32 protein-coding genes are annotated in these 51,099 nt (G+C 56.6%); 28 read left to right on the top strand and 4 right to left on the bottom strand.

The features are described 5' to 3' along the window. Together EXY20_RS37135 and EXY20_RS37130 are read right to left on the bottom strand one after the other, a co-directional pair. On the bottom strand, positions 1-1,339 hold a 1,339-nt coding region (locus EXY20_RS37135; protein WP_135557492.1), incomplete at its 3' end, for a DEAD/DEAH box helicase. A 1,023-nt stretch (positions 1,340-2,362) separates the two neighbouring features. Further along, positions 2,363-3,052: a YhcN/YlaJ family sporulation lipoprotein gene (locus EXY20_RS37130; protein WP_167859788.1), complete on the bottom strand. Its 690-nt coding sequence runs from the start codon at positions 3,050-3,052 to the stop codon at positions 2,363-2,365. A 544-nt stretch (positions 3,053-3,596) separates the two neighbouring features. On the opposite strand from EXY20_RS37130, the gene coxB reads away from it, so the two are divergent. The 16 genes from coxB to EXY20_RS37050 all read left to right on the top strand — a co-directional run bounded on the left by coxB (position 3,597) and on the right by EXY20_RS37050 (position 23,080). Further along, complete coding sequence (coxB, locus tag EXY20_RS37125) at positions 3,597-4,607, top strand: cytochrome c oxidase subunit II (RefSeq protein ID WP_135557490.1); 1,011 nt, start codon at positions 3,597-3,599, stop codon at positions 4,605-4,607. 124 nt (positions 4,608-4,731) lie between these two features. Continuing rightward, a complete protein-coding gene (ctaD, locus tag EXY20_RS37120; RefSeq protein WP_407944955.1) occupies positions 4,732-6,597 on the top strand; it encodes a cytochrome c oxidase subunit I in 1,866 nt (621 codons plus the stop codon). Continuing rightward, entirely contained in the window at positions 6,597-7,211 is a 615-nt protein-coding gene (locus EXY20_RS37115; protein ID WP_135557488.1) for a cytochrome c oxidase subunit 3, read from the top strand. The genes ctaD and EXY20_RS37115 overlap by 1 nt, the downstream gene beginning before the upstream one ends. A gap of 3 nt (positions 7,212-7,214) precedes the next feature. Next, positions 7,215-7,532 (top strand): cytochrome C oxidase subunit IV family protein, encoded by a 318-nt coding sequence (locus EXY20_RS37110; protein ID WP_135557487.1) that lies wholly within the window; start codon positions 7,215-7,217, stop codon positions 7,530-7,532. A gap of 79 nt (positions 7,533-7,611) precedes the next feature. Further along, on the top strand, positions 7,612-8,484 hold the full coding sequence (locus EXY20_RS37105) for a cytochrome c oxidase assembly protein (RefSeq protein WP_235886383.1): 873 nt from the start codon (positions 7,612-7,614) through the stop codon (positions 8,482-8,484). An 18-nt stretch (positions 8,485-8,502) separates the two neighbouring features. Beyond that, a complete protein-coding gene (locus tag EXY20_RS37100; RefSeq protein WP_135557486.1) occupies positions 8,503-8,970 on the top strand; it encodes a DUF420 domain-containing protein in 468 nt (155 codons plus the stop codon). A 622-nt stretch (positions 8,971-9,592) separates the two neighbouring features. Then, entirely contained in the window at positions 9,593-11,962 is a 2,370-nt protein-coding gene (locus EXY20_RS37095; protein WP_135557485.1) for a helix-turn-helix domain-containing protein, read from the top strand. Between the two features lie 232 nt (positions 11,963-12,194). Then, entirely contained in the window at positions 12,195-13,802 is a 1,608-nt protein-coding gene (locus EXY20_RS37090; RefSeq protein ID WP_167859787.1) for an extracellular solute-binding protein, read from the top strand. A 75-nt stretch (positions 13,803-13,877) separates the two neighbouring features. Beyond that, positions 13,878-14,795 (top strand): ABC transporter permease, encoded by a 918-nt coding sequence (locus EXY20_RS37085; RefSeq protein ID WP_235886382.1) that lies wholly within the window; start codon positions 13,878-13,880, stop codon positions 14,793-14,795. Between the two features lie 9 nt (positions 14,796-14,804). Continuing rightward, positions 14,805-15,695 (top strand): carbohydrate ABC transporter permease, encoded by an 891-nt coding sequence (locus EXY20_RS37080; protein ID WP_135557483.1) that lies wholly within the window; start codon positions 14,805-14,807, stop codon positions 15,693-15,695. A gap of 29 nt (positions 15,696-15,724) precedes the next feature. Further along, positions 15,725-17,395: a sialidase family protein gene (locus tag EXY20_RS37075; RefSeq protein WP_135557482.1), complete on the top strand. Its 1,671-nt coding sequence runs from the start codon at positions 15,725-15,727 to the stop codon at positions 17,393-17,395. Further along, positions 17,392-17,919, top strand: a complete 528-nt coding sequence (locus EXY20_RS37070) for a YhcH/YjgK/YiaL family protein (RefSeq protein ID WP_167859786.1) — start codon at positions 17,392-17,394, stop codon at positions 17,917-17,919. The genes EXY20_RS37075 and EXY20_RS37070 overlap by 4 nt, the downstream gene beginning before the upstream one ends. Further along, the gene (locus tag EXY20_RS37065; RefSeq protein WP_167859785.1) at positions 17,916-18,824 is read left to right on the top strand and encodes a dihydrodipicolinate synthase family protein; all 909 of its coding nucleotides are present in this window, start codon (positions 17,916-17,918) and stop codon (positions 18,822-18,824) included. The genes EXY20_RS37070 and EXY20_RS37065 overlap by 4 nt, the downstream gene beginning before the upstream one ends. Positions 18,825-18,964: 140 nt before the next feature. After that, positions 18,965-20,548 carry a sensor domain-containing diguanylate cyclase gene (locus EXY20_RS37060; protein WP_135557479.1) on the top strand — a complete coding sequence of 528 codons (1,584 nt, stop codon included), beginning with the start codon at positions 18,965-18,967 and terminating at the stop codon, positions 20,546-20,548. Positions 20,549-20,901: 353 nt separating this feature from the next. Next, complete coding sequence (locus EXY20_RS37055) at positions 20,902-21,810, top strand: ABC transporter ATP-binding protein (protein WP_135557478.1); 909 nt, start codon at positions 20,902-20,904, stop codon at positions 21,808-21,810. Beyond that, a complete protein-coding gene (locus tag EXY20_RS37050) occupies positions 21,803-23,080 on the top strand; it encodes an ABC transporter permease (RefSeq protein ID WP_135557477.1) in 1,278 nt (425 codons plus the stop codon). The genes EXY20_RS37055 and EXY20_RS37050 overlap by 8 nt, the downstream gene beginning before the upstream one ends. A 606-nt stretch (positions 23,081-23,686) precedes the next feature. Here EXY20_RS37050 and EXY20_RS37045 read toward each other — a convergent pair. Then, a complete protein-coding gene (locus EXY20_RS37045) occupies positions 23,687-26,047 on the bottom strand; it encodes a helix-turn-helix domain-containing protein (RefSeq protein WP_167859784.1) in 2,361 nt (786 codons plus the stop codon). Positions 26,048-26,422: 375 nt separating this feature from the next. Between EXY20_RS37045 and EXY20_RS37040 the strand changes: the two genes are divergently transcribed. From EXY20_RS37040 to EXY20_RS36990, 11 genes are all read left to right on the top strand, one after another. After that, positions 26,423-30,220, top strand: coding sequence for a CBM96 family carbohydrate-binding protein (locus tag EXY20_RS37040; RefSeq protein ID WP_135557475.1), 3,798 nt, complete (start codon positions 26,423-26,425; stop codon positions 30,218-30,220). 725 nt (positions 30,221-30,945) lie between these two features. Then, positions 30,946-31,911 (top strand): ABC transporter permease, encoded by a 966-nt coding sequence (locus EXY20_RS37035; RefSeq protein ID WP_135557474.1) that lies wholly within the window; start codon positions 30,946-30,948, stop codon positions 31,909-31,911. Between the two features lie 11 nt (positions 31,912-31,922). Then, positions 31,923-32,816 (top strand): carbohydrate ABC transporter permease, encoded by an 894-nt coding sequence (locus EXY20_RS37030; RefSeq protein WP_135557473.1) that lies wholly within the window; start codon positions 31,923-31,925, stop codon positions 32,814-32,816. Between the two features lie 192 nt (positions 32,817-33,008). Further along, positions 33,009-34,565, top strand: coding sequence for an ABC transporter substrate-binding protein (locus EXY20_RS37025; RefSeq protein ID WP_135557472.1), 1,557 nt, complete (start codon positions 33,009-33,011; stop codon positions 34,563-34,565). Positions 34,566-35,157: 592 nt separating this feature from the next. After that, positions 35,158-39,582 carry a CBM96 family carbohydrate-binding protein gene (locus EXY20_RS37020; protein WP_135557471.1) on the top strand — a complete coding sequence of 1,475 codons (4,425 nt, stop codon included), beginning with the start codon at positions 35,158-35,160 and terminating at the stop codon, positions 39,580-39,582. Between the two features lie 147 nt (positions 39,583-39,729). Further along, positions 39,730-42,057, top strand: a complete 2,328-nt coding sequence (locus EXY20_RS37015) for a helix-turn-helix domain-containing protein (RefSeq protein WP_135557470.1) — start codon at positions 39,730-39,732, stop codon at positions 42,055-42,057. Between the two features lie 151 nt (positions 42,058-42,208). Continuing rightward, on the top strand, positions 42,209-43,828 hold the full coding sequence (locus EXY20_RS37010) for an extracellular solute-binding protein (protein WP_135557469.1): 1,620 nt from the start codon (positions 42,209-42,211) through the stop codon (positions 43,826-43,828). Between the two features lie 43 nt (positions 43,829-43,871). Beyond that, the gene (locus EXY20_RS37005; RefSeq protein ID WP_135557468.1) at positions 43,872-44,840 is read left to right on the top strand and encodes an ABC transporter permease; all 969 of its coding nucleotides are present in this window, start codon (positions 43,872-43,874) and stop codon (positions 44,838-44,840) included. Between the two features lie 13 nt (positions 44,841-44,853). Next, complete coding sequence (locus EXY20_RS37000) at positions 44,854-45,732, top strand: carbohydrate ABC transporter permease (RefSeq protein ID WP_135557467.1); 879 nt, start codon at positions 44,854-44,856, stop codon at positions 45,730-45,732. A gap of 70 nt (positions 45,733-45,802) precedes the next feature. Next, positions 45,803-47,413: an amidohydrolase family protein gene (locus EXY20_RS36995; protein WP_135557466.1), complete on the top strand. Its 1,611-nt coding sequence runs from the start codon at positions 45,803-45,805 to the stop codon at positions 47,411-47,413. Positions 47,414-47,536: 123 nt separating this feature from the next. Further along, a complete protein-coding gene (locus EXY20_RS36990; RefSeq protein ID WP_135557465.1) occupies positions 47,537-48,346 on the top strand; it encodes a M55 family metallopeptidase in 810 nt (269 codons plus the stop codon). 128 nt (positions 48,347-48,474) lie between these two features. Here the strand turns inward: EXY20_RS36990 and EXY20_RS36985 are convergent, their stop codons facing one another. Beyond that, positions 48,475-49,479 (bottom strand): DMT family transporter, encoded by a 1,005-nt coding sequence (locus tag EXY20_RS36985; RefSeq protein WP_328592624.1) that lies wholly within the window; start codon positions 49,477-49,479, stop codon positions 48,475-48,477. Between the two features lie 135 nt (positions 49,480-49,614). Between EXY20_RS36985 and EXY20_RS36980 the strand changes: the two genes are divergently transcribed. Continuing rightward, the gene (locus EXY20_RS36980; protein ID WP_135557464.1) at positions 49,615-50,481 is read left to right on the top strand and encodes a LysR family transcriptional regulator; all 867 of its coding nucleotides are present in this window, start codon (positions 49,615-49,617) and stop codon (positions 50,479-50,481) included. Positions 50,482-51,099: the final 618 nt, after the last annotated feature.

The following is a 51,099-nucleotide window of genomic DNA, read 5'->3' as shown; positions in this document are numbered from 1 at the left end:
CAGCGGGCCTGCGCCCGCCGGCACCGCGCGGAGCGCGCTCGGCGAAGCCGCCGTCGGCGGCGGCAGCGGGCCTGCGCCCTCCGGCGTTGCGCGTGCCGCGCCCAGCGAAGCCGCCGCCTGCCGCGGCGGGTCTGCGCCCGCCGGAGCCACTCGTGCCGCGTTTGTTCGCCGCTGCCGGGCGCTCCTGCTGTTCGCCGCTGTCGCTGGCGGTTTTGCGTCGTGCTTGCTGCACCGTCAACTCGCGTTTGATCGCATGTTCGATTTTATCCAGATGATAACGATCGCGCGGCGAAGCGAACGTAACGGCGGTGCCGGTTTTGCCCGCGCGGCCGGTACGGCCGATCCGGTGTATGTAGCTTTCCGCGTCATGGGGGATATCATAGTTGTATACATGCGTGACGCCTTCTACGTCAATGCCGCGAGCCGCCATGTCGGTAGCGACGAGAAGCTGCAGCTTGGCATCGCGGAATCGCTTCATCACTTGCTCGCGCTTCGCCTGCGACAAATCGCCGTGAAGCTCTTCCGAAGCGAATCCGTTCGTTTGCAGCGCTTCGTTCAACGTCGCCGCCCGGCGTTTCGTCCGGCAGAAGATCATCGCCAAATAAGGGTTGTGCGCGCGAATCGCTTCCATTAATGCGGTTTGTTTGCCGCGATCCGATACGGTAATGACGATTTGTTCGATCTCGTCCAGCGTGACGCGCTCCGGTTCGATTCGTATTTCTTCAATTAATGGTTCGCGCATGTAGCGTCTCGCGAGCGATCGGACCGGACCCGGCATCGTGGCGGAGAAGAGCAGCGTTTGGCGCCGCGAGGACGTTTGTGCGATAATTTCCTCCACTTCGGCCAGAAATCCCATGTGCAGCATTTGATCGGCTTCATCCAGCACAAGCGTCTCCAGCTTGCCAAAATGCAGCGATTCTCTGCGCAAATGGTCCAGCAATCGACCCGGCGTGCCGACGACAATATGGACGGCACCTTGCAGCTTATGCAGCTGCTGCTCGACGTCCTGTCCGCCGTATGCGGCAAGAACGGTCGCCCCGGCGACCGGAGCCAGCTTCTTCAACTCGGCGGTAATCTGAATGGCGAGTTCTCTCGTCGGCGTGATGATGAGCGCTTGAACGGCGTTTCGGCCCGGATCGACCCGCTGCACGATCGGAAGCGCAAAAGCAAGCGTCTTCCCCGTTCCCGTCTGCGCTTGCGCAATAATGTCGTTGCCTTTGAGCGCCGCGGGGATCGCTTCCCGCTGCACCGGAGTAGGCACCGTAACTCCCATCGTTTGCAATGTATCCGACAACGGCCGATTGATCCCCAGCCCGGCAAAACCTTTATTCGTCTCCATGATTCAATCCCTTCCACTTTTTGCATCGCAGTGTATGATCGATTCTACCACGAATGGCCATGGATAGATACTGCCGGACACCGGGGGACCGGGCTTGCCATAACCCCAAGCATCGCACACCGCTCCCGCCCCACCTGAGCGTCGCTGGCTGAACACAAATTTCAAACGCAGCACCGCAAACCGACTCCTGTCCCATGGAAGCGTCGCTCGCCGAACACAAATTCCAATCGCAGCACCGCACACCGGCTCCCGTCTCATAGAAGCGTCGCTCGCCGAACACAAATTCCAATCGCAGCATCGTACACCGTTCCCGCCTCACCTAAGCGTCACACGCCGAACCTCGCTTAATAGCAGCATTGCGACTCCGAAACGTTCATTCTCCATTCCCGCCACGTAACAGCCAGTGAAAATTGCCCTATTTGTCGAAAATGACTTGATGAGCCGCCGAAGCAAATAAGCCGGAAAACCCGGCTTAAATCGCCGTCGGTGCCGAGATCGGAGCAAATAAACCGGAAAATCCGGCTTAAATCGCTGCCGGTGCCCAGGTCGGGGGAAATAAGCAGGAAATTCAGACTTAAATTGCCGTAGATGGCCGGGGCAGAAATGATTCCGCGAGTAGCGAACCAAATAAGGCTGAAATCAGCCTTAGAATAGCGATTCCGCGAGTAGCGAACCAAATAAGGCTGAAATCAGCCTTAGAGCGGCCATTCCGCGAGTAGCGAACCAAATAAGGCAGAAATCAGCCTTAGAGCGGCGATTTCGCGAGCAGCGAACCAAATAAGGCTGAAATCAGCCTTAGAATAGCGATTCCGCGAGTAGCGAACCAAATAAGGCTGAAATCAGCCTTACAGGGCTCGCCCACTCCGCCCCGCGCCACCCCGCTCCCGCCTCGCCACCGCCCCTAACTCCGCCCCGCGTCTGCGCCTCCGCCCTGCACCTTGCCTTCGCTCCACTCTGCTCCGCGTCCGCATCACCGGCCCGACGCCTCCGCCTGCAGCTTGCCCCGCGCCCCCCGCCGCGCCATCACCGATGCGCGGCATGCTGCTCCGGCTCGCCGAAGTAGCGGTTCGCCATGTCGTTGAACTCGCCGACGTAGGGGGCGAGCGGTTTGCCGAGCCGGGCTTCTTGCGCGTACATATGGGTGCGGTTGACGTAGTCGCGGTTCGCCGAAATATAAACGTCGAACAGCGAAGGATCGAGCTGGCGAATTTTTATCGCGATCCGCTGCTTGAACGCATGCGCGAGATCCTCGTGATTTTCCACGGTCAAATCGTTGTTGACGCCCGTCGCCAGCATATTCGGGTCGGCGTACTGCCCGAACGTTTGCGGATTGTACCGCCCGAGCGACGTGCCCGAATTGTTCGTTTCCTTCTTCGCGCCCGAGCCTTGCGTGCCGGTGCTCGTATTGTCGATCAGCACCGCAACGTAAGCGTTATGGTCGGTAACCAGCACATTGGCCAGCGAAACGCCGTTCAGCTTGGACACTTCCTTGGACAGGTCCTCGCTGTAAGCCAGCTTCGTGTTGGCATGAACGATCGGCCCCTGGCGCTGCTGCGATCCGTAGATGCGCGGGCCTTCCTCCATCGACGTATCCTTGCGCAAGCCGCTGTTGGTGGCCGAACGGTTGCGCGAGCGCTCCACTTCCATGCACCCGCCCAGCGCAAGCAGCATGGTCATCGACAACATCCATATCCGCATCGAGTTCCGATTCATCGTAACAGCCTCCCGTAAGTCTTCTCCTATATTTACGCGGGCATCGCCCCGCCCAAACAAAGTAATCATGTATAGCATTCATATTTCAGCCAAAAATATGCCCGTGTACGGGTGGGAATGACGCATAACGGACGCACATTTAGGAAATAACCAAGAAGGAGAAAAACGCAGCAATGGCAAGGATTAAGAACAATTTGTGAACTTTCCTGGGAAGATTGACAAACAGGATTGGCGAATTTATAGTTAAAAAGGGATTACGTCAAGACGCGGAAAAGATTGCTAAAATATAAGGCCGGCAAACAGTTTTTTTCATGACGGTCTTATATTTTTACGGTCTTATATTTTTTCGTGAAGCGGGGTCGCTCGTTCATGCGACAGCAAGCCGCTTTACCCTTGCGTGGCGATTGTTTCGTAAAGCCGAACGGCGATTCGTTTCGCTGTCCGGGGAAATTTGCCGGAAGCCGGAGTGCCGGGTGGAAGCGGCCGAGCGTGCGTCACCATTTCCCTGGTGCGGCTAAAACAGACAAGTGGGGTTGATGAATCGATGAGCAGCAGATGGAAATTGATAGGACGTCTCTTGCCCCTGTTGGCGTTGCTTGGGCTGATGGCAGGGTGCGGCGACCCTTATCTCACGACGCTTAATCCGAAAGGACCGGTAGCGAAAGAACAGTTGGACTTGATCAAGCTAAGCTTCGGGATCATGATTCTCGTTCTGGTGGTCGTTTTCTTCATTTATATTTACGTGCTGATCAAGTTTCGCCGGCGTAAAGGACAGGAAAACGTCATACCGAAGCAAGTGGAAGGCAATCATTTGCTGGAAATTATTTGGACGGTAATCCCGATCATCCTGCTTCTCATTCTGGCAGTACCTACCGTGTTCTACACGTTCAAGCACGTAACCGATTACTCCGATGACAAAGACGCGATTCATATCAATGTCACGGGTCACCAATTCTGGTGGGAGTTCGAATATGCCGACCAGAAGTTCAAAACCGCCCAAGATCTGGTGGTGCCTGTCGGCAAGATCGTATCCGTCAAGCTTGCATCCGCGGATGTCAACCACTCGTTCTGGATTCCGACGCTCGCCGGCAAACAGGATACGAACCCGGGCGACAAGAACGTCAACACGCTTTACTTCAAAGCGGACGAACCGGGCACATACAAAGGCAAGTGCGCTGAATTGTGCGGCGCTTCCCATACACTCATGGACTTCAAGGTTAAGGCCGTATCCGAAGCGGAATACGCCGCTTGGCTGACCAAGATGACAACGCCTTACGCCGCGGTTTCCGCCGACGTCGCAGCGGGCGAGCAAGTGTTCAAACAGAACTGCATCGCTTGCCACGCCGTTACGCCGGACGGAGTCGGCTCAGGCCCGAACCTGAAAGGTTTTGCGAGCAGGGAGCTGGTCGCAGGCATTCTGGAGCATAACGACGCCAAGCTGAAGGAATGGATCAACGATCCGCAATCGGTCAAGCCCGGCACGCTTATGCCGGCGCGCGGCCTGAACGAGCAGCAGCTGAACGACGTTGTCAAATATTTGAACACGCTCAAGTAGTCTTGAACCGAAGGCCACAAGCCGAAGCTTTCATGCAGGAAAGCTTCGCTTGTGCGGATACGAAAGTTTGTAGGGGGTAACGAATTTGGCTCACGCGCATACGGTGAAACGGTACAGCGGGCTAATGGATTGGCTGACGACAGTTGACCACAAGAAAATCGGCATTTTGTACTTCCTCGCCGGCGGCTTTTTCTTCCTGGCGGGCGGCATTGAAGCGATCTTGATCCGGATTCAGCTAATGTATCCGGACCAGCATATTTTCGTCGGCGGCACGTTTAACCAGCTGCTGACGATGCATGGCACGACGATGATCTTCTTCGCGGCTATGCCGATGCTGTTCGGGTTTATGAACGCGATCGTTCCGCTGCAGATCGGGGCGCGCGACGTTGCATTCCCGTTCGTGAACTCACTTGGCTTCTGGCTTTTCTTTATGGGCGGCCTGCTGCTGAACATCAGCTGGTTCATGGGCGGCGCTCCGGACGCAGGATGGACGGCATATGTGCCGTTGTCCACCGATACGTATAGCGGACACGGCGTCGACTTTTACCTGATGGGCTTGCAGATCGCAGGTCTTGGCACCCTGATCGGGGGCATCAACTTCCTGGTCACGATTATCAACATGCGCGCTCCGGGCCTCAGCTTCATGCGCATGCCGCTGTTCACCTGGACATCGTTCATTACGTCCGCGCTTATCTTGTTCGCTTTCCCTGCCATTACGGTTGGTCTTGTCGAACTGACGTTCGACCGCATCTTCGGCGGCAACTTCTTCGAAATCGGCAAAGGCGGCAACCCGGTGCTCTGGCAGCACGTGTTCTGGATCTTCGGTCACCCCGAAGTATACATTTTGATTTTGCCGGCGTTCGGTATTATTTCTGAAATCGTCAGTACGTTCTCGCGCAAGCGTTTGTTCGGATACAGCTCCATGGTGTTCGCCACGATCCTGATCGGCTTTCTCGGCTTCATGGTTTGGGCGCATCACATGTTCGCAACGGGTCTCGGACCGGTGGCGAACTCGATCTTCGGGATTGCAACGATGGCGATTGCGGTGCCGACCGGGGTGAAAATCTTCAACTGGCTGTTTACGATGTGGGGCGGCCAAATCCGCTTCACGACGGCGAATCTATGGGCGGTCGGCTTCATACCGACGTTCGTTATGGGCGGCGTCACGGGCGTTATGCTCGCGGTACCGCCGGCCGACTTCCAGTTTACCGATTCGTACTTCGTCGTTGCGCACTTTCACTACGTTATTGTCGGCGGTTTGATCCTCGGCGTGTTCGGCGGCTTGTACTACTGGTGGCCGAAGATGTTCGGCCGGCTGCTTAACGAAGCATTGGGCAAATGGCATTTCTGGCTGTTCTTTATCGGCTTCCATCTGACGTTCTTCCCGCAGCACTTCCTCGGCCTGATGGGGATGCCGCGGCGCGTATTTACTTACTTGCCGGGACAGGATCTCGATGCCGGCAATCTGATCAGTTCGATCGGGGCTTTCCTGATGGGGATCGGTACGATCGTGTTCCTGTTCAACATCATCGTCAGCTCGATGAAACCGAAAGACGCAAGCTCCGACCCATGGGACGGCCGTACGCTCGAATGGGCGATTCCGTCGCCTGCGCCGGAATACAACTTCAAGCAAACGCCGCTGGTCCGCGCGCTCGACCCGCTGTGGAAAGAGAAAATGTCCGGCAACAAGGAAATGACGCCGGCGGAACCGGTTGGCCCGATTCATATGCCTTCGCCTTCGATTCTGCCGCTGTTCATGTCGATCGGGCTGTTTATCGCAGGACTCGGCTTCATGTACTCGAAGCATGATTTTGCCGGCGACGGCGTGGATGTCGTCAGTTCGTTCGGAGACGTTCTTTTCAATCACTATATCGTGGCGATTGCAGGTCTGGTCATTACGTTCGCGTGCATGTTCCTTCGTTCCGTATTCGACGACCACGGCTGGCACATCGAAGTCGACGAACTGGAAGAGAAGGGGGTTAAAGGCTGATGAGTGGACATCATGCAACCGGCGCTCTTCCGGCAGAACCGGAAAAAGCGACTCTGGAAGGCAAAAACAAGCTGCTCGGATTTTGGCTCTTTCTCGGCGGCGAAATGGTGCTCTTCGGCACCCTGTTCGCCACGTTCATGACCTTGCGGCATCAAGCGGTTGACGGCCCGACGGCCGAACACCTGTTCAAGCTCAATACGGTCGGATGGTCGACTTTCATCCTGCTCACGAGCTCCTTGACAAGCGTATTTGCGATGATCGCCATGCACCGCCACAAGCTGCAGCAATTGCTGGTTTGGCTGTTCATTACGATTTTGCTCGGCCTTGGGTTTCTCGGCCTTGAAATTTACGAGTTCAACGAATATGTGAATGAAGGCCACAACTTTACAACCAGCGCATTCTCCACTTCATTCTATACGCTGGTCGGCTTCCACGGCGCGCACGTTGCGTTCGGGGTGCTCTGGATCGGTTTGCTTATCCTGCAAGGCCTGAAGAAAGGCTTAACGGTCGTAACCGCGCCGAAGTTTTACGTCGCCAGCTTGTACTGGCACTTTATCGACGTTGTCTGGGTGTTCATCTTTACAGTCGTTTATTTGCTCGGGAAGGTGGGCTAATCGATGAGTGCGGAACATCATCAAGCTGCAGGCTCGCATGGTCGTCACCGTGTGGAAGGCCCGAAAAACCATTTTCTTGGCTACATCATTTCGATCGTATTGACGATGCTCGCCTTCGCCGCTGTCATCTACGGCGGCATGAGCAAAATGTTTCTCGTCGCCTTCCTGACCATCCTGGCCATCGCGCAAGCGGTCATTCAGCTGGCGATCTGGATGCACATGAAGGATCGCGGACATGTGTATCCGATATTGTTTCTGGCATTCGGCGGAGTCGTGGCGGCAACAGCTGCTATCGCCGCGCTTTACTGGATGTGGTGGTAATCGTTCGAGAGGCGGCAGCTGAATCCAGTTCCGCCTCTCGTTTTTCTTTTGTCCCTTCATGAACGGAGGTGCTTAACGCATGAATGAGCATATGAATCACGGCGCCGGCGCAGATGGCGGTCCGACGCTGTTCGCCTTATGGAGCCCGGGTACGCTGCTGCTTGCCGTCATCGCGGGCTTCGCCTATTTTTATTACGTCAACAGTTTGGCGCGGCAGCAGCCGGACGTCTACAAGACGACATCCCGGCAGAAAACGGCGTTCGTGTTCGGCCTGATTGTGTTTTATGCCGGTCAGGGGAGCCCGATCAGTTATTACGGACAATCCAGCCTGTTCAGCGCCCACATGCTGCAGCAGTCGTTGTTGTATCTGATTATGCCGCCGCTGCTCTATCTGGGCATTCCGGAGTGGATGGCAAAGCCGGTGCTGGACAAACGGTTCGTGCGCAAATGGCTCCAGCCATTGACGAATCCGATGCTGTCGGTATTGTTGTTCAATTTGTGTTTTTCCATCTACCATATCCCGTTCATTATGAACAATGTGCATCACAACGGTTTCTGGCATTACGGAACACATGTTCTGCTGATCGTGCTGGCGTTCCATATGTGGTTCCCTGTCTTCGCGCCGGTGAAGGAATGGGATCGGCTGTCGGATTTGCAGAAGCTGGCTTATGTGTTCGCCAACGGCGTGCTGCTGACGCCGGCGTGCGCATTGATTATTTTTTCCAAAACGATCATGTATCCGATGTTCGCCCAAGGCCCGCAAGTATTCGAGCTGCTGCCTCCGCTTGACGACCAGCAGTTGGGCGGCACGCTCATGAAGATCATTCAGGAAATCGTCTATGGAACAGTATTGGCCTTCGTGTTTTTCCGCTGGTTCCGCAGGGAACGGGCGAAGGATGACGACCTTGACGCGATTCCCGGCGAAGCCTGGCTGCAAAAGAATGGCGGGTAGTGGAAAGGGGAGGAACAAGTGGGCCATCATGTATTGCCGTTGGTATGTACGAGCCTGATCGTCGTGAGTGCGGTGTTTGTGGCGATCGGCTGGTACTTGATTAAACAGGGGAAACGCGATACGCATCGGAAGGTAATGCTGACCGCATCCGCATTGGCGCTGCTGTTTTTTGTGCTTTATGTCGGGCGGACGATCTTCGTCGGCAACACGACGTTTGCCGAAGACGCGCCGGATGCGGCAAGCACGTTTTATTATATCTTTTTGCCGATTCACATTTTACTGGCGACGGTGGCCGGCGTGTTCGGCATCATTACGCTGCTGCACGCCTTCTCCAAACGGTTTGCCAAGCACAAGAAGATGGGCCGCATTACCGCGGTGCTGTGGCTGCTGACGGCGCCAACCGGCGTGCTCGTTTATGTGCTGCTCTATGTGTTGTACCCCGGCGGCGATACGAAGCCGGTCATTGATGCGATTTTTGGTTGGTAATCCGCTGGCGCCGCGCCGCGGCACAAGTCCCGTTCATCCCTGCGACCAGGGCGGTGCGGGACTTTTTTAACTGCGGCTGCGGCATCATGCCGGGCCGGGTAACGAAAATAGCCCATGAAAAATGGCTTATTGGCCCGATTTGGCCCGACTCGTCGGAAATAGCCAGTGAAAACATGGCTTATTTTCGCCGAAAGGCCCCCAAATCGGGCCTCTTAGTCGAAATAGCCAGTGATTTCACTGGCTATTCCGGAGAGGCTGCCCGTTTTTGGCGAAATAGGCAATTAAACATGGCCTATTTCTGCAAGAAGCTTCATCGGAGCGGCACAAAAAGCGAATTTGTTAGTTGGCGGAGGGGAGAATGCCGCGTTTTGTGCAACGTGTCTGCTTGGCGAAGGTTAAAACAGAGGCGAAGGGGAGGAAGTGGTGAGCGGGGGTTAGTTTGGAAAAGCGGAAGCGTTCGCGTTTTGTTGAAACATGCGCTAAACGCGCGGCGCAGGGCCGCGGAGGCCGCTGCCATCACCTCAAGGCTTTTTTGTTGCCGACCGTTTACGGCTCAATCGTTCCATGATACGCTAAAATAGATAAAAGCGCTTTCACGTTTGTGCGATGTGGGGGGATCGAAATGTTATCGAAAAATAACAAAAAAAGAAATTTTTACAAAAAACTAATCGTCTACACGTTATTAATTTCGTTGTTGCCGATTTTTGCGATGAGTTTCTTCTTCTATTACAATGCGAAGGATTCGATGCAGAAGGAGCTGCAAGCGGCCAATGTAAATTATTTGCAGCAGACGGTCAATGCAATGGAAGTCGTGAGCAAGCAGATCAGCAACAGCTTCAGGCAGCTCTCCTTCGACAGGGTGCTGCGGGATTATGAAGGTTTTCCGCGGGGCGCCCACTACGAGGCGTTAAGCGGAGTCTATAACGAAGACGAGCTTCCGGGCCTGTACAGCTACTTGTCCGCCAAACAACGTTTGGTCAGCGCGCTGGATGTGCTCAAGGATTCGAACGAATTCATCTATTCGATTTATTATTACGACAGCGCGAAGGAGATGATCCTCGATACGAGAGGCGGTCAATATAGCCCGGAGCAGTTTTATGACCCGGAATGGCAATCGTTCGCGGGCAAAATAAAAGGGGTTCCTTCGTTTACGGAGCCAAGGAATGCCAGGCAGAATGACGGGAGCTTCAAGGAAGTCATTCCGATGGTGTATATTTCGCCGGTAATCGGCAATTATTTGGTGATCAACCTCAATACGGATGCCTTGTATTCGAGTTTTGTGAACCCGCTGAACAATCAGTTGGGCGGCTCATTTTTCATCTTGTCCGCGGAAGGCAAACGAATGCTGTTCGACAGAAGCAATCGCTTGAACGAGCTGATCGGCTCCGACGCGGTTTTGACGGAACGGATTCGCACGGCGGCCATGCCATCTTTCGTAGAAGAATTTGACGGCCGGCGGATGTTGGTTACCGCGATCGTTTCGGAAAAGCTGGGATGGACGTTCGTAACGGCGACGACGTTAAACGAATTGTACCGCAGCGTGGTCAACATGCGCACGATCACGCTCTTCACTTGCCTGCTGCTGATGATCGCCACCGGCCTGCTTGCGCTCGCTACAACCCGCAACATCTACCATCCGGTATCCCGGCTGTTGCACTACATTCGCAGCAAAGACCCGTCGATTCCGAAGCCGGAGACGGATCTGCAAGAACCGGGAGAGTTCGGCTTGATTCATAGCAGCTTCGAGCGAGTCTACGAGGACAGAACGAATCTGCAATTGCGGTTAAAAGAAAGCATGCCCGCCAACCAGGAGAAGTTCGTGCGTGCGCTGCTGCACCACCATTCGATGGATACGAGCGAAATCGAGGAACGGCTGAAGTTTTTGTCGCTCGATATCGAGTTGGACGGCCTGTTTCTGCTGCTGGTATCGCTTGAGGAGTCACGTTCGAAAGGGTTGGCGATGGAAGAGGAGAAGCTGATGAAGCTTCGTATTATGGACATCGTCGAGGAGCAGCTTCCCGCTGACCGCAAGCGAATCGTCATGGAGATGGCCGAAGACCAGGTCGTCGTGATCGCCAATGGACCGGCAGACGAACTGGAAGAGCAATTCGCCATCGCCGGGCGGGTGATCGAACAGATCCAGCTCGACTTCGGCTTCACCTGCTCCGTTGGCATCGGGAAATATTGTCCGGACGTGACCACGCTGAAGCGCGCTTACGAGGAGGCGCAGGAAGCGCTGCGTTATCGCACCGTGGCGGGAGCGAGCGAAGTGATTTATATCGACGACGTCAGGCTGGAAGGGACGCCGCTGCTGCTGTACCCGAAAGAGAAGGAGATGGCGTTGATCAACTATATGATAAACGGCGAAACCGGGCGGGCGCATAGCGTGTTCGGCGAAATGATGCAGGACTTGCGCTCGCAGCGCGCGCTCGTTCATCCTCATCAAGTCCAGCACGCTTTCGTGCAATTGTTGAGCGGGTTTATCGCTGCGGCGGGCGAATTGCGGGTGGATCTGAATCGACTGATGCAGGTCGAACGCAATCTTTACAGCATATTGGTGCAGAAAAAGGATTGGGCCGAAATCGTCTCCTGGTTCGAAATGATGATTGGCCGGCTGTCGGTGCAGATCGGCGACGCTTTCCGCGAAAAAAACAATCGCCATATCGATCAGATCGTAAGGATTCTCGATCAGTCCTACGGCGAACAAATTACGCTCGCCGCCGTAGCCGAGCGGCTGGGCATGCATCAGACGTACGTGAGCCGCATCTTCAAGGAGAAGACGGGGGAAACGTTCACCGAATATTTGACGCGGCTGCGGATCGACAAGAGCAAAAAGCTGCTGCTGGAGAGCAAGCTGACGGTCACGACGATCAGCGAACAGGTCGGCTATTTGAAGCCCAGCTACTTTATGAAATTGTTCAAAACGTACACCGGCGTCTCTCCGGGCGAATATCGCCGGTTGCACGGCGATGACAGTCCGCAGGAGGAGTAAGCCTGCGGGCTTCCTTATGGGCCCGTATTTTTACCTTGATAATGAAGCCTGCCGCAAGTGGTCTTTCGGGGGAGAAACGCAAGATCGGGGCCTGTTCCCCGGCGGTCGGGCAGTCTAGAATACGGGTATCGGCTGCTCTGCCGACGGGCAATGGCAAGTGAAAACGGTTGCAGTCGATGATGCAAGGCCGATGATGCAGGGAAGATCACAAAGGAAAAGGGAGGCAGGAAGTATGGGCAAAAAAGTGCCATTCGTACTGGCGACGGCCATGCTGGCGACAACCGTATTGGCGGCATGTTCGGGAGGCGGTAAGGAGGCGGGGGGCAATTCGGCTTCGCCGGCTGCCAGCATAAGCAGCAGTGCGAGCAGCAGCGCCACGCCGGCATCGAAGAAGGCCGACAAGGTGTATATTTACGATATCGGCCTTGCCGCCGGTCTCGGCAAAGCAAGCAAGCCGGAAGCGGTGCAGCATATCCGGGACCTGGTCAAGCAGCAGACCGGCATCGAGATCGAAGTCGTGCCGCGCTCGGTCGATTCGCCGAACGAGAAGCTGAACCTGGTGCTCGCCTCGAACGATCCGCTCGATATTTTCGTCGGTGCGATGAACACGCATCAATTGAACGGTGCCGTCATGCCGCTGAACAGCCTGCTCGACAAGTACGGGGCCAACATTCGCAAGCAATGGAAGCCGGATTGGAAGATCGGTTGGGACGCGCTGACGACCGCCGACGGGAAAATCTGGGGGATTCCGACGCTGATGCCGTCGTCGACGAATCGGGTGATGATCCGCAAGGACTGGTTGACGAAGCTGAATTTGCCAATGCCCAAAACGTACGACGATTTCGAGAAGGTGCTCCAGGCGTTCAAAGACAAGGATCCTGCCGGCAATGGGCAAACGATTCCGCTCCTGACCGACCACAACCCCAGCGCCGGGATGAACGGCATGAACAATGCGATGGCCGCCGGGTATATGGCTGCGGGTTACGGGGACTGGTACGACAGCAGTGACGGCAAAGTGAAGAAAGGCGTCTACGATCCCGGCTACAAGGATTTCATTACGCTGATGGCCGACTGGTACAAAAAAGGGCTGATCTTCAAAGAGTCGTTCACGACAAACCGCGACCGGCAGAACGAACTGATCAAGCAAAGCCGGGTAGGCGCTGTCGCTTCCGCTTATAACTTGCCGCTTGGCACGAACCTGAACGAGCTGCGGAAGAACGATCCGAATGCCGACTATGTGGTGCTCGACCTGCAAGGGCCGAAGGGAATGAACGCCAGCAGCGGAGGCGCCAACATAAGCGGCATCATGCTGAACAAAAACGCGCAAAATCCGGAAGCGGCCATGCGTTTGCTCGATTGGATTTTTGCGGATATCAAAAACTACTTCCTGTTGTTCTTCGGCATCGAGGGCGACAACTACAAGTACATCGACAAGGCGACCAATCATGTTCAAATCCGGCTCAACTACGATTATTTGGGCGATCTGCTGCCGTTCACGACGATTGCGTACACGGTGCAATCGACGATCGCGGTGGAACCGCCGGTGCCGGGCAGGGTCGATTATGCGGACTGGATGATCAAAAATTATGTGTTCAACCCGGCTACCGCAAAGCCGTACGGGATTGCGAATGTCGATTATCAATTCGATCGCAAAGCGATCTCGGCCAAAGTGCCGAATATGACCGATATCGACAAGACGATCGACCAGGAAATTGTCAAATTCGTGATGGGTGCAAGGCCGCTGGCGGAATATGACAAGTTTCTCGCGGAGCTTGGCAAGGCAGGCCACGACGCGTGGAGCGCGGCCATGACCGAAGAGTACAAGAAGTACAAAAAGTAAACCGGTTCGCTCCTGTCGCCCGTTCGATCGAATGGGCGGCTTGCGGCGAAGGGGACGGAAGGAGACCGGCCATTCATGCTTGCCCAGACCATCAACAAAATGAGAAGCCATCAGCTGTACTATCTTCTCATCCTTCCGGGCTTGTTGTACTTTATCGTTTTCCATTACGCTCCGATGTATGGCGTCATTATCGCCTTCAAGGACGCAAGTCCCTTCGACGGACTGGCGGGCATGCTGTCGTCCAGGTGGGTGGGGTTCCAGCATTTCCGCACGTTTTTCGATTCGTATTACTTCTGGGACATTATCGGCAACACGCTAACGATCAGCTTCTATCGGCTGCTGTTCGGCTTTCCCGCTCCAATTCTGCTTGCTTTGCTGATGAATGAAGTCACTCACACGTATTTCAAGCGGGTCGTGCAGACGATTTCATATTTGCCGCATTTTATCTCGATGGTTGTGCTTGCCGGATTAACGACGACGCTGCTCAGCGTGGATAGCGGGATCGTCAATAGCGTTCTGGCAAAACTTGGGTTTGAACCGATTTTTTTTCTGGCGGACGCGAAGTATTTCCGTTCGGTATTGGTCGTCAGCGGCATATGGAAAGAAATCGGCTGGGGCAGCATCATTTACCTTGCCGCGATTGCGGGCATCGACCAGCAATTGTACGAAGCGGCCAAAGTCGATGGCGCCAGCCGGCTGCGGCAAATGTGGCATATTACGCTGCCGGGCATTCGCCCGATTGCGATCATTTTGCTTATCCTGCAAATCGGTCATGTGATGGACGCCGGGTTCGAGCAGATTTTCCTGCTGTATTCCCCTCCGGTGTATCAGGTATCGGATATTATCGATACATATGTGTACCGCGAAGGGCTGGTCGACGTGAAATATTCTTTCGCCTCCGCAGTCGGGTTGTTTAAGGCGGCGATCGCCCTGGTGCTTGTAGCAGGCGCGAATATGCTCGCCAAACGATTCGGTCAAGACGGCATATGGTAGGTGGATCCAATGAACCGGAAATCGTTTGCGCCCTTGCATCACGCTTTTCAAATCGCCAATTACACGTTGCTGATCGTGCTTTCGCTTATGTTTGTGCTGCCCTTTGTCGTTGTCGCCTCTACTTCGTTGGTCGGCGAAAGCGAGCTCCTTCGCCGAGGCAGTTTTATTTTAATCCCGCACCAGCTTGATTTCACCGCTTACCGAACGCTGCTCAGCGACGGCTCCAGCTTGTACCGGGCCTATGGCATTACGCTTATGCGGGTGACGATCGGCACCGCGCTCAATTTGCTGTTCACGGCGATGATGGCGTTCGGGATTGCGCGCAGGTCGCTGCCCGGACGCAATCTGATTATCGGCATCGTGTTCGTTACGATGCTGTTCAGCGGGGGACTGGTGCCGACGTTCCTGCTGCTGAAGGCGCTGCACCTGGTCAATACGTTCTGGGTGATGATCATCCCGCCTTTGATCAGCGCCTGGAACTTGATTATTATGAAAAGCTTCTTCGCGCAAATTCCGGAGAGCCTGGAGGAATCGGCCACGATCGACGGGGCGTCGCCGGGGCAAGTGCTGATGCGGATCGTCATTCCGTTAAGCTTGCCGACGATGGCGACGATCGGGCTGTTCTATGCGGTCTGGCACTGGAATGCGTGGTTCGATGCGGCGATCTTCATCAACAAGGCCGAATTGATGCCCGTGCAAGTGCTCATGCGGCGGGTGGTGCTGACCATGACGAGCCGGGACATGAACACGGAAATCATGGCGGATCTGCTGCGCCGGCCAACGCCGCAATCGCTGCGGGGAGCGATGATTATCATCACGACGCTGCCGATTATCGCCGTTTATCCATTCCTGCAGAAGCATTTTGTCAAAGGGGTCCTAACCGGCTCTATCAAAGGGTAATAAACCAAAGTGAAAAAAGGAGTCGTCCCATGAACCGCCATCAAGGACCGACAAGCATCGACTTCCCGGGAGAAATCGGACCGTTCCTCGCCTGCGGGGACGGATCGCTGCTTGCCATTTATGAAGAAGGGCGCAAACCGAATCAATGGAATGACCTTTCCATTCCGCAATATATGTATTGCCGTCGGTCAAACGACAATGGGTTAACCTGGGACGAGCCGCATGTGATCGCTTCCCACCCGGAAGAAGGCAGGCTGTGCAACAGCTTCGGTCTGTTCGCGGATGCGAACGGGCATGTGCATCATCTTTATCTGCTGCTGCTGAACTGGGATGAGCACATCCCTTATGAGGACAGAATCATTGAAATGAAGCATATCCGCTCGAGCGATTATGGCCGTACGTGGTCGGAACCGGTAACCGTCGATTACGGGCATTCCTATACCGGCTCGATCAACAATGCCACCGTGCTGGACAGCGGCCGCATCGTCGTTTCGTTCTCCTATATGACGAGGCGCAAGAACGGGCGTTTCACCACCACGGCCATGCTGTCCGACGACCACGGTCAAACGTGGCGCCTTTCGAACAGCAACCTTTTCCTCGACAACGGCGGGGGGCATATCGAAACCGGAGCTGTCGAACCGGTAACGATCGAGCTGCCGGACGGGCGGATCTGGTTGGTGGTGCGCACCCAGGCCGGCAAATTGTATGAATCGTATTCAAGCGACGCCGGCGAAAACTGGAGCGAGCTAGCGCCGACAGGCTTCGTTTCGTCGAATTCTCCGGCCGGTCTTCTCCGGCTGCGCGACGGCCGGGTTCTCATGTGCTGGAATCACTGCAACGGAGAGCCGATCCACCACGGCATCAGTTATGCCAGACAGGCGATTGTTGCCGCAATTTGCGGCCATGACGGTGTCTGGCGCGGGTATCGCCAGGTTGTCGGGATGAAGCGGGAGTATGACGCCAGGCGAATGTTCTGCTATCCGTGGATGGTGGAGCTGGCGGACGGGAACGTGTTGGTCGGCTATTACGATGCCCACCTCAGCCACCCCGGCACCCAAACGTTCCGGGTCGTTCGTTTCGACCTTGAATGGTTGGTCGCATTGCAGGCGGAGGAGCGATTGGCCGAAGACAATCACAGCTTGACGTTGTCGCAAACGGGTGCGGAAATATACGTGCTGCCGGACGGCGCTCGCGCCCTTCGTATCGTGCAGCAGGGGGCCGATCCCGGCGTCGGTGCGACGTGGAATTTCCCGCTCGCGATCCGCGGAGAGGTTGAACTGCAGGTCAGAATCGGAAGCGCGGACACGTCCGGCGGGATCTATGTCAGCCTGGCGGCATCGTTCCTATCTCCCGATACCAAACAAAGCGGCATGTTTCGGTTGAAAATCGAACGCGATGGCCGTCTGGCTGCGCAGCATGCGAACGAAGGGCCGTACCTGGCGCTGGAAAACGCTCCCCTGCCGGCAGGAGAGTGGGTTACGCTGCGGCTGGGATGGGATTGCGCGCACGAGTATGCCGTCGTCCATGTGAACGGGACGTTCGCCGGGGCGCTGTCGCAGCTGGAGCAGGGCCACGCGCTGTCGTTCGTTCGCCTGCATGCGGCGGAAGCGGGATCAGGCATCGAAGTGAGCGGCATGCGCATGAGCGGTTCGCCGCTTGCATCGCCTGGCGGCACGGGGGAAGGAGTGAACCCGGCGTGATCTACGGGGATTGGAACGATTATGCAAGAGAGCGGTCGTTATATCCGGCGGCGCTCGTCAAGGCGCTCGACTTTTTGCAGGCAGCCGATTGGACGGCAATGGCCAACGGAAGATACGACATCGACGGCGACGATCTTTATGTCAACGTGGTTTCGGGCGAAACGGCACCGATCGCCAAACGCAAGGCGGAACGTCATTTCCGGTATGCGGACGTGCAGTACATGATCAGCGGGGAAGAAACGATGGGAGTGGCCCGGTATACGGAACGGCTCCGGGTAACGGATGATTGGACCGACCGGGATGCGCTGTTGTTCGAAGAGGTCGAGAATGAAACGCTGCTGCGCGTCCAGGCGGGCCAGTTCGCCGTCTTTATGCCCCATGACGTCCATCGTCCGGGATGCGCGATCGGCGGCGATCCGCAACCGGTCCGAAAAGCGATTGTAAAAATCGCAACGAAACTGCTGCTGCAATCCGGCGAATGCGACGGGGCCCCGGCTTTGGAGAAAGAGAGGGAGACCAAATGACCGATCTCGAGCGGGTCAAGCATTATTTGAACGGACCGATTGCTTCGGTGAGCACGCCTTTCGATCGGGAAGGCGAGATCGATTATGCCGCGCTGCGCAACTGCGTGGAGTTCATCGTCGAGGGCGGCAGCGGAACCGTGCTGTTGACATACGGCGACAGCCTGTACAGTATCCTGACGGATCGCGAAATCGCCGAAGTCACGCGCGTTACGGTGGAACAAGTCGCGGGAAGGAAGCTGGTCGTGACGGCAGGCAATTGGTGGACGGGAGAATCGGTCCGGTTCGCCGAATATTGCCGTTCGCTGGGAGCCGATCTGTACATGCCGCTGCCGCCCAACTGGGCGGGGTCGTGCACCCCGCAGACGCTTGCGCAGCACTTTCGCCGCATCGGGCAAGTCATGCCGGTGATGGCCGTCACCGCATTGGGCCCTGGAGTCGCGTTGCCGCTGAAAGTGGCAGAGACCTTGCTGGAAGAGAACGACAACGGGATCGTTGCAGTCAAGGACGATATTTGCGGCCCATACGGAAGAAGGCTCGCCAATCTGGTTGCCGGCAGGTGGGCGTTTCTGTCGGGCGGGCGAAAGGAGAATCATCTCGATCAGCTGCCGTATGGCGCCGATGCTTATTTGTCGATGTACATGCGGTTCAAGCCAGAGATCGCGTTGCGGTATTGGCGTCTCGTGCAGGCAGGCAACACCCGGGAAGCGGCGGCGATCGTTCGTGACTACGATATCGCGCTGATCGAGTTCGGGACCGGACTCGGAGTTGACTTTGACGCCGTCATTCACGGTTCCCTTGAGTTGTTCGGCATTGCCCGGCGCTGGCGCCGGCTGCCTTACAACAATTTGACCGACGAGCAGATGGAGAAACTGAAAGCTTTTTATGCACATCTAGGCTTAATATAGAAATTAATTCCATTTAATGAAGCTGATTCCGGAGTTTGCGGTGTCAGCTTCTTTTCTTGTTTGCTCGCCCCGGGCAAGAGAGGAACCGCTCGAAGCCGTGTCGAATTATATCGAATCGGCAGTTTTGAGGGGGCATCAGGATGAATCCACACAAGTCCAAAAGCGGCTATTTTCGCAGCGTCAGTCTGGTTACCCTCTTTTCCGGCCTCGTTTCGCTTTCGGTCGTGCTGACCTTGACGATCCTGCTGATCGCTTCGTACCAATCGAAGAAACAGTCGCTAATTGCTACGACGTTGTCGCTCAACGACACGAACGCCGACAAATTGAGCCAAACGATGGATTCGATCCTGAAATCGATGCGCGGCGGCCTGCAATATACGGTGAGCCTGCTGTCGCGGGAATTCCCGATGAACGACGGCCAAATGTTCGAGCAAATCGAGCTGATGAGACGCAGCAGCAACTACTTTAACGGCATCGTCGTCGTTGACGAAACGGGCGTCGTGCGCAGTATTTCGCCGCGCTCCGAGTCGATGCTTAACAAAGCCGTTACGACAGAAGCGTCGCTGGAGGCGCTTGCCAGTCGCAAGCCGTACGTATCGAAGCCTTACCCGATTGCCAACGGCAAACTGATCGTGTTCATGAGCGAGCCGTTTTTCGACCAGGAAGGCAACTACAAGGGCTTCGTCGGCGGCACGATTTATTTGCAGGAAAACAACATCATGAACATGATCTTCGGCAGCAATATGTCGGACGACAACGGCACCTACTATTATGTAGTTGAATCCGAAGGGCATCTGATCTATCATCCCGACAAGACGCGGCTCGGCGAAGACGTGCGGAGCAACAGCGTCGTCAGGAAGCTCACCGAAGGCATCAGCGGCAAGGAGCAAACGGTGAATACCCGGGGGGGGCGGCTGCTGGCGGGCTACTCGGTTGTGCCGGAAACCGGCTGGGGCGTTGTTGTCGTATCGCCGCTCAGCGAAGTATACGAGCAATTGAACCGCCATATTCGTTCGATGCTGCTTTATATGCTGCCGCCCTTCGTTCTGCTGCTGATCGGCGCGAATTGGCTGGCGCGGCGCCTGGCCCGGCCGTTCGTGACGATGGCCAATCTGGTCGGCGGCATCGGCCGCGGCAAAATCGATCCGGGCAACATCGAAACGCATTGGAACCGGGAAGCGAACATGCTGGGCAAAACGATTCGTCTCGCCATGACCGATCTGAAGAAACGAACGGACGATTTGACCCGCGACGCGATGACGGATCCGCTGACCGGTCTGCTGAACCGGAGAACGCTGGAAACGACAATCAAGTCGTGGGTCGAGCGCCGGACCGCCTTTTCGATCGTCATCATGGACATCGACAAATTCAAGGCAATCAACGATACGTACGGGCACGCCGCTGGGGACGAAGTGTTGAAGGCGCTGGCGGAGGTGGCCTCGACTTCGATCCGGCCCGGCGACATCATCTGCCGGTACGGCGGGGAAGAGCTCGTAGCGCTGCTCGCATTGACGTCGGCCGGCGATGCGTTTGCCGTTGCCGAACGCATTCGGCAACGAATGGAAGCTGCCGCCAGCCCGGTTGGGCAGACGGTGACGGTGTCGCTTGGCGTCGCGCATTTCCCTTCCCAGGCCGATTCGGCGGAAGCGGTTTTCGATTTGGCCGACCGGGCGATGTACCGGGCCAAAAGCGGCGGTCGCAATCGCACGGTGGCGGCGGAATAACGGATTCAGGCACAACGGCCGGTGGAGATTTCTCCTTGCGGCCGTTTTGTGCGATAATGATTTCATGGATCGATGCCATTCAGCGAGGTCGGCTCGGCTCAAGTGGTAGAAATCATTGCCGATTGGACCTGGAGAGCGGTCCAATGCGGTAATGATTTCATGGATCGATGCAATTCAGCGAGGTCGGCTCGGCGCAAGTGGTAGAAATCATTGCCGATTGGACCTGGAGAGCGGTCCAATGCGGTAATAGGGGAAGGTTTGTGTACATATTTCCGGGGCCCCCGCAAAGTACCTGAGTTCGCTTCGAAGCAACAGGTCCACTTTGTGGGGAATTTTTGGAAAGGAGAACCAGCATGCAGGCTGCATTGCAACTCGATCAAGTCATGAAAAAATACGGCAGCAAACTGGCGGTGAACGGCATTTCGTTCGAGGTGAGGCCAGGCGAAGTGTTCGGGCTGCTGGGCGCCAACGGCGCCGGGAAAACGACAACGATGCGCATGACGCTCGGGCTCATTTATCCGGACGGCGGGCGCATTCTCTGGAACGGCAAAGGCTATTCCAGCGAATTGTCGCGCATTATGGGGTACTTGCCGGAAGAGCGGGGATTGTATCCGAAGGTGAAGGTCAGCGAACAGATCGTTTATTTGGCCGAGCTGAGGGGGATGGCAAGGCGCGATGCGGACCGCGAGCTGAAGCGCTGGCTGGACAAGTTCGGCGTGCCGGAATACTACAACCAGAAGGTCGAAGAGCTGTCCAAAGGCAATCAGCAAAAAATTCAGTTCATTGCGGCAGTCATCCACAATCCGGATATTTTGATTCTGGACGAAGCGTTCAGCGGGCTCGACCCGGTGAATGCCGATCTGCTCAAAACGACGGTGCGCGAGCTGCGCGATCAAGGGAAGTCGCTGCTGTTTTCCAGCCATCGCATGGACCACGTCGAAGAGCTGTGCGAAAATATCGTCATCCTGCAAAAGTCGAATACGCTGCTCGGCGGCAATTTGAAGCAGATCAAAAAGGCTTACCCGCGCGAGCGCATCATTCTGGAAACGGAAGGCGCCGTGGAAGGGCTGGCCGATGTTCGGGGCGTTGCGCGCGTCGAACGCACGGGGCGGGGCTATGAGATCTTTGTCACCGACGCCGACCGCGCCGGCGGGGCGATCCTGGAGCTGGCGATGCGGCAGTCGATCGTCAATCGGTACCAGATCATGGAGCCGACGCTTCATGAAATTTTCGTCAAGTTGATGGGGGAGCGCCATGAATAGCTACTGGACCGTCGTGCGGTTTACGTTCATGAACCGGATCAAGGCGAAGGCGTTTCTTGTGACGTCCCTGATTTTCGCCGTGGTCATCAGCTTGGGATTGAATTTGCCGGCGATCATCGACGCCTTGTCATCGGGCAAAGCGACGAAGATCGGCATGATTGAGGATAAGGCGGGCATCGCGAAGACGCTGCAGGAGACGCTGGCGGCAGACGAGAAGCCAAACCTGGAAATTGTGCTTTTCCCGCCTGCGGGAGGCACGGCCGAGCAGGAAGAGCAGGCGCTGGCCGCCAAGCTGAAAGCAGGCGATATCAAAGGTTACCTGCTGCTGGTCGACAACCCGGCGGTCGGTTTTCCGAACGGCGTGTACAAGGCGGAGAAAGTGTTCGGCAGCGGCAAGCAGAACAAGCTGGAAGAGGCGCTGCGCCAGATCAAAAGCCAGCTGCTCAGCCAAAACGCCGGCTTGACCAAAGAGCAGCTGGCGAAGATGTTCAGTCCCGTTGCGGTGCAGACGCTGCAGTTGTCCGCGGCGGGCACGGAGGAAACCGGCGGCAAGTCGGAGGCGGAGCGGAACGCGGCATTTGCGCTCGTGTATGCGCTGCTGTTCGTGCTGTTCATGATCATTACGATGTACGGGAACTTGATCGCGACCGAAATTACGGCCGAGAAAAGCTCGCGCGTCATGGAAATCATCATCACGAGCGTGTCGCCGCTGAAACAGATGTTCGGCAAAATTACCGGGATGTTCCTGCTCGGGATGCTGCAAGTGGTGTTTTTCGTCGTCATCGGGCTGATCAACCTCGCCGCCACGAAGGATAAGCTCGACAGCATCGGGCTCGACTTGGGCAGCATTCCGGTTTCGCTGATCGTGTACTTCCTTGTGTTTTTCATCCTTGGCTTCTTCCTGTACGCTACGCTGCTGGCGGGCATCGGCTCGCTGGTCAGCCGGACGGAGGAGCTGGGGCAAGCGATCATGCCGGTGACGATGCTGTCGCTCGTCAGCTTCTATATTTCGATCTACGGCTTGAGCAACCCGACGTCGAGCTTCATTACCGGCGCTTCGTTCGTTCCGTTCTTTACGCCGATGCTGATGTTTCTGCGGATTGGCATGGTCGGCGTGCCGGTTTGGCAAATTGCGCTCGGTTTCGTTTCACTGGGCGTGGGGATTTTCGTTTTTGGCTGGCTCGGCGCCAAAATTTACCGCATCGGCGTGCTGATGTACGGCAAACGCCCGTCGTTCAAGGAAGTGTTCAAAGCGATGAGGGCGATGTAGCCGCCCCACAAGCCTTTGTTCCGGCCGCAAGACCGGCGCAAAGGTTTTTTAGTTTTGGCGGGCGTTGCCGCACCCCACACCCCGCACCCCACACCCTAAGAGTAATAATACACTTAACATCTCCCTAAACGACTGTTTGGGGCAGCTTAACTGCAAATATACACGTAACCTCCGCCAGTTTCCCGAAATTCAGTGGGAACCGATGAATTTAAGCGCACATCTGCACTTAAATGTATCAAACGAGTTTATATGGCGGCAGTTAGTGTATTTTTACGTTTAAACTACGATCGGCCCGCTGAGGAACCGCTTTTGCACCGGCTAATCTTGGTGTCGCATAACCGTTCCCGTCCTGTTCGTTCGGCCAGGAGAAATAGGCCATAAAAAATGGCCTATTGCCTCCATTTCGGGTGCCTCACCCGAAATATCCAGTGAAAACACTGGCTATTTCCGCCAAACAGCGCCAATCCGGGCAAATCGACACGAATAGCCAGTGAAATCACTGGTTATTTTCCTGCGGAAGCCTATTTTTAACGAAATAAGCCATAAAAAGTGGCCTATTTGCGATCTCCCCTGACGCTTTTTCCTAAAAAGCCAGCCGCCCCTCGGTCAAGTCTCATGGATGACTTGTTTGATCCGGTATTCCTTCGGCGTGGTGCCGTATTTCATTTTGAACAGTTTGAAGAAGTAGCTCTTGTTGCCGAAGCCGACCCGCTGCAAAATTTCGTTGATCGTATACTTGTTGTCCTCGAGCATCAGCTTGGCCCGGTGCAGCCGCAAATCGGTCATGTACGTGGCGATGGAAACGTCCTCGTGCTGCCGGAAAATTTTGCTGATGTGCGTGGGCGACAGCTGCATGGTGGAGGCGATGCTTTGCAGGCTCAAATTCAAGTCATGGTAATTGCTTTCGATAATTTCCTTGATCGTGTCGACCAGAATCGGGTTGATGCTTTTTTCGTTGGCGTCCTTGCGTTTGTCGCCGATGTCGGCGAACAGCTGCAGGAAGGTCGCGCGGATTTCCGCCAGCGTCTCGTGCTCGATGACTTGTTTATAGAACGGCATCAGATCGATCGTAATTTGATGAATATTATGGCTGTTGATTTCGCGGATCGCTTTATGCACGACGACAATCGCGTGCAGAATCAGATACGTCATGTTGCGATGGTGCAGGCCGGCCAAATGGCGGAACAGCTCGTCAAGCTGCTCCTCCAACTGGACCGCGTTGTTCGCCCTCAGCCCTTCCAGCAGATGCTTCTCGATATCGGCCGGGAAGTCGGAATCGCCGTTGCCGGTATTTCGCTCGATCATGGCCGGCACAATAATCGCCGATTGGCCGTAAACAAGCCGGTACATCGAACACTCGAGCGTGGCCCAATACTGGCGGTCCAACGTGCTGTAATCGGGCACCGGCTCGCCGATCGCCGCGGTAAAGCTCAGCCGGTAATAGCCGGCGAAACGCTCTTGCGCCTCCTTCAGCAGCTCGCTCATTTCCTGAACGGGCGGACGGGGCGTGTGGCCGATATTCACGAGCAGCACAAAATGATCGCTGCGCATGTCGACGATTTCGTTGCGGAACCGGGTCGAAACGATTTCGCTCGTAATATTGAGCATGGCGAACTTAAATAGCTTCCGGGCAGACGGCGTAAACGTTTGGAACTGGGCGTAGTCGTCGAGCTTAAGCACGCACAGCAGCATGGGCGCGGTAACGGTTATGCCGATGCGATAACGTTCGGCGAGCTGGGGAAATTCCTCCTCCGACACGGTCGAGCTGTCGACGACAAGCTTGCGCAAGTAATACGTTTTCATAATGTCCTTGCCCGCGTCCTGCTCCTGCTGCAGCCAGCCGATATGCTCGATCGCCTCGTTGTACCCGCTGGCTATGAGGCTGAATTCGTCCTGAAGGCCTTGCGGCGGCGCGCCGGGAGGGACCGTTTTTTCCATTTGCCGCAAAATATGCTGCACCGGCTTGTACAAGCCGAGCGAAATGACGACGGATACGATGATGGAAAGCACGAGAAAAATGCCGATCAGCACGATCGTAAACGTGCGCATCTGGTTCATCTTGCCAAAAATGTAGTCGTAGGACTGCACATTGACGATGACCCAGCCGTTTTGCTCCGACGTCATATAGCTGATGCTCTTCTTGTTGCGCCCGCTCCCTTCGTTGAAGTAGTCCGCGGCGCGGCCCGTCTTTGCGATATGAGCCTGCACCGCCTGTCCCCATACTTCCCGCCCCGCGTCCGGCTGCTCCTGCGCGTTGAAGATGTCGCCGTTGTCGTCCATGATGAGAATGCTGCTGTTGTCTTGCTCCGTCAGCTGGTTGATGTTGCGGATATGATTGAACAGCCACTCCGGCTTGATGTTGATCACGAGGATGCTCTGGCGGTTGTAGCGGTCGTCCTTCGTATCGTACATGAAGACGGAGAAGAAGCGCACCCGGTTGTACAGCCTGTCCGACGCGTCGTCGTACATGGGGACGAGGCGAAGCCGGGCAATCTGGTCATGGTTGCTTAAATAACGGTCCAATACATTGTCCAGGCCATCCTCCTGGCAGCTCAGCTTCCCCTTCGCTTCCGAGGAATAGTAGCAGCGGTTGAAGCCGTTATAGACGAAGATCGATTCCACGAAGGACGAGGAGGCTTTCGTTTGCGTCAGCCGGCTCACCTTGGGGAACAGCTCGAAGATGTCCATCGTCGAACTGTTCATCAGCGAAATCGTATCCGAGTCGAAATAAACCGACATCGTCAAATTTTTGACCAGTTCGTTCATGTATTCGATGTTGTAATTGACCTGGTTCAGCACCTTGCGATTCGTTTCGTCCTGAATCTCGAGCACCGTTCGTTCGGAGTTGTAATACTGGGTCACCGAAGAAATGACGAGAAACAAGACGATCAGCAGCAAGATGGACAGAAGAATCCGCACCAAATATTTGCGCGACCGGTACAGCTGCATGACCCGCACCATCTGCATGTTCATCCCCCATATCGTAAATGGCAGCCTGAAGCTTTACCCCAAGTATATCAAAAGCGTTGTGCAGCGAAATTGCAAGATGGTAAATGGGGTATGTTTTGGCGCGTCGATGCGAAATCGCAGCGGATCCCGCGAAATTGCACTGTTGCAAAAAGCTGAATGCGGTGCAATTTGCCTGAAATGCAACGGATGGCGAACTTTGTGATTTACCCCGCCGGCGGGACTGTGGCAGGATATAATCGGTAATTACTCTGCGCGGGGACTGCGCCGGAGAGGGGGGAGTTCGCGTGAGACGATAAGACGATAGCGGAACGGTTGGCCGCTAGCGCACGGAAGGGACGATGACAAAATCGAAGAAAAGAGGCTGGTGACGTTATGGGGAATAGCGCGAAAGGCCATGCATTGGCGAAGCGCAGGGGCACGTTGGTCCCCCTGGTGTTGACCTTTTGTTTTCTGTTTTTCAGCTGGTTCGGCGACGGGACGTTGTGGAGCGGCAGCAAAGCTTATGCGGCGATTCAGGCCACCTACTACGTATCGCCTTCCGGATCGGATGCGAACAACGGCACTTCGCTGTCGACGCCGTTCGCGACGATCCAGAAAGCGCGGGATGTCGTCCGGGCGAACAAAGGCAGCATGACCGGCGATATCGTCGTGTATATTCGCGGCGGCAACTATTATCAGAATGCCACGATAACGTTCGATGAAAACGATTCGGCGAACAACGGCTTCAAAATCATTTATAAAAATTACGCCTCCGAAGTTCCCGTCTTCCATGGCGGGCAGCGCATTACCGGCTGGACGCTCGACTCGGGCAACATTTACAAGGCGAATGTCGGGACCGGCTGGACGTTCGAGACGCTGACGGAGAACAACGTGCGCGCCTTCAAGGCGAGGACGCCGAATGTCGGCTCGTATTTGCAGGCGCAAGGACCGGGCGGCAGCGCGCAAACCCAGTTCATTTACAAATCGGGCGACTTGCCCTCGTTTACGGCAACTTACGCGCAAGCCGTCATCTGGTCGGGCACGCAATTCGTGCAGTCGACCGCGCCGATCGCCAGCGTCGATACCGGCACAAGAACGATCACGCTGCAGGATGTCGTCGCTTACGACATCGAAGCCGACAACCGCTATTATGTGCAGGGGGCAAAAGCGTTCCTCGACGCGCCCGGCGAATTTTATTTGGACGAAGCGGCGGGCTACCTGTATTATTACCCGCGCACCACGCCGATCGCCAATCAGACGATTGTCGCCCCGAAGACGACGCGGCTGCTGCAGGTCAAAGGCTCAAGCATGTCGGCCAAGGTCAGCGGGCTGCAATTCGAAGGCTTGACGTTCAATCTGTCGGATTTCACCAAGTACTATCCATGGGATACGGTCAACAACGTGACCGACTACAAGCAAGGCATGGTGTATCTGGAAAATGCGACGAACATCACGCTCAAGTTCAATCAATTCCTGAATGCGGGTTATAACGGGATCGAATTGAGCAATTACGCGCAGTACAACACCATCTACGGCAACTATGTCAATGCGAGCGGTTCGAGCGCGATTCGACTGGCCAGCTACGATTTTGGGCAGTATGGCCCCGAAGGCGATTTTGCCAATGCGGCCGCCGCGTACATCAACAAGTACAATACGGTGTCCAACAACCTTGTCGAGAACGGCGGACAATTCGTCGGGCATGCGCCGGGCATTTCCGTCACCTACAGCGGCGACAACGAAATTTCCTACAACAATGTCCGGCATTTCCCGTACATCGGCATCAACGTAAGCGGCGAAGCGTACTATGGGATGAACTTCGGCAGTACGATCTACGGGCAAACGTTGACGTATGCCAACCGGCTTGATTTTGTATATGCCAAAAACAACCAGATCAAGTTCAACGACGTGTCGGATGTAATGCGCGAAGCCCAGGACGGCGGCATGATTTATACGTGGGGCACGGGAAGAGGCAACGTGATCGACAACAACGTGCTGCACGATACCGCCGGCAGCGTGCCGAACGGCAACGTGGTCGGCATCTATCTCGATTGCAGCTCCGTCAACGTAACAATCCGCAACAACCTCATTCATCATAACCGGAATGCGGCCAATACGGGGGAGGACGGCTTTTACGATTTTCTGCTCAAAGGGCCGGATCACGTAGTGACGAACAATATCGCAGCCGACAATCTGGTGTATAAAGAGGCGGCGGTTACGAACGATGCCCCCTTGTGCGAGTCTACGCACAACATGACGTTTACGAACAATATCCTGTACCGCACCGGCGGCAGCGACATTTATTCCTTCTATGCCAGCCAGCCGGGCGACGACCATGGCCTCGGGATGGCGACGGTCGACAACAACGTGTTCTACCATCCGGGCGGCACGTACGAAGTGAACGGCATTCCCGGCGCCGACACGTTCGCCAACTGGAAGACGCTGGACAACGGCAAATACGATCAGCATTCGGTGCTCGCCGACCCGCTCTTCGTAAACCCGAACGCTTACAATTATACGGTCTCGGCCGGTTCGCCGGCGCTTGCGCTCGGTTTCGTCAATATCGATACGTCTGCGGTCGGACTGAAAGGCGATTATCCGTTCTCGTACACGCCGACGCCGACCTCGACGCCGACACCGACGCCCACGCCGAGCCCGACGCCGACCGTCACCTTGTATCCGGTGGCGGACAGCTACGTCAACTCGTTCGACGCCACGAGCTCCGGCACCAACTACAACTCGGACATCCGGCTCGTCGTGTCGTCCAAACGGGTCGCCTACCTCAAGTTTGACTTGAGCGGCTACAGCAATACGGGCAGCGCCAAGCTGCGGGTGCGCGGGTTCACCAACACGGGAGTCAGCTCGACCGTATCGGCTTACGGCGTCAACTCGGACGCCTGGACGGAAAGCGGGATTACCGCCAACAATGCGCCGAGCCCGTCGCCGACGCCGGCCAGCAGCGCGACGGTGACGTCGACCGACCAGTTTTACGAGTTTCCGGTGACGAGCTTCGTGCAGAGCCAGTTGTCGGGCGACCACGTCGGTTCCTTCGCGCTGAAAAACTTGCCGGGCGGCGAATACGTCGGTTTCTTCGCGAAAGAAGCGGGAACCGAATACGTGCCGGAGCTGGTGCTGGTTGAACCGGTTGCGGCCTCGCCGACGCCGGCCCCCGTGTTCGCGAACAAGATCGTTTCCGGCATTGCCGGCACAGGCACGGCGGAAATATCCGCCTCGGCCGGGGACTACACGATCAGCCCGACGTTTGCGACCGATTATACGGCGTATTTCAACGGGAAGTTCGCCGCGCAGCCGACGCCGCTGCCGGTTGTTACTCCGTCCGGCGTCAGCTCGGGCAACGTTACGACTTCAACCGCGACGGAGCATCCGGTCAAGAAGGTGACCGGCACGAATACGATTACGAACACGTCGGGCTACATGTCCATCGGCAGTCCGGCGGATATCGGCACTACGGCCGTATATGGCGGCACGTCTTGTTCGATCGGACCGACGACGAATCTGGTCATTAACGGCGATGTCGTGTGCAACGGACCGCTGACGTTCAACGGCAGCATTGACGGGCTTGTCATTCACGGCAACGTGATCGCGGCGGGCGATATTCTGTTCAATGCCGGCGCCGGTTCGTTTACGGTCGACGGCATCATGAGCTCGTTGGGCAGCATCGCCTTCGAGGGAACCGGCATTTCCTCGGGGCTGATCAAAGGCGATTTGATCGGCAACGGCATCAGCTGTTCGGCCAAACTCGCCAGCAGCTTGACGATTAACGGGTATGTGAGCAGTACGGGCGATCTCCAACTGAGCAATTGGAACAATCCGTCCGTCCTGACGATCAAAAAGTCGGTGTTCGTCACGGGCAATTCGCAATTTTACGTGCTCGACAAGGCGACGATTCAGGGCGACTTCTATGCCAAAGGGAACGTGACGTTCAACAGCACCGTATCCGGCAACGGATTGACTGTCGGCAAGTCGCTGCTTTCCAAAGGAACGGTAACGGTGCATGGCGTTTCGGGAACGTTCAGCGTCGGCAGCTTCCTCGGGGCGTTGACCCAGTTGAACTTCGACACCAATCTGACGCACAACGTCAATGTAGGCGGCATCTCGACGGGAAAAGTAAACATCACGAATAATTCGTCCCCGGCGAATATTATCATCACGTACAATCCGCCGGTGGGCTAACAAGGGGAAGGCACGATCGCATCGGGCCGATCGGCAGGAAACACCGCGGGGCTGGCCCCGCGGTGTTTTTCATCCTATGGCCCATCCAGCTCGCGTACCCGCTGTCGCTTGCTCCGCTAACACTACGTTCATGGTTCACGTCCCCGCTTCGCTTACAAACTAATCTTGTTTCTGCCCCGCCTCCTCGCAACCGAGTCGCCGCTCTCCCCAATTATGTTGTCGGTTGAAGCGTAAAAGATGGCCTATTTCGCAATCCCCTTCTGTTCCGCGCTTACCTGACAACATTGCCGCACTCCCGCGCCCCCACCGCACCGCCACCGCCAAAATAAGCCGGAAAAGCAGGCTTAAACCACCGCCACCGCCCGGGACGGGTGAAATAAGCCGGAAAAGTCGGCTTAAAACGCCGTCGCCAGCCGAGACGGGCGAAATAAGCCGGAAAAGTCGGCTTAAAACGCCGTCGCCAGCCGAGACGGGCGAAATAAGCCGGAAAAGTCGGCTTAAATCGTCGTCCCACCCCGCCCAGGCAGTTGCAATATCATACTTCCGGTGTAAATTTGGCACGGCGGCGGAAAATCATACCGCGTTCGGATGTTTGTGATTTACCGCCTCCCGGGGCGTGTGCAACGATTAGCAGCGAGCAGCCAGCCGGCGTCGGCGCCACCCGTCAGCGCCGCGCCGCGCAAGGCGCTCCAACCTCATTTTACAAAGAAAGGTGACCGTGCCACATGGACATCCAGCAGCAAGCCCCGCCCGAATCGGCCGCACGCCAAACGGTCAAGCGGATCTCGGAATGGACCCACCTGAAACGAAACCGGGAACTGGTGATTCTGTCGATCCCGATGCTCGTATTCGAGTTTTTGTTTGCGTATTGCCCGTTGATTTTCCTGATCATCGCCTTCAAAAACTACCGCTACGACCTCGGCCTGTTCGGAAGCGAATGGGTCGGGTTCAAAAATTTTCGCTTCTTCTTCGTTTCCCACGACGCGCTGCACGTCACGTCCAATACGGTGCTGTACAACATGGCGTTTATTGTGCTGACGACGGTTTGCGCGCTGGCGCTGGCGATCCTGATGAACGAAATCGGCAGCAAATGGGTGAAGGTGCACCAGACGGTCCTGTTCCTGCCTTATTTTCTGTCGTGGGTAGTCGTCGGCTACATCGTGCAAGGATTTCTGAACAACGACCACGGCTTCATGAACGAACTGCTCAAGCGCTTCCACATGGAACCGGTCAACTGGTACACGGAGCCCGCGTATTGGCCATGGATTATTATGCTGTCCCATCTGTGGAAAACGGTTGGCTACTCCGCACTGATCTACTACGCGGGCATCATGGGCATCGAGCCGAGCTACTACGAGGCGGCGCTTATTGATGGCGCTTCCAAATGGCAACGGGTGTGGAAAATTACACTGCCGCTGCTCGTTCCCTTGATTCTCATTCTGTTCATCATCAATATGGGCGGCATTTTCCGGGCCGAATTCGGGCTGTTCTACTTCGTGCCCAACGACGTCAGCTACTTGTTCGACGCAACGGATGTCATCGACACGTATGTATACCGCTCGCTCAAGAAGCTCGGGGATTTGGGCATGTCCACCGCCGTCGGGCTGTACCAATCCGTCGTCGGCCTCGTGCTGGTGCTGGCCGCCAACGCGATTATCAAAAAAATCAACAAAGAAAACGCGTTATGGTGAGGGGGCCCAGCATGAAATCATCGTTACGCGCCGTTACGCCTGCCGGTTTCGTCATCCATGCCGGATTCATTCTGTTGTCGATTTTGTTCGTCATTCCGTTCCTGCTCGTCATCGCCATTTCGATCACGGAAGAACAAACCTTGACGCTGAACGGGTATCACCTGATTCCGCAGCAGCTCGATTTTACCGCGTACGAAGTCATCCTGCGTGCGCCTCAGCAGCTGCTGCGCGCGTACGGCGTGACGATTTTCGTTACGGTCGTCGGCACCATAGGCGGGCTGCTGCTGACGAGCATGTCCGCTTACGTATTGTCGCGGCAGGACTTCAGGTACAGGCGCCCGATCACGTTTTACATTTTTTTCACCATGCTGTTTAATGGCGGGCTGGTGCCGTTGTACATTTTGGTGTCGCAATATTTGCACTTGAAAAACACCATTTGGGTGCTGATTTTGCCGTATTTGCTCAATCCGTTCTACATTTTGCTGATGAAAGGGTTTCTTGAGAAAATTCCCGCGGAAATCATCGAATCGGCCAAAATCGACGGGGCGCGCGAAATCCGTACGTTCGCCACGATTATTTTGCCGTTGTCCAAGCCGGCGCTGGCCACGATCGGGCTGTTCATCTCGTTCACGTACTGGAACGACTGGTATCTTGGCTTGCTGTTTATCGACAATCCCAACCTGGTGTCCCTGCAGCTGCTGTTGTACCGGGTGATGAATTCGATCGAATTCCTCAACAACAACGCCGCAAGGCTCGGGATGCTGCGAATCAATTTGTCCAAATATCCGACGCTGTCGGCCCGCATGGCGATCGCGATTTTGGCGGCCGGTCCGATGCTCGTGGTGTTCCCGTTCTTCCAGAAATATTTCGTGCGCGGCCTGACCGTCGGTTCGCTGAAAGGGTAAAACCCTTGCGGCCGGGAAACCGATTCGCAGGCAAAACGTCCGCGGACGTTCGCCTGCGTCCCTGCCGCAATTTCCATAGATGCCGGATAGAACTAACGGAAACGGGGGGCGGTGCAGCCTAATTTTGCAGAAAAGCCAGGCAGGGTCGTGTCGCATAGTAGAGAATAATAAACTGATGGAGGTTATGTGCCCATGCATAAACGGAACAAAACACTCGTTTCCCTGGTCAGCGTCGCCGTCTGTTCGACGCTCGTGTTAAGCGCTTGCAACAAAACCGGTTCGTCGTCGTCATCCCCTTCACCGGCGGCCACATCGGCCGCTCCCGGCAACTCCGCCGCGCCTTCGGCGGCTGCCCAGGATAAGCTGGAACCCGTGGAATTGATCTGGTATTTCCCGGTGCTCGAGGAAGTGCCGAAGGATCTGAAAACCGTTCAGGATGAAATGAACAAGTACCTCAAGGACAAAATCAATGCCACGATCGTGCTCAAGCCGGTCATCTCCGGAGAGTACGGGCAAAAAATCAACACCGTGCTGGCGGCCAGCGAACCGGTCGACATTTTGTGGGATTCGCTCGGCTGGCTGTACGATTACATCGGCGCAGCGGCGAAAGGCGCCATCATGCCGCTTGACGACTTGCTCGACAAGTACGGCCAGGATATCAAAAAATCGCTGCCGGCGATCTCGCTGCAAACGCCGCGCGTCGAAGGCAAGCTGTACGCCATCCCAAGCTATCAAACGATGACCAACCGCGAAGGCGTCTACATCCAGAAACGCTTTGCCGACAAGTATAAGCTCGATGTGAACAGCATCAAGAAGCTGGAAGATCTGATTCCGTTCATGGAGCAAGTGAAGCAGGGCGAACCGGACGTGATCGAGCTGGCGATGGAAAAGGGCGGGCTGTTCGGCGCGATGAACTCGACGCTCGGGTTCGAGGTCGTGGGCGAGGATGTCACCGGCATCGAGCTGTCGAATCCGAAGAAAGTCGTCAACATTTACGAGCTGCCGATCTACAAAAAATATTTGGAAATCATCCGCAACCTGTATGTGAAGGGCTACATCAACAAGGACGCAGGCATGATTGCCGGCATCAACTCGCTGGAAAAGACGGGCAAAGTGCTGATGGAGTACAGCACCAACATCAACGCGGCGGGGCTGCTGTCGGTCAAGGAAAGCATGGGCGGCAACGAGGTGATTCAGATTCCGTTCGCAGCGCCGTTTACGGCTACCGGCAATGTTGCGGCAACGATGAATTCGATCAACAAAAAATCGAAGCACCCGGAACGGGCGATGATGTTCCTCAACCTGCTCAATTCGGACAAAACGTTATACAACCTGATCACATGGGGAGTCGAGGGCAAGCACTATACCAAAGTGTCTGCCAATGTGGCCAAACCGATCAAGGACAGCGGCTACAGCATGTCGAATTACGGCTGGATCTTCGGCAATACGTTTAACGCATTTGTCGACGCAACCGGAGACCCCACGATGAACGAGCAAATCCTGAAGCAGAACCAGGCGGCGGTGCCGTCGCCGATTCTCGGTTTTAATTTCAACACGGAGTCCGTGCAGTCTGAAATCGCCAACTATACGACGGTGAAATCCAAGTATCTTCCGGCGCTGGCGACCGGCTCGGTCGATCCGGGCGAGAAGCTGGACGAATTCCTCAAGAAGCTGAAGGAAGCCGGTGCCGACAAAGTCGTGCAGGAGGCGCAGCGCCAGCTGGACGAGTGGTATAAGACGAAGAAGTAGCAGCCGGCGGCCGGCCGCGGCATGATGCCTGCCGGGTCGGGCAACCAAAATAGCCAATAAAAAATGGCTTATTTGCCCGATTTGGGGTGCCTCGCGGGAAATAGCCAGTGAAAATAGGGCTTATTTGCTCCGCCAGGCCTCAAATCGGGCCTTTTAGTCGAAATAGCCAGTGATTTCACTGGCTATTTTTGCGTGGCAGCCCGTTTTTGGCGAAATAGGCAATAAAACAGGGCCTATTTCTCAGGATGTTTGATCGGAGCGGCACGAAAAGCAAATTTGTTAGTTGACGGAGGGGGGAATGCCGCGGTTTGTGCAGTGTGTTTGCTTGGCGATGGTTAAACGGGAGTCGATTTCGCCGGTTATTCGCCTGTTGCAATAAACCGAATGTGGTGTAAAATGGCGGGCCGGCGAAAAATTGCACCCGATTCGGGACTTTGCGATTTACCCTTCGGAGGCGATGTGACACGATAAAAACCGGACTACAGGGAAGGGAGGGAAGTTTGGGAACCGATTGCGTAAAGAAGCGGAACTACGATGACGGAGCGATGCCAGAAAAACCACCAATCCGGAACAGAAAAGAGGAAGATCACGTATGGGACAGACGAAACAGATCGGGGCAGTCAAGCGAAATCGAAAGCGCTTCATTCCCGTGACGATGCTGGTCGCGATGGCCGTTTACAGTCTCCTGGGATTCGCCTACGCAGGCTCCGTGTACGCGGATGCGCCGCAGGCGGAATATTACGTGGCGACAACGGGGAGCGACGCCAATCCGGGCACGCTTGCCCAGCCGTTCGCCTCCATCCAGAAGGCGAGGGATGTCATTCGCGCAACCAAGGGAACGATGACCGGGGATATTATCGTTTATATTCGCGGCGGCAACTACTACGAAGATAACAAAATCACATTTACCGACGCCGATTCGGGCAACAACAATCATACAATTATTTACAAAAATTATGCCAACGAAGAGCCGATCTTCATCGGCGGGCAGCGCATTACGAACTGGACGCTCGATTCGGGCCACATTTACAAGGCGTATGTCGGCACCTCCTGGAAGTTCCAGACGCTGACCGAAAACAACGTGCGCAGCGTCAAAGCGAGGACGCCGAACATTACGCCGGACGGCAACGCCTATTTGCGCGTGGCGGGGAGCAGCGGCCCTTCGCAGAACAAATTCGTCTACAAAGCGGGCGATTTGCCGGACGGTTTCGACATCAGCCAGGCGCAGGCCGTTATTTGGGCAGGGTCGAACTTTATCGAATCCACGGTGCCGATCGCCTCGATCGATGCGGCGACGCGATTGGTGACGCTGCAGAACAACGCGGCTTACGATATCACCGTCGGCAACCGCTATTTTATCCAGGGGTCCAAAGATTTCCTCGACTCGCCCGGCGAATTTTATCTCGATCGGGCCGCAGGCTACCTGTATTATTGGCCGATGAACAACGGCCCGATCGAAGACCAGGTCATCACCGCTCCGAAAATGACACGGCTGCTCGAGCTGAAAGGCTCTCGCATGTCGCAAACGGTCAAAAATTTGCAATTCGAAGGCCTGACCTTCAATTTGACCGATTTCACCAGCTACTATCCGTACGATACGGTGAACAGCGTGACGAACGCCAAAGAAGCCATGGTGGTCATGGAGAACGCGGAATATATTGCGTTCCAGTTCAATCAATTCCTTAACTCCGGGTACAGCTCCATCGTGATGCAGAACTATGCCCAGCATAATACGGTTTACGGCAATCATATTCAGGGAAGCGGCGCAAGCGGCGTCAAAGCCGTGAGCTACGAATTCGGCGATTACGGCCCCGAAGGCAATTTTCCCAACGCGGACGCGGCGTATATCAACAAATTCAATCTGATTTCCAACAATCTGGTGGAAAACGGCGGCCAGTTGGTCGGCCACGCGCCGGGAATCACGCTTTCTTACAGCGGGGACAACGAAGTATCCCATAACAACGTGCGGCATTTTCCGTACATCGGCATTCTGATGAGCGGCGAAGCGCTGTACGGGATGACCATGGGCAGCACCATATACGGGACGACCTTGACGATGGACAACCGGCTCGATTTCGTGTATGCCCGCAACAACCAGGTGATATACAACGACGTGTCCGACGTGCTGAAGGACGCCGAGGACGGCGGCATGATCTACAGCTGGGGCTCCGGCAAAAACAATGTGATCGCGAACAATGTGCTGCACGATACCGTCGGCGGCGTTTCCGGCAGCGACGTGGGGATTTATCTCGATTGCAGCTCCAACTTTACGACGATCCGCAACAACATCATTCATCACAACCGCAACGGCAATTTTGTTCCGAACGGGTTTTACGCTTTCCTCGTCAATGGCACGGACAACGTGTTCGACAACAACATTGTGTCCGACAATCTGATTCGCAAGGAAATCGCCGCGCTCAACTACAATCCGCAATGCGAGCAGCCGAAGAACAACACGTTTACGCACAACATCTTCAATTCGCCGCTGGGAATCACCACCTACATGTTCCGCTCCGAGCACGGCGATCCAGCCCTGGGCGTAGGGACGGCCGACAACAACGTGTTCTACCATCCGGGCGGCACGTATAACGCGGAAGACATCCCGGGCGACGATACGTTCGCCAACTGGCAGACGCTCGACAACAACAAATACGATCAGCATTCGTTCATCGGCGATCCGTTGTTCCGCAATCCGAACGGATACGACTACACGGTAGAAGCCGGTTCGCCGGCGCTGGCCAGAGGGTTCGTCAATATCGATACGTCGCAGGTCGGGCTGAAGGCGGACTTTCCGTTCCCGTACACGCCGGGGCCTACCGCGACGCCAACGCCTTCGCCAACACCTACTGCGACACCAACGCCAACGCCGACGCCAACGCCGTCCCCGAGTGCGATCGTACAGACGGAAACGTACACGCCGGTGGCGGACAGCTATGTCGAAGCGGGTACGGATGCCAATTACGGCACGGAGCAGCGGCTGATCGTTTCCAATGGCCGAAAATCGTTCCTGAAGTTCGATTATGCTCCCGATTCGCATGCGCTGGCGAACACCATGCTGAACGATCAGGCTCACTGGCTCGGTTCGACCAAGGCCAATTTGAATTTCAGCGGGGATTCGCTGACGTTGTCGGGCGAACTTGCGGCAGTTGGCTACTACGGGCAAAAATTCGGCAATGAAGCGATCACGGTCAATGTATCGGCGGAAATCGAAGACGGCATCTGGCCGGCCTTTGTGCTCCGGGGAGCCGATCCGAAGGCCAATGCGTTTACCAACGAATATTTGCTCATCTTCAACGAAAACACGTTCGAGTTCCAGGCGTACGACGAATACGGCGATATTCCGACGCGGTTGTACCAGCCGAATACGCTGCTCAAGGACAAGACGAAAGCTCTCGTGACGGTAAGCGCCGTCAATACGAGCGCGGGCGTCAAGGTGCAAGTCTGGGTGAACAATCAATTCGCGGCGGAGTTCCTCGATACGAACAACGTCAATACGGATCCCGGGTATTTCGGCATGATCGCCTGGGATAAGTCGCTCGCCATCGGCAAAGTAAGCGCCAATGTCAACAGCGCCACGCTGCGCGTGTACGGGCTCGACGATTCGACGCCGAACGCGCAAGCCGACGTATCCGCTTATGCCGTTGACGCGGACAACTGGACGGAAACCGGTATTACCGGCAACAACGCGCCCGCAAGAGGGGCAACGGCGCTCGGCCATGTCATCGTGACCGGAACGGAGAAGTATCACGAGTTTGACGTGACTTCCTTCCTCCGCAGCCAGACCGCCGGCGATCATACCGCAAGCTTCAGTCTGGAGAATACGCCGGGGCATACGGATTACGTCGACTTTTTCGCCAGGGAAGCGGGTTCGGCCATGACGCCCGAGCTGGTCGTTACAACGGAGCTTGCAACGCCTACTCCTTCGCCGACGCCAACACCGACGCCAACGCCGACGCCAACACCAACGCCAACGCCAACGCCGACACCGGCGATCTTCGGCAATCAGGTCGTGTACGGCAGCGCCGGAACGGGGCTGGCGGAAATTGCAGTAGCGGCGGGCGGCTACACGCAGGATGCCAGCTTTGCGGCCGATTTCACCGGTTACCTCAACCAGCAGCTCGCCGCTCAGCCATTGCCGCTGACCGTGACGACTCCGGGTTCCGTGGCGGCAGGGAATAAGACGATCACCCAGAACGGCAACAGCGTGGCGCTGCCGCAACAGCTGTACGCCGGCGCGGTTTCAATCGCCAACACCTACGGCGCCATGACGATCGGCGACTCGTCGACCGTCGGCAGCACCGTCGTTTACGGCGGCAGCTCCTGCCAGATCGGCGCTACGTCCAATCTCGTCATCTATGGCGATGTCGTCTGCAACGGACCGCTGACGTTCAACGGCTACATCAACGGCTTGGTCATTCACGGCAATGTGATCGCGGCGGGCGGCATTACGTTCAATTCCAGCGTAGGCAGCATGACGGTAGACGGCACGATGAGCGCGCAAGGGGCCATCGCCTTCCAGGGCGGCAACATTGCTTCAGGCTCGATCAAGGGCGACTTGATCGGCGGCGGGATCAGCTTCAAAGGGTTCAGTTCCCTGGCCGTCGACGGAAACGTCAGCAGCACCGGCGACTTTATGCCAAGCAGCGGCAACTACTCGTCGTTTGCGATCGGCAAGTCGTTATACGTGACGGGGAACTCGCAATTTTCGACGTTGGACCGGGTTTCCGTTCAAGGGGCATACTATGCCAAAGGCAATATTAACCTGCAAGGGCAAATTTCCGGCAGCGGCCTGACCGTAGGCCAATCGATGCTGGCAGGCGGCACGATCGACTTCCACGGCATCGGCGGCAACGTAACCGTCGGCAATTTCCTGGGAGCCTTGCAGCAGTTGAACTTCCATAACTATATTTCCGGGAACGTGCGGCTTGGCGGCATCGCGGCCGGGCAGATCAACATCGCCGGCAACTACGCGCCGCCGAATATTGCCGTCGTGTACAATCCGCCGACGGGCGGCTAAGCCCGGGTCGCAACCGACTGCCTTTGTCCCGCCGTTACGGGGGGCAAAGGCAGCTTGTTTTCCCCCTGCATCTTTTGCTGTCGGCGGCGAATCCTTCGTGGTACAGTTAAAGCAAACGACCATCGATCGAGGCAGGGGGATTAATTCGTGAAATGGCTGCAGAAGATCAAACGCCGAAGAAGCCTGTTCCTTACGTTTATGCTTTCCTACATGTCCGTCCTGCTGCTGCCGGTGCTGATCGGCGTGTTCCTGTTTCAACAGATTGAGGCGATGCTCGTCGCCAACTCCAACCGGACGAACATGGGGCTGCTGGAGCAGGTCAAGCTCGTTGCGGAAAACCGCTTCAACGAAATCGACAAAATGACGCTGCAAATCGCGCTCAATCCGAAGGTGCAGTGGGCGCTGAGCCATGGCGAGGACGATTTCGCCAGCCGGCAATTCGATTTTGTCGACATCATGAAGGAACTGCAAAACATTCGCAGCATCAGCAATTTCGTCGGGGAAGTGTTTCTGTACTTCAAAAACACGGAAACGGTGCTGACGACGACGGGCAAGGCGGACGCGCCGACTTTTTTCGAAAAGATGCTGCAGTACCAGGGGAAAAGCGTCGACTGGGCGATCCGCGAGGTGTTCGCCGGCGTGAGGCACCAGAGCTATTTTCCCGACAGCTTCACTACCGGCCTGAGCGGCAGCGATCCGATGTTCACTTATGTGGAATCGCTTCCGTGGGGCGAAAAAACGAACGCCAAAGGCTATTTGGCCGTACTGATCAAGGAGCGCGAGTTCGACCGGCTGATCCAATCGATTCAGGCGACGAATCAAGGCGAGATCTATATCGTCGACGCCGCCCGTCAGGTGATCGTCTCCACGGCGGAGAAGACCGGGCGGAGCGAGGAATGGCTGGCGCAGCTGGATGGCGACGCGGGCTACCGGCAGTTTCAGCAGGACGGCGAAGCGAAGATGGTTTCCTATACGTCAGGCAACAACGGATGGAAGTACATCTCCGTCGTGCCCAAACGGCTGCTGCTGGAGCAGGTGTACCGCCTGAAAGACCGCGCCGCCTTGCTGCTGCTGCTCATCTTGCTGGCGGGCGCGCTGGTGTCGTACTATTTGGCGATGCGCAACTACAACCCGATCCGCGACGTCGTCCGCACGATCCGGACCCGGGGCGACCGGGCGGACGGCGAACAAACGAACGAGCTCGATTATATCAAAATGTCGGTGATCCGCTCCTTCGAAGAGAACCACCGGCTAAGCCGGACATTGTCCGAGCAGCGGCCGGTGCTGCGGGCCAACTTTTTGCTGCGGCTGATTAAAGGGCATGTCGAAGCGGAGGCGCTGCGCGACGATTCGTTTGCGTTTATGGGCATCGCGTTCCCGCACGACCATTTCGTCATCATGATCGTTCATGTGAACGACGGCAAGGAATTTATGACCGGCGATACGGAGAAGGAATGGGCGCTGGTGCGGTTCGTGCTCGCCAATCTGAGCGCCGACTTGTTGTGGACGGCCGGCTATGTAGTCGAGCTCGACCGCAACCGGCTGGCGGTGCTGATCAACTGCGCGGAGCCGGGGGAGTCGACGGAGCGGCAGCGGAACGCTTTGGCCGAACAGGTCAGGCAGGTGGCGGTCACACGCTTCAAGCTCGACATCACGATCGGCGTCAGCGCCGTCCATCGCGGCGTCGACGCGATCGGGACCTGCTACCGGGAAGCGCATCTGGCGCTGGAATACCATATGCTTTACGGCCCCAATGTCATCATTTATTACGAGGAAACGGCGGAGCAGCAGCCGTATTATTACCATTACCCGCTCGAAACCGAAGCGCAGCTCATTAATTACGCCCGGGTCGGCGACTACGGCAACGCGGAAAGCCTGCTCGACCAAATATACGACGTGAATATTACGTCCGGCGGCATTACCCCGGAGATGGGCAAATGTTTGTTTTACGAGCTGCTGGGCACTTATGTGAAAGTGTTGAAGGGACTGGGCGCCGGCGACAAGGAGCGGCTGGAAAGCGCGGCCGAGCCGATGAAGGAGCTGGCGGGCAGCGCGACGGCCGAACAGATGCTGGCGATCGTGAAGCGGCTGTTCGGCGACTTGTGCCACGAGGCGAACAAGGAGAAGAAGGAGCACGGCGAGCAGTTGTATGCCCGCATTGCCCGCTATATCGACAAGCACTACGCGGAGAACAGCCTAAATCTGACCGCAATGGCCGATTATTTTCAACTGACGCCGCAGTATCTTTCTTCCTTCTTCAAAAAACACAGCAACGAAAACATCACCGACTACATCGCCCGCGTTCGCATCCGGGAAGCCAAGCGGCTGCTGGCCGACCGCACGCTGACGATGGCCGATATCGCCTTGCGCATCGGATACGCCAACGATGTCGGCTTCGTCCGTTTTTTCAAAAAATACGAAGGCATCACGCCCGGCAAATACCGCGACATGCTCGCTTCGTCCGCCCAGGAGTAAACCGGATAAGGCAGTTTGAAATCGGATAACGGCCATCTTGCGGCCGGATAACCGATTGTAAATCCCGGCTATGTTCGGATTGGGCCTCCCCCTGTATCGTTGGAGATGGCTTAAAGCCGATCGACCATAAGGGAAAAGGGAGGCTTACAGGATGGGAACGAAGCGAAGCAAGGCGGTTGCGGCGCTGGCGGTAACGGTGGCGCTGACCGGACAATTGGCGGCATGCAGCAAAGGCGGCCAGACCGGCAGCGAAACGTCGCCGCAAGCAAGCGGCTCGGCGCAAGCGAGCGTCAAGCCGGACGCGAACGGCACCGCGTATCCGGCCAGCATGACGTATTGGGTGCGGGGCATGCCGGGGCTGAAAAACAACGGCGAAATGGCGATGTACAAAGCAATGGAGAAAATCACCGGCACGAAGGTGGAGTTCCAGCATCCGCCGAACGGCCAGGAGACCGACCAGTTCAACCTGATGCTCGTATCGGGCAAATTGCCGGACGTCATCGACTACAACTGGCAGTCCAATTATCCGGACAAAGCGATCGCCGAAGGCAAAATCCTGCGCCTGAACGACCTGATCGACAAGTACGCGCCCAATCTGTCGCAATTGTTCAAGGACCGGCCGTATATCAAACGGGAGGTCATGAGCGCGGAAGGCAACATGTACGTGTTCCCGCTCATTGGCGACGATCCGCGGCTGACGGTATTTTGCGGGCCGATGCTGCGTGGCGACTGGCTGAAGAAGCTCAATCTGGAAGTGCCGACTACCCTGGACGAATGGGAAAAGGTGCTGACCGCCTTCCGCGACAACGATCCGAACGGCAACGGCAAGAAGGACGAAATCCCGCTGCTGTACGACGTTTCCAACATGGAATACAGCATTGCGTTTCTCGGCGCGTACGGCATTTCGTATTCGTTCTTCCAGGACGGCGGCAAAGTCAAATACGGCCCGTACGAGCCGCAGTACAAGGATTTCCTGACGCTGATGAACAAGTGGTATAAGGCGGGGCTGATCGACAAGGATTACATGACCGTGGACGACAAGCTGAAGGATGCCAAAATTACCGGCAACCAGCTTGGCGCAACGGTAGGCTGGCTCGGCGGCACGCTCGGCAAATACATGAATTTGATGAAAACGAAGGATCCGGTGTTCCAACTGGTCGGCGCCCCGTTCCCGGCGCTCGCCAAAGGCGGCAAGTCGATCGCCAACCACGATCCGATCTTCTACGGCATCGGCGCCGCCATCTCCACGTCGGCCAAGCATCCGGAGCAAATCGCCAAGTGGCTCGATTACGCTTACGGCAAGGAAGGCCATCTGCTGTACAATTTCGGCATCGAAGGCGAAAGCTATACGATGGTGAACGGCAAGCCGAAGTTTACCGATCTGATTATGAAAAACCCGAAGGGCCTGTCGGTTTCCGATGCGCTGAACCAGTACACGATCATGGGCAGCAGCGGCCCGTTCGAGTTCGACGCCGATGGCTACGAGCAATACAACACGCTGACGGAGCAGAAGGAAGCGCAGCTGAACTGGACCAAAGCGGACTTCGGCAAGCTGATGCCGACCGTCGACATGACCGCCGACGAACAGTCGCGCTTCAGCGTCATTTTCGCCGACCTGGAGACGTACCGCAAAGAAATGACGAACAAGTTCATTATGGGAGCGGAGCCGCTGGATAAATTCGACGATTATCTCAAAACACTGAAGAAGCTCGGCATCGAAGAAGCGATCAAACTCCAGCAAACCGGGTACGACCGTTACTTGAAGCGGTAAAGGCAGCCTGTTTCGTGTCGACAGAGGAAAGCGAGGAGTTCGGATGCCAGTCCAAGCGACGCCAAGCGCTCGTCAAAGTGCCAAAGCGGCAAGGAGCAACACATACGGCGCCAGGCTGCTGCGGGACTTCAGCGTCAATCGTTACGTGTATTTGATGCTGCTTCCCGTCGCGGCTTATTATGCGCTGTTTCATTACGGCCCGATGTACGGGCTGCAGATCGCCTTCAAAGCTTATACCCCCATGCGCGGCATGCTGCACAGTCCATGGGTCGGGCTGCAATATTTCGGCGAGTTTTTCCGCAGCTTCTATTTCTGGCGGCTCATCCGCAACACGCTGCTGCTCAGCTTCTACGATTTGCTGATCGGCTTTTCGGCGCCGATCGTGCTGGCGCTGCTGCTGAACGAAATTCGCAGTCTGCTGTTCAAGCGGATCGTGCAGACCGTGACATATTTGCCCTATTTTATCTCGCTGGTCGTGGTGGTCGGGATGATCGTCGATTTTCTCGCCCGGGACGGGTTGGTCAATCAGTTGCTTGCCTCGTTCGGCGGCACGGCGCAAACGGCGTATTTGCTCGAGCCCGGCTGGTTTCGCACGATCTTCATCGGTTCGGGGCTATGGCAAAATGTCGGCTGGGGCTCGATCATTTATTTGGCCGCCATCGCCGTCATCAATCCGTCGCTGTACGAAGCGGCCAAAGTCGACGGCGCGGGCCGCTGGCGCATGATGCAGCACATCACGCTGCCCGGCATGGCGCCGACGATCATCATTTTGTTCATTCTGCAAATCGGCAGCATCATGTCCGTCAACAGCGACAAAATTTTGCTGCTCTACAACACGGCGACGTACGAAACGGCGGACGTGATCGGCACCTACGTGTACCGCAAAGGGCTGCTGCAAGCCAATTTCAGCTACAGCGCCGCCATCGGGCTGTTCAATTCCGTGCTCAATTTTGCCTTGCTCGTGTCGGCCAATGCGTTCAGCAAACGAATGACCGAAACGAAGCTGTGGTAGGGGGTGGCCAAAGATGAATACGCGTTCGTTCGGAGAACGGCTCTTTGACGCTGCCAATGTTTTGTTCATGCTGCTGCTCATGTTCGCCACCCTGTATCCGTTCTGGTACGTGCTGGTGGCATCGCTCGGCGACGCCGCCTGGGTCGCGCAGCAGCGGGGGCTGATCTGGTTCCCGTCCGGGTTCAACCTGGCGGCGTACAAGGCGGTGTTCGACAACCCGTCGATTCGCAGCGGCTACATGAACACGTTGTTTATTGTCGTTGTCGGCACGAGCCTGAATTTGCTGATGACCTCGCTGGCGGCTTACGGGCTTTCGAACAACCGGGTGATGCTCGGCAAACCGCTGATGTTTCTGATCGTGTTTACGATGTTTTTTGGCGGGGGGCTGGTGCCGTATTACTTGCTCGTTACCGGCCTGGGCATGCTCGACAGTCTTTGGGCCTTGATCATTCCCGGAGCGATCGGCACGTTCAACCTGATTATTATGCGAACGGCGTTTCAGGAAATACCGCCCAGTCTGGTGGAATCGGCCAAAATCGACGGGGCGAACGATTTTACGATCCTGTTCCGGATCGTGCTGCCGCTTTCGCTGCCCGTGGTGATGGTGATGGTGCTGTTCTACGGCGTGGCGCACTGGAATTCGTGGTTCGGGGCGATCATTTTTATTCGCAGTCGCGAGTTGTATCCGCTGCAAATCATTTTGCGCGAAATCCTGATTACGAACAGCGTGGACAACATGATGGTCGGCATGACGACCAACAACAAGGTGGCGGTCAGCACGACGATCAAGTACGCCACGATTATCGTCGCGACGGGGCCGATCATGCTGCTGTACCCGTTTCTGCAGAAGTATTTTGTCAAAGGCGTGATGATCGGAGCGATCAAGGAGTAGGTGGCCAAGTGAACAAGGAGCCGTGGGAGCAAGCGACGAAATGGCGGACTAGCGAAAGGCGCGATGACGAATGGAACACTTGCAATTTTTCGATTGCCACGTGCAGTTGGGCCGGATGGGATACAAGCACCCGCTGCAGATGTGGCGGACGGACGATGTGTTGGCCGAAATGGAGCGAACCGGCATTGCCGGCGCATTGGTGCATCACGGACTCGGCAAATCGCATGCACCCTTGTTCGGCAATCAGGCGCTGCTGCCGGAGCTTGCCGCAAGCCCGCGGTTGTTCGGCTGCTGGACCGTGCTGCCGGACCAGCTCGGCGATTTTCCGTCGCCCGGCGACTTGATCGCCGGGATGCAGCGGCACGGAATCCGGGCGGCGAAACTGTACCCGCACACGCATCAGTTCGCCACCGACCGGTGGACGGTCGGCGGTTTGTTCGCGGAGCTGGCGCAAGCCGGCATGCCGCTGTTCGTCGACGCAGCCGAGCTGGACGGACTGGCCAAGGGCAGCGACTGGCAGCGGCTGGCGGACATGCTGCAGGAGTTTCCCGAATTGAACGTAATCGTGTGCGGCCTGAACTGGGGCAAGGAGCGGCGGTTGTTTCCGCTGCTGGACCGTTTCGCCAACCTGCACGTCGAGCTGTCGACGCTGCAGGCGAATGAATTCATCGAAACCGCGTACCGCCGGTTCGGCGCCGACCGGCTGCTGTTCGGCAGCGGCATGCCGTTCAAAAGTCCGGGCGCGGCCCGCGCGTTCGTCGATTACGCCCGCATCCCGGACGACGCCAAGCGCCGCATTGCCGGCGGCAACCTGGCTCGGTTGCTTGGCGTCGAACCGCCGGCGGCGGGGTACCCGGATCAGGACGAAGTGACGTATAGCGCTTCGCGCGGCTTGCCGCTGCCGATTCCGGTGCTCGATTCGCACACCCACATCATCGAGGACGGCGGCGAAACCGGCAGCGGACTGCCGATGATCGGCGGCAACGTCGACGGCATGATCGCCTTGTACCGCTCCATCGGCATCACCAAAATGTCGGTTGCCCCGTGGGTCGGCGTCAACGGCGGCGATACGGCGGCGGGCAACCGCATCGCCGAAATCGCCAGGGACCGCTACCCGGACGAAGTCGAGGCGTTCGTGCGCATCGATCCCAACTACGGAGAGGACGTCGAGGCGGAAGCGCGGAAATGGCATATGGAGAAAGGCTTTCGCGGGATGAAGCCGTACTATTACAATGAACACATCCCGTATACGGATCCGGTTTATGCGCCGTGGTGGAAGGTGGGCAACAGCTTGCGGCTGTACGCGCTGGTCGACCCTGCGCTGCAGTCGGACGAACAGTTTATGGAGCAAATCGATACGCTGGCTACGTTGTATCCGGAAGTGAGCATTTTTATGGATCATGGCGGGAGGTCGTTTGACATCGCCGTCAAGTATGCGCAGGTGGCGAAGAAGCATCCCCACGTTTCGATCCAGTTGACGTATACGTCGGTGACGCTGGGGGCGATCGAATACCTGGTGAAGGAAGTAGGCGCCGGCAAAGTGCTGTTTGGCACCGATTCGTCGATGCGCGACCCGCGCCCCCAGCTCGGCTGGCTCGCTTACGCCAACATTTCGCCCGAGGCGAAACGGGCGATATTCGGCGGCAATTTTGCCGCGATTTTGCGGCGGTGCCGCGTGTAGGGCGGGAGGCGGCGGGGACTGGCGGGATAGCGGAGGCGAAGACAAGCGAGACATTGGCGGGCGCTGAACGGCAGGGTGAATGGGCGGTAGATCGCGGGGTGGCCTGCGGAAAAGAGGGATCGGATGAAACTGTTTCTGATGACGGATATGGAAGGCGTATGCGGCGTTGTGAATCACGACATTTGGGTAACGCCGGAAGGACGGTATTATGAAGAGGGCAAAAAACTGCTGACGCTGGAAATCAACGCGGCGGTCGAAGGCTTTTACGCCGCTGGAGCGACGGAAATCCTTGTCGTGGACGCGCACGGATACGGGGGGATCAACAACCTGCTCCTCGACGAACGCGTCAAATATTTGCGCGGCCCGTTGCCGACCCCCTACCCGTATATGCTGGACGCTTCGTTCGATGCGATCGCCTGGATCGGCCAGCATGCCAAGGCGGGAACCGAATACGCGCACATGGCGCATACCGGGTGGTTCAACACGATCGATTACCGCATCAACGATATATCCGTCGGCGAGTTCGGCCAGGTGGCGATGTGCGGCGCTTTTCTCGGAGTGAGGTCGATTTTCGGCTCGGGCGATGCGGCCTTCGTGCAGGAAGCGACCGCGCTGGTTGACGGGTTCGAGGCGGTAACCGTCAAGTGGGGCATTATGCCGGGCAGCGGCGACGAATGCGATACGGAGCAGTACAAGGAGCGGAACAATGGTGCGATCCATCTGCATCCCGAGCAGGCGCGCCGGCTCATTCGAGCCGGGGCGGAGCGGGCGCTGCGCCGGTTCCGCGACGATCGTGGGCAGTTTGCGCTGCTGCCGGTGCAGCCGCCGTTCCGGAAGGAAGTGCATTATCGCCGCAATGGCGAACAGCCGGCTCGCGTGCTGCGGTCCGAGCATCAAGGCAACCTGATCGACTTGCTGAACAGTTATAAGTGAAGCGCTAGCCAGTTCGCCGCTCCAAACCGCGCCATGTCACGAAAATAGGCCATAAAAAATGGCCTATTCGTGCCATTTCAGGCGGTCCGGCGGAAATAGCCAGCGAAAACATGGCCTATTTTGCTGATTCAGCTCCCAAAAGGAGGTTTTCTAGCGAATAGCCAGTGTTTTCGCTGGCTATTTTGTTGTTGCCTGCTTTTTTTAAAGAAATAGGCCATAAAACATGGCCTATTCGTGGCGGTCGGCTGCGAGTTGCTGTCTCCCTCCGCTATGCCTCCCCCGCTCCCCACCCGATTAACCAGATAGATGCCCAAACCGATCAACGCGCCGCCACAAGCGACATTCCAACTCACCCGTTCGCCGAGCAGCACCCAACTGGACAACACGCCATAGAGGGGCACAAGAAACAGAAACGAGCTCGTTTTCGCCGGATCGCCATGGCGGAGCAGGAAGAACCAGAGCATGAATTGGACGATCGAGCAGACGACGACCAACCACAGCAAAATGGCGACAAAAGCGGGAGTGACCGCGAGATGCGGCGTTTCGGCGATCGCGCTGAGCGCCAGCAGTCCCGCCCCGCCGGCGAGCATCTGGTAGGCGGCCAGCACGTTCATGTCGAAAGCGGGGCCCCACCGCTTGAGCAGCAGTGTGGATACAGCGAAGAAGAAGGCGCCCGTCAAGCCGATGAACGTGCCGGTCTGGATGCCAAGCCGCAATCCGAAGCTGACAGCGATACCGGCCAGGCCGACCGCTACGCCGAGCCACTGTCCGGCGCGGTATTTTGCCCCTGTGAACAGCGTGCCGAGCACGATTACCAGCAGCGGATTGGCACAGGTGATGATCGCCGATTCGCCGGAGGTGATCCAGTGCATGCTATAGTAGGCGCAGCCCATAACACCGGCGGACTGGAGCATGCCGACCAGCGCCGCCTGAACCCATTGCCGGCCGCGCGGCTGCGGCTTGCGGGCGACGATAAGCGCCAGCAGACCGCCTGCCAGCGTGAAGCGCAAGCCCATCAGCAGGAATGGCGGCGAGTAGGCGAGTCCCATTTTGCCGACGGGGAACGCGACTCCCATAATCAAAGTCGTAAGCAGAACGAGTGAGATATATTTCCTTGCCGGCATGCCGCTCATCGTATCCCCTCCCGCAGTGGCTTCATGGTGATTGCCGAGTAAGGCTATTGTAGCGGAGGGGCGGTGTTATGTATAATGATTGTTACTGATAATTGATATCTGAAAAAGTGATGGCTGAAATGGGGCGAATCGTTCATGGAGAGCGCGGAACTGCGCATGTTTCAGATGGTGGCCAAGGAAGGGTCGATTACGAAGGCGGCCGAACGGCTCGGTTACGTGCAGTCCAACGTGACCGCACGCGTTCGCCAGTTGGAGGCGGAGTTGGGTACGACGCTGTTCGTTCGGCATAATCGCGGTATGCTGCTGTCCGCCAGCGGCAAAACGCTGCTCGCCTACGCCGACAAAATCATCGGCATGCTGGACGAAGCGACGCATGCGTTGTCCGCCGGGAGCGAACCGGTCGGGCAGCTGCAGATCGGCTCGACGCAGTCTGCCGCTGCGGTGCGGCTGCCGCGGTTGTTGACCGCCTACTACGGGCGCTATCCGCGGGTGCTGCTGTCGCTGACGACCGGCACGACACAGAGCTTGCAGGACAAGGTGCTGCGTTACGAACTGGACGGCGCTTTCGTCGGCCACCGGCATGAGCATCCGGAGCTTCAGACGTATGCCGCTTTCGACGAAGAGCTGGTCGTCGTTTCCGCACCGACCGTTCTTACGCTCGAAGAGGCGGCGGCGAAGCCGATTCTCGTGCTGAGCGCCGGCTGCTCCTATCGCGACGTGCTCGTACGTTGGCTGGATGCGGGCGGCTATTCGCAGCCGCTGATCATGGAATTCGGCACGCTCGAGGCGGTGATCGGCGGCGTGTCGGCCGGTCTCGGCATTTCGCTGCTGCCGCGCTCTGTCGCCGACAAGCCGGAAGCGGACGGCTTGCTGCGCACTCTTGCGCTTCCGCTCGAGCTGAGCCGCATGGAGACGACGTTCATCGTGCGCAAGGAATCGCACGCAAGCGGCGCGCTCGCCGCGTTTATCCGGCTGCTGGAGGAAGCCGGAAAGGTGGGCTGAGGGGCGCAGTCTCTGCGAAAGTCGCATCCCATGCGGGATGTGTGGATTGAAATTCCAATGTTTCCCGAATGCGCCGCGGGCGATGTGGACGAAGGTAGGAGATACCGTCTCCAGGGTGTAGTATGGCGTCAGCAGTTTGTGATCATGTGGGAGAATGCGCAAGATGGCCGGCGTGAACAGGATGCTGTCCATTGAATTGTCTTGTTGAGGTGCTTCACCGAATGTTAAACGCAGCTCAAGTGGTGGAACAGTCCGCCCGCCAAAGCTCCGTTGCAAGGCTGAAAACGAGGCAGTCGATTTCTTGTGAGCAACGTCAGATTCGCCCAAAATGCAGCTGCAATGGCGCTCGGACGAATGGTTTCAGCGGCTAACGGTTCGTACAGGTCTTATTCGGTAGAAATCGGCCCGTTTGCAAATCTAACGGATCTCACAGTCGTTATTTGACGAAAATTCGATTAAAATCGGGTAAAATCAGCAAATAAGCTCACTACGTTCCGTCCCTCGTATTTAAGGGTATTTCTCACGAATGCTCAGCCATTCGCAGGATTTCATCGATTTTAATGTCAGATACAGCGGTGGAATGGTAGGACGCTGGGCCGTCGGTGGCGCGTTCGGGCA

Source organism: Paenibacillus cymbidii (assembly GCF_004764705.1).
Taxonomy (GTDB): Bacteria; Bacillota; Bacilli; order Paenibacillales; family NBRC-103111; genus Paenibacillus_AN; species Paenibacillus_AN cymbidii.
Note: the sequence above shows the minus strand (reverse complement) of the source record. Positions and strands in the feature narration are given on the sequence as shown.

Excerpts from the sequence above, each read along its gene's own strand:
- EXY20_RS37095 (WP_135557485.1), top strand. The coding sequence starts at position 9,593 with ATGTTATCGAAAAATAACAAAAAAAGAAATTTTTACAAAAAACTAATC.
- EXY20_RS37060 (WP_135557479.1), top strand. The coding sequence starts at position 18,965 with ATGAATCCACACAAGTCCAAAAGCGGCTATTTTCGCAGCGTCAGTCTG.
- ctaD (WP_407944955.1), top strand. The coding sequence starts at position 4,732 with ATGGATTGGCTGACGACAGTTGACCACAAGAAAATCGGCATTTTGTAC.
- EXY20_RS37065 (WP_167859785.1), top strand. The coding sequence starts at position 17,916 with ATGACCGATCTCGAGCGGGTCAAGCATTATTTGAACGGACCGATTGCT.
- EXY20_RS36995 (WP_135557466.1), top strand. The coding sequence starts at position 45,803 with ATGGAACACTTGCAATTTTTCGATTGCCACGTGCAGTTGGGCCGGATG.
- EXY20_RS37025 (WP_135557472.1), top strand. The coding sequence starts at position 33,009 with ATGCATAAACGGAACAAAACACTCGTTTCCCTGGTCAGCGTCGCCGTC.
- EXY20_RS37010 (WP_135557469.1), top strand. The coding sequence starts at position 42,209 with ATGGGAACGAAGCGAAGCAAGGCGGTTGCGGCGCTGGCGGTAACGGTG.
- EXY20_RS37105 (WP_235886383.1), top strand. The coding sequence starts at position 7,612 with ATGAATGAGCATATGAATCACGGCGCCGGCGCAGATGGCGGTCCGACG.
- EXY20_RS37020 (WP_135557471.1), top strand. The coding sequence starts at position 35,158 with ATGGGACAGACGAAACAGATCGGGGCAGTCAAGCGAAATCGAAAGCGC.
- EXY20_RS37055 (WP_135557478.1), top strand. The coding sequence starts at position 20,902 with ATGCAGGCTGCATTGCAACTCGATCAAGTCATGAAAAAATACGGCAGC.
- EXY20_RS36980 (WP_135557464.1), top strand. The coding sequence starts at position 49,615 with ATGGAGAGCGCGGAACTGCGCATGTTTCAGATGGTGGCCAAGGAAGGG.
- EXY20_RS37030 (WP_135557473.1), top strand. The coding sequence starts at position 31,923 with ATGAAATCATCGTTACGCGCCGTTACGCCTGCCGGTTTCGTCATCCAT.
- EXY20_RS37005 (WP_135557468.1), top strand. The coding sequence starts at position 43,872 with ATGCCAGTCCAAGCGACGCCAAGCGCTCGTCAAAGTGCCAAAGCGGCA.
- EXY20_RS37000 (WP_135557467.1), top strand. The coding sequence starts at position 44,854 with ATGAATACGCGTTCGTTCGGAGAACGGCTCTTTGACGCTGCCAATGTT.
- EXY20_RS37115 (WP_135557488.1), top strand. The coding sequence starts at position 6,597 with ATGAGTGGACATCATGCAACCGGCGCTCTTCCGGCAGAACCGGAAAAA.
- EXY20_RS37130 (WP_167859788.1), bottom strand. The coding sequence starts at position 3,052 with ATGAATCGGAACTCGATGCGGATATGGATGTTGTCGATGACCATGCTG.
- EXY20_RS37090 (WP_167859787.1), top strand. The coding sequence starts at position 12,195 with ATGGGCAAAAAAGTGCCATTCGTACTGGCGACGGCCATGCTGGCGACA.
- EXY20_RS37040 (WP_135557475.1), top strand. The coding sequence starts at position 26,423 with ATGGGGAATAGCGCGAAAGGCCATGCATTGGCGAAGCGCAGGGGCACG.
- EXY20_RS37050 (WP_135557477.1), top strand. The coding sequence starts at position 21,803 with ATGAATAGCTACTGGACCGTCGTGCGGTTTACGTTCATGAACCGGATC.
- EXY20_RS37075 (WP_135557482.1), top strand. The coding sequence starts at position 15,725 with ATGAACCGCCATCAAGGACCGACAAGCATCGACTTCCCGGGAGAAATC.
- EXY20_RS36990 (WP_135557465.1), top strand. The coding sequence starts at position 47,537 with ATGAAACTGTTTCTGATGACGGATATGGAAGGCGTATGCGGCGTTGTG.
- EXY20_RS37045 (WP_167859784.1), bottom strand. The coding sequence starts at position 26,047 with ATGCAGATGGTGCGGGTCATGCAGCTGTACCGGTCGCGCAAATATTTG.
- EXY20_RS37110 (WP_135557487.1), top strand. The coding sequence starts at position 7,215 with ATGAGTGCGGAACATCATCAAGCTGCAGGCTCGCATGGTCGTCACCGT.
- EXY20_RS37035 (WP_135557474.1), top strand. The coding sequence starts at position 30,946 with ATGGACATCCAGCAGCAAGCCCCGCCCGAATCGGCCGCACGCCAAACG.
- EXY20_RS37080 (WP_135557483.1), top strand. The coding sequence starts at position 14,805 with ATGAACCGGAAATCGTTTGCGCCCTTGCATCACGCTTTTCAAATCGCC.
- EXY20_RS36985 (WP_328592624.1), bottom strand. The coding sequence starts at position 49,479 with ATGAGCGGCATGCCGGCAAGGAAATATATCTCACTCGTTCTGCTTACG.
- EXY20_RS37085 (WP_235886382.1), top strand. The coding sequence starts at position 13,878 with ATGCTTGCCCAGACCATCAACAAAATGAGAAGCCATCAGCTGTACTAT.
- coxB (WP_135557490.1), top strand. The coding sequence starts at position 3,597 with ATGAGCAGCAGATGGAAATTGATAGGACGTCTCTTGCCCCTGTTGGCG.